The following is a 57,671-nucleotide window of genomic DNA, read 5'->3' on the forward strand; positions in this document are numbered from 1 at the left end:
TACGGGGTTTCGAAAAAAAAATCCCGTGCGGGGGAGGGTCTCCCCAGTTCACTGCATCCTCTTTCATACCGTGCCGATCCCCTTACGCCGGAGGATTCTTCGCTGCCGCTCCAAGTTCTTAACAGCTTCCGTGGTCTTCACCCAAATAGACGGGGTTCGACTCCCTCTTCCCCCTCTTGCGAGGCCTTTTTGACGACGCGGCAGGATTCACTTCATGTTACGGCCTGGTATCTTGCTCGCCCTGTCTCTGACAGGTACTTTCGTCGACGCGCTTCTACGCACAGATTTCGCCGTACGCAGGCATCCTAGCTACGCGGGGGCTTGGCCCCTCCCGCGACCGGATTTTCACCGGCTAGAAGATGCGTGCCTCTGGGCACGCTCTATCAAAAAAAAGCCTACCGTCTGTTGAAAGACGATAGGCTCATTTTATATTTAACTATGACGGCCGTTCAGCTGGATCAATCCGGGACGACGAAGTAATTTTTCCCGTACAGGCTGACAACCTCTTCAGCTTCTGCTTTATGACCGCTGCGGTGGGCCAGAAACTGGATAAATTCATAGGCAGTCCTCTGATCCCGTTCATTCAGGCCGTCCAACAAATGCAACAACTTTTCCTTGCTTACCATAAGAAATCCTCCTCTCAAAATACAACGGGTGTCGAGATGGAAAGACTTTTTTGCTTGGAGGGAACACAAAAAGCACAAGGCTAGACCTTGTGCTTATAATAAGCAAATCTATCCTTCCCACTTCGCTTACGAGGTTAGCTGTCGGATTCGGGCAGTGAGAATTCGCCCTACGACGTGCAGCAGGCTGCCTGTCGATTCACCCCATGGTACTTGGTTCCCCCGTTTTTCTCAAAAGAAAACTCAGCGTCGATAATGAAATATTTAGCTGTACTATATTCTACCGCGTTGCCAAGCTGCTTGTAAAGCCCAATTGCTCCCAGAATAGCAAAAGAGAGCATGGCTTCCCATGCTCCCCCTTCACGCTGCATCCCGTTATTGTATATACTCCGTTATATGAACCGCGACTTCCTGCGGGCGATACACCGCAGTAATAGAGCCTTGCCGATCCGTCGCGAACATCACGGTGCGCTCGCTTTCCACGGTAAAGCCGTATACCTTCCCCGTCACCGGATTGCGGACAGAGACTTCGGCAGGCAGCCCGTATTCGGAGACGAATAGGAACAGCTGCCCTTGAGCGAACGTCAGCTTGCGTCCGTACAAGCCCGGCAGCTCGCCTCCTGCGAGCCATTCCAGCTCTTGCTCCGCGCCTGCCTTCGCAAGCGCGTAGGCGTACACCTGCTTCAGCGTCTCGGTGCGGAGGTTCTGCTCCAGCGGCAGCGGCGACCAAAGCAGGCGCCCTGCCCCGAGCGGCGCCTCGACAAGGCGTGGCGCCTTGCCCGCCCCGTGCTGCTGCACCAGCTGCTTGGCGCTGTCCGCGATGCGGGCGCCGCCGAAGGAGACCGGCAGCACGCGGCCGTTCAGCTCCAGCGCTTCCTCGCGCAGCACGTTCACGACCGCACCTGCGCCCAGCTCGGCGGTCAACCGTTCGGCCGGACGCCAATAGGCGTCCAGACCGATCGGTCCCGTGAACAGCAGCGTACCGCCGTGCCGCTTCACATGCGCGGTCAAGCGCTCCAATGCCTCGTCACTAAAGTTGTGCGGACTCGGCACAATGATCAGCTTCGGGGGATACGCCTCCAGAGATTCGAGATGGTATTCGCCCAATCCGCGCGCATGGACGTTCATCTCATACGAAAGCGTGCGGATGGCTCGGGTCGTTCCCTCATACGCCAGCTTGCGTGTGGAGAAATCGTTGGAGTAAGGGAACACGACAGCAACCTCCTCCAGCTCGCGTCCTTCGAACAGGTGGCCGATCTCGGCCATGAAAGCTCCAAAATCATACGATACCGAAGCTTCCGGCTTCTCGGTTCCGTCCGCCCGCAGCGCGCCGATATTGGACTCATTGACATTGTTCATATAAAAGTTGATATTCCAAATCCATTGCACCGCTCCGGCACCGCCCGTGGAGAAGGCGTAAGCGTATTTACGCTCCAAAATATTGCGCAGCTCGGCTTCGCTTCTTTTCGCCCGGCCATCCGGTGTCTCAATGTACATGATCCCGGTTTCCTGAATCAGATTCGGCTTGAGCGTATCCTTCGTGAAGACGCCGTCCCAGACGAGATCATCCATTTTCCACCATGAATGCACAGTGGTATAGTCGACTTCCTCGGCATAGAAAAACGGTGACGGCCGCTGCCCCCCCAGTCCCTCGTCCTGGCCTACGGTAACCAGCTGCTTCGGCTGAATCGAACGAATCGTCTCGATCAGCTGGGCTCCCCACCGATTGTGCATCTCCATCGTGAACAGCGTGTAGTCCAGCAGCGGACCGCTCTTCTTTGGCACGTTGATGGTCGTGTTGAAGTTCAAGTCTTCCGGCTCCGGCAGCTTTGCCGCCTCGAAGGAAGGCAGCTCCTCCGGCGTCATGTTCCAGCGCTCCTGGAGCTTGACGATTGAGCCATGACGTTCAGCGAGCCAAGCGACGAACGCTTCCTTCTCGAAACGGTCCTGCGCCGAACGCGGGCCGGAGAAAATGCGCTTCGGATCAAACATCGAAGGCTCGTTGATCAAATCCCAATGCACATGGGCCGTCTCGGCGTGGCGCGACACAACCGAGGCAATGAACCGCTTCTGTGCCTCAACGCTGCGCGGATCCAGGTACGGATTCACGCCCTCCCACAGCTCCGGCGTAAAGGCGAAGAAATTGAACGTAACCTCCAGATCATACCGCTTGGCAGTTAACAGGAACGCGTCGATCGCGCGCATCGTTTCCTCCACCGCATGGCCGTCGATGAACATCAGCTGCCGCCATGCCGTCCAAATCCCGGTACGGATCATATTGATGCCCGCCCGTTTCATCTGCGCCATATCCCGATCCCATACCGAGACGTTCGGCAGGTTCAAAAATTTGCGCGCCACATCGCTCGTCATGTACGTCATGCCGACAATAGGAAGCGGCTTGCCGTTTTTGCGGAAGTAGTCGCGGTCGCAGGACAGCATCTCGCCTTTCTGCAACAGCTCGGCATCGTGACCCCAGAAGCCCTGCTGGAGAATACGCCGCTCGCCTGAAGCCGCTCTTGCAGCACACTCCACGAAGTAAAAGCCCGCTTCCAGCTCGACCGGAAGACGCATCCTCGTGAACTGAAGCTCCCGTCCAACACTAGCCTGAAATTCGCCTTCCCACAGACGCTCATAGCGGCCCGGCTGATGAAAATCTCCCGGTATCGCCTCCTGAACCTCCGTTTGCACCGCTTTGTACAAGGCGACCTGATAAGTCCATTCCAGCGCCTGGTCTCGTTCCGCCCCAAGACGCTGGCCCTGCAGCGTTAAGGTCGCACGATCCCCCGGCTCATAGGAGGCATAGTTCGGCTTCAGCCAAAACTCCGTCACGCCTGCGGCCGTAAAATCAGCCCATTCCGCCAAAGCCGCAGCACCCCCGTTTTGCCAGAAGCGGCTGCCCAGCACTTGATTGATGAAAATCCAACGGCCGCCGGTAAATGGGCCCTTCGTATGCTCAAGGAGAATGGCCGGTGCAGCGACCTCCCGCTCCAGCCCGCAGCCGCTAATGCCTTTGAGCAGCGGGTAGATATGGGCGTCCATCGGTCCGCTGGAGCCCAATTGCCCCGGCTGGTCATCCGTTTTGGTCACATGGAGCACCACGCCGAAGGTTGGCTCGATGGTGAACAGCCCCTCTTTGCCCGCAAAAAGCGGAATCTCGCGGTGAGCCGCAAGCCTCGCTATAGGAGCAGGGTCAACCGGCAGCGCTTCATGGATATGAAGCTGCTGGAGATAGCCGGTTTGATCCGGCTCGGCTGCCCACTGGCCGTCGCGCCTGACCACGGGCGTTCGGAAGGGGGCTCCGCCCGCGGATAGCAGCCCTTTGCCGCTGCGGATATGGTTCAGAACGGCCTGCCAGGCCGCCTTCGGGAAATAAGGCCCGTGCAGGTGCACATAGGCGGGAGCATCGGCCAATGCCTCGGCCAAGCCTGCGGCATCCGTAACGGTATATTGCTGGCGAAGCTGCTGAAGCGCTCCTTCGTTGGGGCGTTCTCCGACATAAGGAAACGAGGGATCATAAAAAAGGACGGTACGCTGCATAAAATTAAGAAGCCTCCTTGTCAAATCGCTGCAATTTTGTTAGGTTTGTTAGGTTAACAGCACTTCAATTCTGGCAAGACTGTACTCTTGCGGCAGATGAAAGTCAACGATTATTTACAACCGAACCCACCTTGGGAGGAGAGCCTATCATGCCCAAAAAAATAACGATGCAGCTGATCGCCGACCGTCTGGGCGTTTCCAAATATACTGTATCGCAGGCGTTATCCGGCAAGTCCGGCGTGAGCCACGGAGTCCGCATGCAAATCATCGAGATGGCCCGGACGCTGGGCTACCGGCTGCCCTCCGGCAGCTCGGCACCTGGAGCATACGGCGCCAGCCCGTCGGGCTCTTACGGCTCCGATGCTCGGAGCGCTGTGCCCGGGGCCGGCCCGTCAGGTGCTCCCGGCCGCGACGCCCGCAGCGCGATGCCCGGGGCTGGCCCGTCGGATGCTCCCGGCCGCGACGCCCGCAGCGCTGTATCCGGCGTCGGCCCGTCGGACGCTGTCGGCTGCGACACTCGTGGCGCGATGCCCCGGCTGCTCCTCTACATGGAGCCCCGCTACATGGAGGAGCCGGACTTCTGGCGCCGCGTGCTCGACGGGCTGCTGTCCGCATGCCGGGACTACGGCTGGACGCCCGGCTTCCTGGAGCATGCTCCCTACGGGCACGAGGCGTTCACCCGCTCTCCGGCGGGGACCCCTGACGCAGCCGGGCTGATCGTCGTCGGCAAGACGTCCAGCCCCAAGCTGCTCTCCCTGCGGCAGCTCGGGCTGCCTATGGTGCTGATTGATCACGAGGAGCCGCTGGTCGAAGCGGACGTCATCCTGAACGCCAATCTGGAGGCGGCCCGGATGGCCTGCAATCATTTGCTTGCCCATGGCTGCAAATCCGTTATTTTCACCGGGCGGGACAGCTTCGCCGTCAGCTTCAAGGAGCGCTGGTGGGGCTGCCGGCTTGCCGTGGATGAATGGAAGTCGGCCCATCGGGAGCCGCCCGTGCAGCTGAAAAAATGGACCCTGCCCTACGGTTCACCGGGCTGGGTTATGCAGCTCGACAAGCGGCTGGACATGCTTCAAGCTTGCGGCGATGCGCTGCCGGAAGCATTCCTCTGCGCCAACGATCAGATGGCTTTGCAGCTCGTCGGGACGCTCCAGGCAAGAGGGATATCCGTTCCCGATCAGTGCCGTGTCGTCGGGATCGACAATATTACGAAGAGCGCTGAGGCATCGCCTTCCTTAACAACGGTTGAGCTGGCCAAGGAGGACTTGGGCCGACGGGCTGTTCAAGCAATGCAGCGCAAGCTGGGAAGCCGAGGCGGACTGAGCGAAAAGATCATCTTGTCCGCACGCCTGATCGTAAGGCAGAGCGGATAACGGCAGCATGCAAACTACGCAGGAGCGAAGCGGCTGAGCCACTGCTGCACACAAACAAGCGCCATACCCGAGTGACGGGCATGGCGCTTGATTATTTTTCAAACCGGATAATCAATTGAACAATCTCCGAACGGCTGGCGATCCGGATCGGCGGCCCCCAGGTGCCGAAGCCCGATGAAACAACGACATGCATCCGTTCTTTTTTCATATAGCCCCAATCCAGCTCGAACAGCCTGCGCGTAAGGAGATGATTCGGGGCGAACTGGCCCCGATGGGTGTGGCCGCATAGCAGCACGTCCGCTCCGGCCGCGGCCGTTTGCTCGAATTGATATGGCTGGTGATCCATCACCAGCACAGGGAGCGACGGCCGGGTATCGCCGAGCAGCTCGGCCGCCGGCAATCTGCCGTGTACCCGTTCGACGGATTTATCTTTTCTGCCCGCCACATAGAAAGCGTCTTGCAGAAGCACCTTTTCGTCCCGCAGCACCTGGATTCCAATCGCTTTCATCCGCTCCACGTATTCCTCGATGTGGCCGCCGTAATATTCATGATTGCCCAGCACTGCATACGTCCCGAGGGGCGCCTTAAGCTGCTTCATGACCTCGTCCATCCTGTTGCGGACAAAAGGCTCAATCGAGTCATCGAGCACATCCCCCGGCAGTAAGATCAAATCGGGCCGCAGCTCCTCCACTTGACGCACCAGCTTTCTCAAATGGCGCTTGCCGACGAGGTTGCCCAAATGGATGTCCGATGCCACGATAACGCGCAGCTCGGTTAATCCCCCGGCTTTTTTAGGGATATCCAGCTCATAAGTGCGTACAGCGGGCGTCCACGCGTTCCATGAGCCGCGGAGCATAAGCACCAGCAGCACCGCCGCAACGATCCCGCCGATCCAAGGCAAATACAATTGTTTGGACACCCCTGCCGCGGAGCACAGCCATCCGGCCAAATCGGCGAGCGGCAGCAGCAGCACGGCAAATTCCATGACGGCAAAATAATACGAGCCGATTACCTTCAGCAATCTTCCGACGAGGCCTTTCAGCAGGCGGGAACGCCCGATCAGGTAAGAGAACACGAGAAGTGCAAATAAAAGCCAATATACAACCGGGGCTATGGGCGCGGCGTAGTAAGACAGCAGGTAAGCGCCATGGCCTCCGATATACAGGTTAACGACAACAAATAAGATCAAAATCGGTATGAAGCCCATTCACTTTCTCCCCCATAACTGTTACGTTCTATGCCTCTTCCCATGTTGACATGCCGCCTGTTATTTGTCAAAATGCGGGACTGGGGACAAAATAAAAACACACTCGCGGAAGCTTCCCGCAAAGTGTGTTTCCATCCTTACTTTTTCAGCTTGGCATACGATGCCTCATATTCCTTTATAATCTGGTCGCCTCCGGCTTTACGCCACTTGCCCACCTCGGCCTCCCAGCCGGCCGCATCGATTTTGCCCATAATATATTTCGTAATGGCGTCGAAAATCATTTGTTCAAGCTCCTTCCCCCGGTCGGCATACGTAGCGGAAGAGAGCGTCAGGGCCACATTCGGAATCGCATATTTCAAATTCTCTCTGGCCAGGCGCGTCCCTTTCTCGCCAAGCGGCGTATCCTTGAGCGGCAGCACGTTGTAGCCCTCGATGTTCAGCAGGTTGTCGCGGTACGGCTTCACCTCCCGCTGGAATGCGGTAAAGTCCTTGAACTCGGTTTTGCCTCCGTCCGCCTTCACATAATGAGTCCCTTCGATTCCGCGCATTTGCAGCGTGGACATCGGTTCATCCATCAGCTTATCCAGGAATCCCAGCAGCTTCTTCAGCTCCGCCTCGGTTTTGACGGACGATTTGGGGATCGCCAGCAGCCCGTTGTTGCCCGGCTCCGCGGCTAATCGTATGCCCTGCGGCCCCTCGAACGGGGCATTGTCTACGATGCCGTTCGGGGTCGTCGCCGTCAGCCGGTCCTGCTGGCTTTTGGCTGCCCCCGCCACGGAGTTGCCGAGCCCTACCCGACCGGAATCGAACAGCTTGCCGTTCTCCTCCCCGCCAATGGCCGCAAAATCCGGATTGATCAATTTCTCCTCATACAGCCTGCGGAACAAGTTCATGACATCCAAATAGGGCTTCGTCATGAACTCCGGCGTCATTTTGCCGTCCACGATCCCCCAGCGGTTCACACCGCCCATGCTTACCGCAAGGCGGGTCAGCAAGGAGGAGTTGCCTTCGAGATACTTTTTATCCAGCAAAAAGCCGTACGTATCGTTTTTTCCGTTTTTATCGGGATCGTTCATGACCACCGTCTTCTGGACGCTGTACCAGTCCTCGATCGTTTTAGGAAGCTTCAGGCCGAGCTGGTCGAACCAGTCCTTACGATAGTTGTAGGTGGCCCGGCCCATATCCCGGTACAGCGGAATGCCGTACAATTTCCCTTCGACTTTAACGTTCTCGTAGTACTGCGGGTCCTGGGCGGCCAAGTTTTTGAACTCCTTCAAATAAGGGCCCACTTCCCAAAATTGTCCTGCCTGCATGGAGGCGACGATCGTAGGCACGTAATTCAGCTTCATGATCTTCGGGAGCTCTCCGGCCGTGATCATGACATTGATTTTCTCCTCATACGCGGAGGATGGCACCCATTGAATATCCAGCTTGCTGTTCGTATAGCTCTCGATGGCCTTCTCAACCGCGTTGCCTTTGGCGGGAATGTCCCCGACCTGGGGAAGCACCATCGTCACCGCGAGTGGTGTGTTATCTCCCTGCCCCTGCGCGTCACCCGACGCTTTACCCGGCTCCTGTGATGTACTGCTGCATCCCGTCAAGCTGCCTGCGAGCAGAACGGATGCTACTACGGCTGCATTCCATTGCTTCGTCTTCATGAACGTGAACACTCCTTTTTATGGTAGGATCATTTTCAATGCAACCAGCTGCAGCCCGCTCATTCTTCCATGAAGGCCAGCTTGCCGCCGTTGGTCTTTAGCTCCAGGAAAACAGGCCGCTCATTCGGTGTCTGATTCGGCGTATGGATTGTCAGCATCAGCCTGCCCTCAAAGGTACGGAAAATCATGCCATGGCCGCCGTCGCTCTGAAATAGCGGCTTCTCTTGCTGAATCCACGGACCCGTAACCTTGCCGCTCGCAGAGACAGCGACCCCCAGCGCATAGCGGCCATCGACGAAGCTGGCCCAAAGCATCTGAAGCGTTCCCTCCGGCGTGCGGTGCAAATAGGGACCATCCGTTACATACACGCCATCCGTCTTGATCTTCTCCGACACGAGAGGTGTCGTCCAAGGAGCCTCGGAAGCGTGGAATAGCGTAATCGGCTCCCTTTGTAGCGCTTTCAAATCCTCCGTGAGCGGAGCCGCACAAACGTGGCCGTCGGTGACGTCCTTCCATTCATGGCAAAATACCATCCAGGGACGTCCCTCCTCGTCGACAAACAACGTTCCGTCCAGCGAGTTCCAGGCTTCGGGTGTAACAGGGCCCTGACTGTGGGGCTCGAAGGGTCCCAGAAGCTGGTCGGATACGAGAACCGCCGTCCCCAGCCTTCCGTTGTCCTTCCGTCTGAACGTTGCGAACATATAATACCGCCCCTGGTATGCGTACACTTCAGGCGCCCAGAAATTCTCCTCCGCATAAAAGGACGCCCCCGGCCGGAACACCGGATACGGCCCCTCCCATTCATTCATATCCGAGCTCACATAGGCATCGAAGCCGGTGCCTTTGCCCCAAATGTTCTCATCCGTACTGCCGAACAAATAATATCGGCCTTCCTCCGGCACGGGAACGACGAAAGGGTCACGAATTTGGATCTCGCTTGTCTTCTTCAGCATGGCTGACTCCTCCTCTTGGTTCTTGCTCAGCGTGAATGATTCGGTCGCTCCGCTTCAAAATGGACCTCGCCTTAGGCATAGCTGGGCGGAATGACGCCGATATCGCTTCGGCTGATCCATTCGCCGTTCCGATACTCCAGCTGTTGATTGCCTTTGACGGAAAAAGGAATGTCCTGATCGTTATAGCGCAATCGGCCGCTCACCGGACGCATCGTCATGCCGATGACCGATTTCAAGATGCCGTCCCGATCCGTCACGACACGGATGCCGTTAGGGAATTCCAGATAGGCCTGATCCCCTCCGTTACGGTAAATTGCAGAGCCTTCGCGCGTATTGACAAGCTCGTACACGATGCCGTCTACTCTGCGGCTGTAAGCTGTTTCCTCGGCAACCTCTTCCCCGTGGTCCATCGCATAAGGCACGAGCCCCGTGAACCACAGCTCGCCTTCCGGCCTAGGCAGGATGCCGCACAGCCGCTCCACAAAGTCCAGCAAGCCCAATATGGCGGGGGAATACGTCTCGGTATATCCCTCCTCCCCGGTCCAGGGGCTCACGCATTGGCCGAACCGGCTCATCCGTGACAAGGCCGACATCATCGGCTGCACCAGCCACGTCAATTCCACGTACCGTCCGTGATGCTCGAACGCATGCGGTGTCCGAATGACCGTCAGGAAGTTGGTTGGGCCCGCCCAGCTGTTATAGTTCGAGAACGGATCGAAGCGCGGATCGTCCATAGCAATCGAGGTTAAAGGATATTTGGCAAAAAATTTACGGGTATTGAGCAGGTAACGCTGCAGTGCCGTATCGAACAGCTCCTTATCCCCTACCTCGCAGGCCAGCACCCTGAGCAGCACATCGGACTGCACCTTGACCCATTGACCATTACGGTCCATATCGTAGAAAAAAGCGTCGTCGGCATCGTAGCAGTACTCGAACAGACTTTGCCGGCTCGCCTCGGCTTTGCTAGTCCACTCGCTGGCGTCCTCCCCCAGCTCCTCGGCAATACGCGATAAGTATGTCCGCTGACAGTACACATTTGCGGTCAAATCCGGCGCGAGGAACGGAAGGATCGGCGAATCCGGATTGCATTCGGCTGCATTGCCGAGATGCGGGGTATCCGCCACATGCCAAAAGCGCGGAGACCCGTCGTGTCCGGTATCGAACGTGCTGAACGCCTCGACGCAGCCCGTGCCGCGCGTGTTGCGGAAGGTGGCAAGCCACGTATCGTACCGTTTCATCGCATCATACATTTTGCGGAGAAAATCCCGATCCCGCCCATGGAGCAGGTAATGGTTCCATACACTCCGCGCCAGCGGGGAGACCAGCTGAATTTGCCGGTAGGCCGGCCCGTGCTCCGTGATTTTATAGGGCATGAGCCCGTCTTCCCGCTGGTAGTCGGCGAACAATGCATAGCTTGCTGCCGAGACGGAGGGAATAAATCTGGACAGCAGCTCGGCGTTGATCGTCCCCGTGCTTTCCAGCCAACAGCCCAGGTAGACGCCTCCTTCATGCAGGATCGGCTTGTCAGCCCCGGACGCTCCCGTCGGCACGATGCAATCCAGCAGCTTGCGCAGCGCAAGGTAGTACACCTGCTCGAACTTCTCCGAGGAGGCGGCGAATTTCACGCCCGAGCGCCCCCACTCCGCCAGGACCGCATGATCGGACGGCTTGCCGAGCGTTCCCGCTCTGGCTTCCGTATCGATGCCGCGAAGCCGGGTCAGCAGCTTTGTATTCATAAGCTTCACTCCTGCTCTATAGATAGATTAAGATGATGGATGGACCCGTATGACATAAAACAGGCTCAGCCCGCCAACCGGCAAGGCTGAGTCTATTCGGCAAGGATAACCGGCTGCGCCATCTTTCCAGACGGCACGTGTTTTGTCAAGGGTGACGAAAGTTGTAAAACTTATGCTTTCTTAATCTGCGAACGAAAGGTCTAGCCTTTAACGATTCTCGTTATTTATTGTTGTTGAATATTTTCACGGTTCCGTTGTAGAAATCCTCGACGGCTTTCGGTACCGTCTTTTTGCCGAACCAAATTTCTTGCGCTGTCGTATCGGCCAATTTGGAATACTCGGTAAAGCCCGGAGGATTGTAGCTCACGTTCACCGGCTCTTTCTTGGTCGCTTCCGATACCCGCCCCGTGTAGTCATAGATGATCTGATCCACCGGATTCGCTTCTTTCTTCAGCAGCTCGCGCATAGCCGATGTGACGGGAACGCCGCGGTCATTGCCCAAAATCTTGGCGGCATCCGGGTCGTTAATCCAGTAGTTCATCAGCATAGCGACTTCCTTCGGATGCTTCGTTTTGGCGTAGCCGGACATGCCTTGGCTCGATTCAAACACAACGCCGGTGCCCTTCGGACCCCGCGGAACCTGAACAAGCGTCAGCTTATCCTTCGTTAAGTTCTGATGGGCAACCAGCTGGTTCGAGGCCGTAAGGTTCATCGCCACCTTGCCCGTCACGATGAGCGACTTGCTCGTATCGGTCGGCGGATTGGACACCTGCAGCTCCGGCGTGACGACGCCGCCGTCCTTGCGCATTTTATCCCAGTAGGAGAACCATTCCTCTGCATCCTTTTGCTCGAAGCCAAGCTTGGCGTTATCCATGTCATACAGCATTTTGCCGCGCTGTTTGAGCGAAATGTCCATGCCGTCCACCGTGAAGTCGTACGTTCCGTAGTAGCCTTTGCCCAGCTTATCCGCAATGTCCTTGCTCGTCTTGGCGTACTCCTCCCAAGTCCAGCCGTCCTTCGGCACCGGAATGCCTGCTTTGTTGAACAGCTCCGTGTTGACGATAATTCCGCGCGCATTGGCCCCGGCCGAAATATGCAGCAGCTTGCCCTTGACCGTACCGTACTGGATCATGCCCTTGTCCATATCGCTCAGGTTCAGCTCTTTGCCCACATAAGGATCCAGCTCGAGCAGTACCCCTTTATTCGCATAGTCCACCATATTACCGCCAAGGAAGAAGACATCCGGAGCCGTCCCGGAAGCGAGCTGGGTGTTCAGCTTGTCGAAGTAGCCGGAGCTTGGCGCGAACTCTCCGACGATTTTGATATTCGGATTTTTCTCCTCGAATTTGCGCAGCGCCGCATTCGTCAGATCCGCGCGCTTCTGGTCGCCCCACCACATAATCCGCAGCTCGACCGGGGCCGTTTTGCTTCCTGCAGCGGCTTGATCCCCTTTGGCCCCTGCCGCACCGCTGCTGCCGGTACCTGTCCCGCCGGAGCAGGCTGTCGTCAATGCCATAAATGCGCTCATGAGCAAGAAAAGACTTTTTTTCGTTTTCATCCGATACATCCCCTTTTTATGGTCATCCATAGAATGAACTTACTTTAAACCCGTCGTTGAGATCCCATCGACAAAATGCTTTTGAAAAGTGAGGAAGATTGCCATGATCGGCACCAGTGACAGGACGGACATGGCCAGCAGCGCCCCCCAATCGGATTGGCCCGAAGGGTCGAACAGCGAACGAATGCCCAGCTGCACCGTAAACAGCTTGATGTTGTTCAAGTAAATCATCTGGCTGAAGAAATCATCCCACGTCCAAATGAACGTAAAGATGGAGGTTGTTATCAAGGCCGGAATGAGCAGCGGCAGGACGATCCGGAAATAAATCTGGCTTTGCCCGCAGCCGTCGATTGTAGCGCTTTCATCAAGCTCCTTCGGAATGCCCCGAATGAATTGAACCATCAGCAGAATGAAGAACGAATCATGAGCAAGCCATTTCGGCACAACCAGCGGGTAGAACGTGTTGATCCATTCGAACTTGTTATACAAAATGTACTGCGGCACCAGCGTGACGTGGTAAGGCAGCATAATGGTGACCAGCATCAGGCTGAACCACAGCTTTTTCCCGCGAAATTCGAGCCGGGCGAAAGCGAATGCCGTGAGCGAGCACGTGATGACATTGCCTAGTACCGACAAGACCGAGATTTGAAGCGAATTGGCGAAAAAGGTGCCGAACGTCGTGCCCTGCAGTCCCTTCCAGCCGTTAACGTAGTTATCCAGCGTGAACGAGGACGGCCAAACGCTCGTATCGGTAAAAATTTGCTGATTCGGCTTAAAGGAGCTGCCAAGCAGCCAGAGCACCGGGTACAGCATCACGAGCCCCAGCAGTATAATGACTGCATGCTTGCCGAGCTTTGCAGCTATCGCTCTCTGTGCCATCGGCTATCCCCTCCCTTCCTTGCCGTCACCGTAGAACACCCAATATTTCGATGTGACGAAAATGACGGCGGTGAACAAAGCGATAATGATCAGCATGATCCAGGCCAAAGCCGAAGCATAGCCCATATCAAAGAATGAAAAGCCTTTCAAATACAGGTACAGCGTGTAAAACAACGTGGCGTCGAGCGGTCCTCCGCGGCCGTCCCCGATCACGAAGCCGGGCGTGAACACCTGAAAGGAATTGATGATGCTCATGACAAGGTTGAAGAAGAGCACCGGTGACAGCAGCGGGAGCGTAATCCGGAAAAATTGCCTCGCCTTGCCAGCGCCGTCCACCTGAGCCGCTTCATACAAGTCCGCCGGAACCTGCTTCAAGCCTGCGAGGAAGATGACCATCGCCGAGCCGAACTGCCATACGGACAGCGTAACGATGGTGTGAAGCACATAGTTCGGATTGGCGATCCAGGCCGGTCCCTGAATGCCGAACCAGCTCAGGAAGTGGTTCAGCAGTCCGTCCCCGTCGAACAGCTTCCGCCATACGATCGCGATCGCGACACTGCCTCCGAGCAGCGACGGAATGTAATATACCGTCCGGTACAAGCCCAGCGCCCGGATGCCCTTGTTCAAGGCCAGCGCGACCAGGAGCGCGAAGAGCAGACGAAGCGGAACGGAGAAGAACACGTACTTGAACGTCAGCGCCAAGGAATGATAAAAGGAATCGTCTCCCTTGAATATTTCCGCATAATTGTCCATCCCCAGCCAACGGGGTGAGGTCAGCAAATTAAATTTGGTCATCGACAAGTACAAGGAGCCCAGCATTGGACCGAGCGTAAGACAGAAGAAGCCGATAAGCCACGGCAGTAAAAATAAGTAGGCGGTGCGGTCCTGCCGCCACAGAGATGTTTTGCGTGAGTGCTGCATGTGTTGCCCCCTCCTGTGAACTTGGGTACATCAAGCCTCCGACAGTTTAGCTCTCTGTCCAAGGCACTTGCTGTACATTCAGCATACCGGATGGAGGCGGCACATTGAATTTTATTTCTTCGGCTCCTCGCTTATAAATTTTTCGGGTGGCTTCTGCCGGAAGTCCGACGGAGAGATGCCGTACATTCGTTTGAACCGGGAGCTGAAATAGCTCGCATTGGAGAACCCCGTCAATTCAGCGATATCCCACAGGCCGAGGCTCGTGCTGTTTAATAGTGATACCGCCCGGTTCATCCGGACGTCGGTCAAGTATTGAATAAACGTCTTGCCCACCTTCGCTTTGAACAGCTCGGAGAAATAAGAGGTGTTGTAGTTGTATTTATCCGCAAGCATCGTCAGATTCAGGTCGTACATATAATTTTCGTTAATGAACTGCTGCGCGGCTTGAATAACGGAGGTCTCCGCCTGGTCCGGGTGGTCTCCGGTCATCTGAATAAGGGTGCGGCCCAGTCCGGTAACAAAAAGCTGCGCCTTCTCCACGCTATCCAGCCCCAATACGAAGTCCGGCCGCAGCCAAAGCTGCTGCCCGTGATCGAACGGAACTCCGGCCGCCTGGGCAGCGGAATCGAGGAGAAGGCAGAGCTGGAAAATCATTTTGACAAAATGCGTCTGCGACACGTAAAAGGCTTCCGTCAGCTCCTGCATGACGGTCTGTCCGAACAAATCCAGCTCCCTGCGGGCCAAATACCGCTGCAGCTGCAAGGTGCGTTCCTCGGTCAGCACCGCCTTGCCGTCCGAAGGCTCCTTGGCCGCATAGCGAACCTCATGCTCGGATAAATTCCATGCCAGCAGGCTGGACAAATACCCTTCCTTCCACTGTGCAAAGCCGGTGACCGGCTGCCCGACACCGATGGCCGGCTCGAACGATAAATGCCGCTCTACACAATGGCGCAGCTCGGCAATAAACGCTTCCGCCGCTGAATCTCCGTTCCCCAACGGTAAAATAAAGTGAATCAAGCCCTTATAATTCAAATCCCGAAACACCTGCGGCAGCATCGGATGCGTAGCGGCGAATTCTCTGCAGAGCATCTCGAACGGCAGCCGCAGCTTGTCCGGCGTCCGCGGCTCTTGCCCGGTGAAGGAACGCTCCCGTAAGCCGGTCGTAATGAAACTCACGCTCCGGCTATCCCACAGTCCCAGCTCGAACAGCTCTGCGCGGTCGCGGATGCCTTTCTCCAGCTCTCCCTTGACTGTATGAATCAAGAAGTGCTCCTTCATTTCCTTGTAGTACTGGGTGAGCCGCCATTGTACCCTTTCCTGCTGATCCTGCAGCCGGCGCTCCTCATCCATTTCTTGACTGATCCTGCTGAGCGCTTCGGACAGCTCCTCCTGGGAGACGGGCTTGAGCAAATAATCTCTCACCTGGTTGCGGATCGCCGCCTTGGCGTACTGAAAATCCTCATAGCCCGTAATAACAAGCAAACGCAGGCTTGGGTAGTCGGCATGACAGGAATCGAGCAGGGAAACCCCGTTCATCACAGGCATGTTCATATCCGTGATGACAATATCCACCGGCTCCTGGGCAAGCCGCTCCAACGCCTCCGCTCCATTGGACGCTTCGCCGATCACGACCAGCCCGAGCTGCTCCCAATCCACCTTCAGACGGAGCCCTCTGCGGATTTCCGGCTCATCGTCTACAATCAGTACTCGTTTCATTCCGCTTTCCCCCCTATAGCTGCTGGTAAAATAAGCTCGATCACCGTGCCCTGCCCTTCATTCGATCGAATCGTAAAGGTAAAGAGCGAGCCGTAGTACAGCTGGCATCTGGCCAGTACGTTGCGAAGCCCGATTTGCTGCGACCTGCTTTTCAAGATTTGGTCGATGGGAATCGATGCAGCCTCCGCCTGCAGCCGCTCCACCTGCTCCGGCGGCATCCCCGGACCGTTATCCGCTACGCTCAGCCTCACACGGCCTTGATCCGCGCTGACGCGGATATGCACCCTGGCCCCAGAGTTGCTCTGGAGGCCATATTTCACGGCATTTTCCACCAGCGGCTGCAAAATAAATTTGACAATCTCCCGCTGCTCCATGCCGCCTTCCTCCTCGATGACGAGGGACAGCCTGTCACCGAAACGAATGCGCAGGATGGCCTCGTAATGCCGCAAATATTTGAGCTCCTCTCCGAGCGGCACCAGGTCGTCGCTGATGCGGAGGGAGAAGCGAAGCATTTTGCCTAACGATGTAATGACGTTGACGGTATCCTCGGTACGGCGCTGCATGGCCAGACTACTGAGCAGCTCCAGTGTATTAAACAGAAAATGAGGATTAATCTGCATAAGCAGCGCTTTGTATTCCGCCTGCTGCCGCAGCAGCTTTAATTCAAACTCTACCTTGATGTGCTGCCTCAGCTGCTCCACCATGTTGCGGAACGTCGAGGTGACGAACCCGACCTCGTTGCGGACGTTCCGTTCCGCGGGAATGCGGCTCTCCGCCGCCGCAAAGTCACCCTTCTGCACGTGACGCATCGCCGAGGCCAATCGGGACAGCGGCTTCGTGATGCCGTAGGAAATCCAGCTCGCCCCGAGAATGGCGAAGACCAGCAGCAGCGTAGCGACGAACAAGCTGCTGTCGCGCAGCTTGGTCAGCTTCAGGAACAAATCCTTCTCAGGCACCAGACTGACCAGCATCCAGTTTTGGATCTGGAGCTTTTTGTAGACGAGGATATCCGTCGTGCCCCGTTCGTTCGTGAAATACAGAACCCCCTGCGGCTCCAAGCTCGTGCGCGCCTGCTCCACCTTGACGGCCAGCTCCGCCTGGGCATCGAACTCCTTCGATTGCGATAAAATCGGGCGCCCTGCCTGATCCAGCAGGAAAATGGTCCCTGTTTCCCCAAGATGAATCCGGTTCAGCGGCTCCAGGAAAAAGTCCGAGCTGACATTCACCTTCATCACGCTCTTCGCCAAAGTCGGCTCAAACGTCCCGATCGGCAGCAGCAGACTGACCACCTGATACGGCTTGAACCGCTTGACCTCAACCGGGTCGGCATGGGCCGAGTCCCACTGGATCCCGCGTTCGGCGAAATCCTTGTACCACGGCTCGTCCTGAAACGGAACGTTCAACGACACCTCGTTCCCGTCACTGACACGGGTGCCGTCCTTGCGGTAAATCGAGAGCGAGGACGCGATCGAGTAATTGTTCGTGGTTTGGGTCAAAAATTGGCTCATGCTAATATTGGCCAGCATTTTCTCGCCTTCCGGCAAGGCGGGATCGGATAAGGCATTATCCCACGTTTTGGTCATATCGCTGTTAAATACAACGGATGATAAATCATGCATCTGGGATAGAGCCATGTGCACGAACGAGCCGTACTCGTCCATTTTCTCTAACGCGGAGGATTCGATATAAGACCGGATGATGGAACGCGATTCCTGAAACAGCAAATAAAACATCGTCCCGAAGGAAATAACGAGCAGCACAACGAAAAATGCGATTAACCGGTTTTTCAAGGAATAAAACATGGGCTTTCGTCCCCTCTTTCAAGTGCGCCGGATGTCGAATGGAAGCAGCCGCAGCTTGTTCAGCTCTGGCTGGGTGTGAGCGCTTTCGTTTGTTTCGTCTATTATAAGCGATAATAAAAAAGATGGAATCCTTGCAGCAAGACAATTATTTAACCTTGGCTGCCAAAACCCTTTTGCTTTCGCAAGTCATGTCATGCTAAAAACAGTGGATTTCCTTATGGGAAACGCACAAAAAAACGCATTGTCTGCAACCCGCGACAATGCGTTTTTCCAAGTATCGCAATCCTTTTTGTTGATGTGGCAGCTCTTTAACCCGTAAGCCTGTCAATCGTTCAAAACAGCTATGTCGAGCTGGCTAAGGCGTGCCGGATCGGCAACCATGTCGATCCCGGTAATCTTGTCATCCGCAATCTTCAGCTCGAGCACGAAGAGAAGACGGCCGCGAGGAGCTACAACGACGCCCACCGATCCGTTCACGAGCACCGGCCGCGCCCCCTGGGCGCGACCAGAGAATTGCTTGGCCACGGCATGTGAACCGTGAACAACCGGCGAGTTGGCGGTTGGCGCAAATGCAGTGTCGTTTCGGAGCACAACATTCGGATCTAATACTGTGAGAAGCTTCTCAAAGTCTCCGGTGCGCGATGCCGCGAGGAACGCATCGACAAGCTCCCGCTTTCGCTTGAGCTCGACCGTTTCGGAAGTCGACTCGACGCCCTGAACCCGGCGGCGCGCGCGGCTCGCAAGCTGTCTGGCTGAGGCCTCGTTACGCCCTATAATTGGAGCGATCTCCGAGAAAGATAACGCGAAAATATCATGAAGCACGAAGGCAATCCGTTCGGCCGGATTTAATTTTCCGAGAACCACAAGCATCGCAAGACCGACGGAATCAGCCAGCAGTGCTTCGTGCTCGGGATCGCTTCCGTCTTGGCGGCCTGTAACCGGTTCAGGCACACTCACCATCGAAAGCTCCTCGCGACGTGATTTACGGGATCGCAGCATATCCAGACATACCCTTGAGACGATTGTTGTCATCCACCCTCCTATATTCTCCACCTCGGAAGTATCGGAGCGGTTAAGACGTATCCATGACTCCTGTACAGCGTCATCCGCTTCACTTAGAGAGCCGAGCATCCGGTAAGCCACCGCCTGCAGGTGATTCCGGTGCGCCTCGAATTGTTCTACAAGCCAGGTGTGATTGTTCATGCGCCACATTCCTTCCTTCATTCCTTCTCTACTTATATGTCGTACGAAACTCGGTAAATGTGACGGAGCTGCTGCGGAAAGTTTTTTTGCCGATCCGGTCACGTTTCCCCATTCACGTACGACATAGTTAGTGACAGGAGGAACCGGCCAATAAACCAACCGGGTTCTCGGCGAAAAACATATAAACCAAGGAGATGATTGTTATGAGTACGAGTTTAATCCCTTTTCTTGAAATGAACGGCAGCGCCAACGAGGCCATCGATTTTTACGTGAAAGCGCTGGATGCCAAGGTTGCGTATACGCTGCGATTTGGCGATATGCCGGGTAATGCGGAATCCCCGATTCCTCCGGAAAAGAAACATTTGGTGAGCTACGCCATCTTGAAAATCGGCGAATCGGAGCTTCAGCTCACCGACCATTTCAGCGGCAGCAGCTACCAGAAGGGGACGCAGGTGACCATCGTTGTTCAAACGAATGACAAAGACAAAGCTACCCAATATTTTGAGGCACTGAAGGAGGGCGGTCAAGTGAACGATCCGCTGCAAGCAAGCTTCTTCAGCCCTGCTTATGGAAATGTAACCGATAAATTCGGCGTTACATTCCGAATCCTTACAAAAGGAAACCAGTGATAATCAATTGGTGAAGTAAAAAACTCACGTAATTGTTATTGACCCCAGCCCCGCATGGTATAATATACCAGCGCGGCTTTTTATTTTTACAAGGATAAACGGCTTCGCCATTTTTCCAGATGGCATGCTTTTGTCAAGGTAGCCGAAGTACGGGAAACTTATACTTTCTTATCTACTAAAAAAAGGAGAAAACATCCTGATTAGCCTCTTCATGCTTAATGCTGGATACGAAACGTATCCAACCGTTTCCCTGTAGCATCATAGGCTTCATAGGTCAGCGTGCCGCCTTCTACCGTAATGCCCGCAAACATTTGCACCCCGTTCTGGAAATGCACCTTGTGGTACCACTGGTCGTCCTTCTTCTCATTGAACTTCGGTCCGGACGTATTGGTCACGACATAGACGGTCCCCTGTCGTCCGGTTACAGGGGCCACGCCGTCCCCGGTCACTTTTCCGCCGCGCAGCGGATAAGACCGCGAATATTCGTGATTGTGCCCCTGCAGCACCAAATCCACCTTAAACTCATCGAACAGCGGCACCCATTTCTCCACCGCCTTCTTGTAGCTGCTGCCGCCGTAGGCGCCCCGGTGCATGGCAACAATTTTCCAAGGCTTGTCTGTTGCGGACAAATCCTTACGCAGCCATTCGGTCTGGATGTCCATATTCGATTCCGTATTGAGTACGACAATATGTGCATTTCCATAATCAAAGGAATAGGTCGTCCCCGGATTGGACCTTTCAGCCCCGTTAGCGGGAAGCATAAAATGGGCGCCAAACCGGTCCGCATTCTTATCGATCTCGTCATGGTTCCCCGTCACCGGCTGCATCGGAATTCGCGTCAGCCATCGTTTTCCGGCCTCAAAAAAGTCCCTCCATGCCGCCTCATCCGTCGGGTCTTCGGTCAAATCCCCATTATGAACGATAAATCGGGCTTGGGGAAAAATGGAGAAGGCCTTGTCCAAGGTACGGCCCCACAGCTCAAAATCCGTCTTCGTCTCGCCCTGCGAATCCGTGACATTAATGAAGCTGAACCCCTGCTCGGCTTCCCCCTCCGTCGTGAACGTTTGCGCTTCGCTCCAGCCTCCCGGCTTGCCGCTTCCGACCCGGTACGTGTATTCCGTTCCCGGTGTCAGACCGGTGAGGCTGATTTTGTGCACGCCCCGGACCGTCTTCTCCCCTGTCTTGATGGCAGCAGCAGAGCCTGCGGCTTCCATTGCCTCCCCACCTTCAAATCCGTTAGCTGCGGCTCCTTTGATCCATTGAATTACCGAACCGGCAGCGGCATCGTCCGTAAACCATGTGAATGATCGGCTTGTACGCGGATCTCCGCTGATCGAAGTCACGATGGAATGAGGCTTTAGGGCTTGCTCACCCGCACCTGCTCCCTTCTGCCGCTCCAGCCACAATGCCCCTGCAATCACCAAACATAAAAGAACAAGGAGTATACCCAAGCCCCACCTGCTTCTTTTGTTCATCCGTCTCCCTCCCTTGGTCTGAATTGTAAACGGTTTGTCAACGGAATGTAAAGCGAGTGTAAAATTTTCAGGAACCGTTCAGTTGGCCCTAAGGGTGACCTCAGCCACGCCCTCTACAATACAACTTGTAAGGAAGCAACAAACAAGTAAAGACAGCTGCTGGAAGCTGACTACAGACGGTGAAAGAGGTGGGGCAACATGAGCAAGAAATTAACATTCCGTCACGAGCTGAAATTTTTCATTAATCAGCATCAGTTTCACATTATCCGGCAAAGGCTGAAAAGCTTGATGGCACCGGATAAGAACGTGGGACCGACGGGCGAGTATCATATCCGAAGCTTATATTTTGACGATATGGACAACAAAGCGCTGCACGAGAAGCTGGGCGGAATCCGGGACCGGGTCAAGTATCGTATCCGGATTTACAACATTCAGGATAACGTGATTCATTTTGAGAAAAAAATCAAACGCGACGATTACATCGCCAAGGTGAAGGAACCCCTAACCCGGGAAATGTACGATGCCATCGTGGCAGGCGACTTCGAATGCTTAAACCGGCCGGACAAACCGTTCCTGATGGAGCTTTACAACGAGATGAGGCACCGGATGCTGCGGCCCAAGGTCATCGTAGATTATGTGCGCGAGCCTTACGTTTGTTATCACGGCAACGTCCGCATCACGTTCGACAAAGACCTGAGAACCGGTCTGCATTCGACGGATATGTTCAATAAGGACCTGGGTCCGGTTCGTGCCATCGATGATAATCTCATCATTCTCGAGGTCAAATTCGATGAATACATTCCGGATATCATCAAAACTGCCGTTCAGCTTGAGGGCTTGAACCGCCAATCGGCTTCGAAATACGTGATTTGCCGCAAATTTTTAAAAACGAACACATGGGAGGATTATTGATCTATGGAAACTACAACTACTGCAGCCACAACGACAAATTTCACCGACCTGTTGAAAAAATCGGTCATCAGCAACTTTACCTCAGACATCAGCTTGTCCAAAATGCTCATCTCTTTGGGCATCGCCTTCTTGATCGGCTTTTTTATCTTCTTGCTGTATAAGCGGGTGTTCAGCGGAGTGCTCTATTCCAAAAGCTTCAACATTTCGCTCATCGGCATGACGATGGTTACGGCCATGGTTATTATCGCTGTCAATTCCAATCTGGTGTTATCCCTCGGGATGGTCGGCGCGCTGTCGATCGTTCGTTTCAGAACGCCAATCAAGGACCCGACCGATCTGATTTTCTTGTTCTGGGCTGCCGCGGCAGGAATCGTATCCGGCGCAGGCTTTTACACGCTGGCCATTCTGGGCTCCGTCATCGTCGGACTGATCATGTTCATCTTCATCAAACGCTCTTCCTTTGAGACGCCTTACCTGCTTGTCGTCAATTGCGACGGAGACCAAAGTGAAAAAGAAGTACATGCCCTTGTAAGCAAGCTGGTTAAACGCTTTAACGTGAAGCAAAAAACCGTCACCCACGGCAATATCGAAAGCACGCTGGAGGTTCGTCTTCGTGACAAGGAAGGTCAATTCATCAACCAAATCTCCGAGCTAACCGGGGTCAAGAACGCGGTTCTTATCAGCTACAGCGGGGATTACGTATCTTAATTTAAATGGAGGGTGTGCGCAATGAAAAACAAATTCGTTATCCTCCTTCTATGCTTTTGCCTCCTGCTCGGGACGGTCGGCTGTTCTGCAGCCGGCCTGAACGTAACGGACAGCGCAAGCTCCATCGCTTCCAAAATAGTGACGGCATCCGCGTCTGCGTCGGCTTCCTCCAAGGGCACGGTCTCGGAAAATGAACAAAGCATAGATTCGGAGGTTTTTCCGAAGGATAAGGTCGTTGATGTCAAAATCACGATGAAGGCAGAGGATTTTCAAGATATTTTGGATAATGCCAGCAAGGAGCAGTTTAAAACGGCATCGGTAGACTATAACGGAAAACATTTCGACAATGTGGCGATACGAGCCAAGGGCAATCTCAGCCTGCGCAGTGTCGTGAGCTCCGACTCGGACCGGTACAGCTTCAAAATTTCATTCGATGAATATATTTCGAGCCAAACACTATATGGTATCAGCAAAATTAACCTGAACAACAACTACAGCGACGCTTCCTATATGCGTGAATTTTTGGCGTACGAGCTTGCCGAGCAAATGGGCCTGCCCACCCCGAAGTATTCGTTCGTGAATGTATACGTCAACGGGGAGCTCAAGGGCTTCTACCTTGCCGTGGAGCAAATCGGAACGTCCTATCTGGAGCGTAACTTTGACGACGCCTACGGCGCTTTATATAAAGCGAACGGCGGAAATGGCAGCGAGCTGAATTGGCTGGAAACGATCAAGGCCTATACAGGACTCGATTTAAAATCCGAATCGTCCGACGGCAATGTCCTCCTCGATATGGTGAATGAATTGAACAACGGAACCGATTACGAGAAAGTATTGGACGTGGATGAAGCGTTGAAATTCATTGCGCTTAACGTCCTCACAGCCAACATGGACAGCTATTTGGGCGGCAATAAGCACAATTATTATTTGTATGAGCAGGACGGCGCATTCTCGATTCTGCCTTGGGACTACAACATGGCGTTCGGAGGACTCGGAGGCTCGGGCCTCTTGATCGATGAGCCGACCCAAAGCACCTTGTCGGACCGGCCTTTAATCGATAAGCTGCTCAAGGTGGAGGCTTACAAGGAGAAGTATCACCAATATATCAAGAATGCGTTAGAGGGCTATTTGGCAGACGCAGCGTTCAAAGCCCGCGTACAGGAGCTTTCCGAGCTGATCTCCCCTTACGTGGAGAAGGATCCAACGGCATTTTACACCTATGAGCAATATCAGCAGGGCCTGACGCAGCTGACGGCGTTCAACACGCAAATTGTCGCCAGTTATACCAAGCAATTGGACGGCACTTCCCCTTCGTCAGGGGATGGCTCCGGCAGCGGCGGCGGCATGGGCGGCGGACCTGGCGGTATGGGAGGCATGGGCGGAAACCAGAAAGGCAATGCCGTTCAGGCTCTAAGCGCGAGCGGGCAAAATGCAGGTGCCGTGCAGGCCAATGCGGCAGGCGCTCAAGACGCGGCGGCTCAGCAGGCCAACGCGGCGGGCGCTCAAGGCGGGCAAGGCCTCCCTGGCGGCATGGGCGGGCCCGGAGGTATGGGCGGTGGACCCGGCGGCGGCATGGGTGGGCCTGGCGGCCAAGGGGCCCAGCAGACCGGAAGCTCCAGCGAAGCCATCACTGTAGGCGTGTTGATTGTCGTCCTGTTGGCTGCATGCATGTTCATAACCTTATACAAACGCAAACGCCTGTAAACGAATCCCCCAAGGACATCCATGCGGCAGCATGGGCGGGTCCTTGGGGGATTTTTTATCGTCTATTTTTGACTATCGCTCATCAAACATCGAATTCCACCGGCCACACGATGGGCCCCGGAAGAATCGTGCCTGCGGCCACACCGGTGCAATAATCGTTCAGCGCCGGATCCTCCGGCTTCAACACATGCAGCATCATTTCCGGACCTGTCTTAAACTCGGCTGCATAAGGGAGCTTAAACTCGTTAAATCCAGACGATTCCAGCGGAAGGGGCAGGAATAGATCACGTTTCCCATCAGGCGCCAGCCTGCTTTTCAAATAGCTGCATAATACGCTCAGCGCTTCTCCATTCTCGGCCAGCAGACTGATCGGCTTATTTGCAGTGAACCGATCATACCTCATGTAACCGGCCAACCGGCCCTCTATCATCACCGCCGTGGTTTGAATCCCTCTGCCCCGGCTTATCCAATCCAGCAGCGACTCCCCCGGCTGCACAGCAAAACCGGCCTCTTTGAACCAATAGCTCCACATGCTGCGAAGTGCAGGAATATCGGAAGGCTCCACTCTCCGTTCGTTCACTGTGCGACGAAGCTCGGGCACATCCTCCCACGCAATACGGATATGATGCAGCCCCCATAAGCCCGGCTCATATCCGAACCTGGGGTAATACGACGGGTGACCGATCAGAAGAGACAGCCCATACCCTTTTGCCTTCACTCGTGCATGTCCTTCTTCTATAAGCCGTGAACCTACTCCCAGCTTCTGATATTCCGGCAATACGGCAATCGGAGCCAGAATCACCCCTTGGACCCGGGCCCCACCTGCATAAAACGTGTAAGGTGTAAAACTCACATGTCCAATCATCTTGCCGTCTGCTTCGGCAACCAAGGACAGCTCCCGATCGAATGCTTCCCGATGGCGCAAAATACCCATTAAAGCCGATTCACCCGCTCCCATCCCATAGGTGAAAGCCTCCGCGTGTACCAGAGCAATAGCGTGCATATCCTTACTTTCCTCGGATCGAATGTTCAAAGCTTGTAACCTCCATTTCAATTGCCAATAAATACGGCTGCATAGCTCTTTTTCCGTTCTCTGTAAAGCACAGCAATGAATCCTTCATGGAATGCAGGGTCCTTACATATACTGCTATCATATCAAACCCGATCCGTGCCGATTCGAGGAAAAATTGCTTTAACCAAACTTTCCGGGCAGCGACGTAAATTTTTCTTAACCGCGATGATTCAACAACATGCCAACGGGTAAATGATAATGAGAAAACCTCTATCGAAACCTTGCGAAGATGAGCGACCGCGTTCAGCGGTTGGTTTTATCGCCAATAAGAATTTTGTTTTCCGACTCATCGGAAACTTATAAATTCAACCATTTCCATTCAAGGAGCGATGCTGAATGAATCTGTTCAAAACGAGGCTTTGCACACTTACACTGCTTTCCGCCTTCCTGCTGCCGGCTGCCGCAAGCGCCGCTGCGTCAACCGACTCGACAACGAGCACAACGACTACGACAACCTCAACTTCAACAGTCGCAGCTCCCCAAGCCGCGTCCCCTATCGTCCAGACCGATGTGAACGGAGTTCTGGTCCCTGGCCTCTATCTGATCAATAGTGATTCCCGGGTCGCCTTTATTCCCGGAGGGGTAGGGTTGGTGGTCGTCAATAAAGGTACGGCACTGCCTCTCGGCGCTTACTATGTCAACAAGTAAGACGGTTTCACCGGCCTAACTAAGAGCCAATATTAAAAAAACGGCCCTGACCGTCTCGATCGAGACAGCAGGGCTATTTTTATCCAAAGGATTATAAATCTTGGGCAAGCCGCACCATATCCAGGCACGGAATCCCATTCTCCACAATGGGCTCGTCATAGTGTCTAACGAAAAAATCTTTATCGATCCCGACCATCCGAAAACCGCATTTCTGATACAGCGCCAGCTGGGCCACGCTTGAATTCCCCGTTCCGATCTCCATGGTCTTATAGCCCTGCCGTCGGCCCTCGGCTATCGCATGCTGGACCAGCTGTTTGCCGAGCCCTTTTCCCTGATGCCCCTCACTCACTGCAATATTGACCAGCTCCACCGTATCCGGTCTCGTAGGCAATAAGACGTAAACGGCCACCAGGGTACTGTCGTATTCGCCTATATAGCACTGCCCCCGCTTCAAATATTGCTCAACCAAAGCTTGTGAGGGATCCGCTGACAACAGCAAATCCATGGGGGCCGTTTCATTCCAGTTCAACTGGCGTACTTTCATTATGTCCTCCTCCTGTTTATTGCGCTGCGTGCTCCCCCTGATACCAGAACAAGGCATACTCCGTCATGACAGAGGCGTGACCCATTTGCCGCAGCATGGCTGTAATGTTGCCGCGGTGGTACGTCCCGTGATTTACAATCTGAAGCAGCAGCTCCGACAAACGGGTATCCCGGACGCCGGCATAAGGATTATCGATCACCATCGTCTTGTCAAGGTCGTCCTGCTCGCTTAAAAACGCTTTGAATCTCTCGGCCAGCTGACGATACAAGCATTCCAGCTGCTCCAGGCTTTGGCTCTCCACCTCTTCGGTTAATGCCCTGGAATCACTCATCGCCTCCGTCATGCTTTTGCCGGTTGCAATATCGAACCAGCTAAGATCGGTAAGATAAATGTGGGCCATCCCCTTCGCAATCGTGGGAAATACGCTCCGCACCTGCTGCTCATACACCTCCCGTGGAAGCTCCTTTAACCGGTTCATCAGCGTTTGATTCGCCCATACGTGGTAATAGTACATTTCTACGGCCTGGTTCATGGCTTATTCTCCTTCGGTTCCCCATTGGGTTTTAACATCATTATATGGGGAGAACCATGACAGCAGACTGTCATACTTCAGTAGCGCTTTAGCATTTTTTCAAGCTTAGCCTTGAAGGCCTCGCGCAGCTCCAGCGGCTCTACAATTTCCAGACCTTCGCCGAAGCTCAGCAAAATCGCTACCAGCCATTCGGACTCGACCGGTTTATAGACTTTTAGCGTCAAGGTGAGCGAGCCGTCTTCATTGAAGCATTTGTCCGCATCGTAAAAATGGTCCATGGCCCTCGCCAAGGATGCCGCCGAACAATGCAGCACGACGTCGGTCCGCTGCCTCTCTTCTCTGCCCTCGTAGGACCTCTCCTTGCATTCCTGCTCCTTCTCGGCATGCGGCTGAAACGTCTCCGCTGTCGTTACCAAATCGACCATGCGCGAAATACGGAACTCGCGGTAGTCTTGCCGTGTCCTGCAAAACCCGTACACATACCAGACGCTGTTTTTATACATGAGACGAATGGGCTCGAGCTTGCGGCTCGTCTTTTCATTCTTTAGGTTAACGTAATCGAAACGGATGACGCACCGCTCCGAAATGGCCGACCGCACCAAACGAAGAGGCTCATTGAAAATCTGCCGGTTGCCGATATCCATCGTCAGGCTTTGCCGGTTCGGCCCCGATTGGATCGTCTGCAGCCGGTGGATCGTGTCCAAGGCGCGTTCGTCGTCGAAGACGGTGGACATGCTGTGAAGTATGGTAATCAGCGAGCCGACATCATAAGAGCCTAGCAGACTTTTGTCCATCTTATACTGCTCCATAATCCCGTACCCGCCGTTTACTCCTTGATACGAGACGACAGGAATGCCTGCAGCGCATATCGCATCGATATCCCGGTATATCGTCCGCTGCGATACATTATATTTTTCCGCCAAGGCGGAGGCCGATAAAATTTCGTTATTTAACAGCATATAAATCATCGAAATGAGACGTTCCAGCTTCATGGAAATCCCCCAATCCAAAATGGACGCCCCCGCTGTTTCCAGCCGGAACATCCACATTATACCATTTATTGTCAGGCTGTGCCCGAAATTGCATCAGCCGCAAGCCGTCACTCCATACCCGTCCGTCCGGGTGAATAAGTCCCCGTTCCGCACATTTAATCTCTCGGTCGCGGCCCGGGTCCCACGCCCATCTCGTGGACGGTCAGCAGAGGCTGGACGGCGATATCCTCTTTTACCCGCAGCTGACAGGATAAGCGAATGTGCCCGTCGGTGGCCACGCCCTTGGTTTGCAGCGTTCTCAGCTCCAGAGGACTCATCGGCTCGACGCTGCCGCCCAGCACCTCGACGCGGCATGTCCCGCATTGGGCATGGCCCCCGCACATATGCATGATATCAATTCCGTGGTCCTCCAGGACCAGCACCAGCTTCTTGCCTTCCTCACCGTTTAGTTCTTTGTCTCCAACAACAATAGTAGGCATACTACCCCTCCATCCAAATATTTTATGGATAATGATTCAAGTTTTGATGTAATGATGATACCATGAAAAACAGAGTCAGGATCTATCCCTTAGAAGGAGTATTGAGAATATGATAGAAAAAAAAGTCACATGGCTGGAGCTTTTTTATGATTTGCTCTTTGTCGCAGCGGTGTCCAAAGCAAGCCATGTCCTGCTGCACGTCGAGCACGGCACGCTTTCTTTGGAATATGTAACGAAATTCGTATTGATTTTTGTTCCGATCTGGTGGGCCTGGGTGGGCCAAACCCTTTTTGTAAACCGTTATGGTCAAGATATTTTATCCCACCGTATATTTCTGATTCTTCAGTTGTTTTTCGTACTCATTATGACGGCCAGCCTGTCGGTTGATTTTGATTCGTACTACGTGCCGTTCCTCGTCGGATATTTAGGTCTGAGAGGGATGACCGCCTTGCAGTATTTAGCCGTTCATAAGAATGAAGCCGATCACAAGCAGATGACCGCCCGTTATTTGGGGACACGCTTCTGGATCGGTTTAACGGTTTCCGCCCTCTCCTTATGCTTCGACTCGTGGATTCGGTATGCCGTATTGTATGCCGGCATTGCTATTGACATTGTGCTCCCGCTCATCAGTCGAAGGGTGTTGGTGAAAACCCCGATCCATACGCACCATCTATTGGAACGCTTTTCCTTGTTTGCGCTCATTCTTCTGGGGGAATCGGTTATCAGCATCCTGACCGTACTGCAGTCCAGCTCCTGGACCTGGCAGTCTCTTTTGTTCGCTGCAATCACGTTCGTTCTGATCATCGCCGTCTGGTGGCAATATTTCGATAATCTCGAGAAGAAAGTCGACAAGTCGGTGCAGACCGCCGGGCAAACGATCATCTACGGCCATTTGTTCATCTTTTTGTCGATGTGTATGCTTGCCGCTTCCATCCAGTTATTATTTTTGGAGCAATTGGAATATGGAGTTATGGTAAGCTTTGTTTTTGCAACGATTCTGCTTTACTTTTTGTCCACCTCCTTTGTATTCAATCGGTACAAGCGGAAGCATCACAAGCTGAAGCCATCTCATTTTACGCTGCTTCTAGGCATCATCGGGTGCTTCTTCGTGCTCGATCTGCTGGTCCCTGTGCCTAATTATTTCATCATCGGGGAAGTGATGGCGTTCTTCATCGCCTATGCGCGGGTAACGGCCTAGCCCAAGGCGGTTTCTGGCTCCTTTCTCGATGCCATAATGAACAGCTGCCTCATGAACAAAATTTGACTGCCTGCAGCAGCAGGAAAGCAAATAAGGCCTGCCGCGCGGCAGGCCTTATTTGCTATATCCATTCACGCTTCCAGCTTGACCGCCCGTTTTCTGCGGCTCCACCGCTTTTCCAAGTAATACGTGACAATGACGAAGACGGACATGATCCCGAAATAGGTTGCCAATACCTGGAACGCATTGGCACTGCGGCCTCTCGCCCCGCCCTCGGGACCTCTTTGCATGCCCTCAGCACCTCTTACAGCCCGGCCGCCTTCCTCTCCGCCGGCACGAGAAGGTTGCCCTTGGGTTCCTTGGGAAGATGGGGACGCTTGCGTTCCTTGAGTTCCCTGTGCAGCTTGCGTTCCCTGCCGCTGCCCTTCTGCAGCAAATGGAGGCCGTCCTCCTTCCCCACCCATTTGGATCGTGCCCGAGCCCAGCAGGTTCGCGGTCGAGGCTACCCTTTGCCCAAAGCTGGTTGCATTCATCTCATACGCTCCGAACAGCAGCAGAAGGACCGCCGCCAGCTTGGCCGCATAGCCGCCCCATGCTTTGGTTTTGGCAAAAGGCACGATCCGGCTGCACACGCTGATCACCCATTTCCAGTGAAGACCGATGTGTATCCCCACCGTAATCAGCGTCATGAAGGACAACGAAATATGGGCTATCTTAAACCACATTTGGTCCCCGATATGCATCGAAGGAAACAAAATTTTGGAAATAAATACGCCGCTCACCATAATCGTCGTCATCGAAATCAGCAGCAGCACGTTCAATGCGTAGCCGAATCTCGTTATGGCCGGCAGCTTGCGGTCAAACAGCTGCAAGGTGACATTTTTCACCCAACGCCAGTTCAGCAAAATATGCGTGAGGAAGGCGCCTCCGATAATGGTTCCCGCAATTTCGTGAAAGGTAAGCCCGCCGAGCACCTGCTTGTTAAACAGCAGCGCAAACGTGATACCCATCAGAAGGTCCAGTGTCAACTTGACATAATTCAGCTTTTTCATATGCTACCTCCACCTGTCTGTATCTCTATGCCCGTAAGTATAGCGCAGCAATGTCACAGTTTTTTTACAGCTTTCTCAACGTTTTTTGTCCAAAAAAATGCCCTGCATCGGCTTGCTTTTGAAGCATCGCTTACGTTATGTTAAGGCTACAGATGAACTCCATTGGAACAGGTGATGACATGGTACAGCTATTGATTGCCGACGACGATACACGAATGAGGAAGCTGCTGAAGGACTTTTTGAGCCGGCAGGAATACACGGTGCACGAGGCGTCCGACGGGAATGAGGCCCTCCAGCTATTCCAAAAAATAAAGCCGCTGGACCTTATTATTCTGGACATCATGATGCCCGGAATGGATGGCTGGGAGGTATGCCGCAAAATTAGACAGCAGTCCGATGTCCCCATTCTGATGCTGACCGCCAAGGAGGAGGAATATGACCAGCTGTTCGGCTTTCAGCTGGGTGCCGACGATTACGTGACCAAGCCGTTCAGCCCGTCGATCCTCGTCGCACGAGTGGCCTCGCTGCTAAAGCGAAGACAGCCCAAGGCCCCCTCGGAGACTCCAGCCCAGGAATGGGCGAAGCATGGGCTTCAGGTGAAGTTTTCCGCCGGAAAGGTGTGGGTCGATCAGCAAGTTGCCGATTTAAGTCCCAAGGAGTACGATCTCCTGGTCTATTTCATCCATAATGAAGGTTTACTGCTATCGAGGGAACAACTGCTTGAAAATGTGTGGGGCTACGACTATTTCGGGGACGTCCGTACGGTCGATACGCATATAAACAGGCTGCGCCTGAAAATTTCACCCTATGATTGCTTTATTCACACGATCCGGGGCAAAGGCTACCGATTCGAGGGCTCTTATGAGGAATAAGCCGATCCGCGTTCAATTTTTGCTGGTGTTTCTTTCGTTTCTCGTGCTGCTGATCGGTTTTATATTTATCGTCAATGCATTTTTCCTGAAGCCTTTCTACGTATGGACCAAAACCGAGCAGCTCAAGTCGGTAAGCCGGAAGTTCGACAATGTGCCGATCGACTCCCAGAATCAGGATTTCCGCAGCCTGATGGAGGTGACGCTGTATGAGGATCAGGCGAGTATGGATATATTCAGTGCGGAGGGGCGCATCAAATACTCCACGCGCAATCCGCGTGAGCTCCACCCGATTGATTTCAAATCGCTGTTCAGCAGGACGGAATGGGAGCGAATGCAGCAGGGCGAGATGATCGTACAGGAGAAAAACGACTTCCGGCGCAACCAGGAATTTTTGACGGTGTACCGGGCTCTGCCGAATGGCGAATATTTAGCCCTTAGCTCCGCTGTAGCGGCTATCCAGCAAAGTGTAACGATTCTTAATGAATTTCTGCTGCTGGTGCTTGTCCTCTTCCTCGTATTGGCGTGGATCTGGGCGACCCGCTTCGCCAATTATTTTTCCCGGCCCATTGTGACCTTGCAGCAGATGACGAACCGGATGACCCAATTCGATTTCAGCCAGCATTGGATGGAGCCGAGACGCGACGAGCTGGGCAACCTTGGTAACAACATGAATAAGCTGATGTCCATCATCGGTCAATTCATCGAGGAGCTGAAGGGAAAAAATGAGCTGCTCGAGTCCGAGCTGGAGCGCAAGAACAGCATGGAGCGCATGCGGAAGCAGTTCGTATCCAACGTCTCGCATGAGTTAAAAACGCCGATTGCCCTGATTCAAGGGTATGCTGAGGGCCTGCGCCAAAATGTGAATGAGGACCCGGCAAGCCGCAACGAGTATTGCGATGTCATTATCGATGAAGCAAGGAAAATGAACGAGCTGGTCCGCGAGCTGCTCCTGCTGTCCCAGCTGGAATTGGGCCGCTCCGTACTGAAGCCCGAAGCCTTCCACATCGAGAGCGCGATCCAGACCGCCGTCAGCCGCTTGCAAGGCTTGTACGCCGAGCGCGGCATTCAGTTCGAGCTGGCCTTCCAGGAGCACGAGGGAGACGTCATCGGAGATGCCGGCAAAATAAACCAGGTGCTGAACAACTATCTCAGCAACGCAGTCTTTTTCCTCAACGAGCATAAACGGATTCGAATCGAAACCCGAATCACCGGGAACCGGCTGCGCGTCTCGGTGTTTAATACCGGGCCTCATATTCCCGAGGAAGAGATGGAGCTGATCTGGACCAGCTTCTACAAGGTGGACAAAGCCCGCACGCGCGGTGAAGGCGGAACCGGCCTCGGCTTATCCATCGTCCAGCGTATCATGGACCTGCATGAGATGGGCTATGGAGCAGCTAATGCGGATGGCGGCGTGACGTTCTGGTTCGAGCTGCCTTTGGCTGGAGAAGAGAGTTAACGGGGAATAAAAAAAGCCCGCTGAACCCGATCTAACGATCGAGCGCAGCGGGCTGTTGCCGTTGTGATGAAATTACCCAATCGAACGAAAGCCCATGAGCTTGCTGGCTCATGGGCTTTGAAGTTCAAGCTTGATTACTTAGGTCCAGGCACGACAGCCGCGCTTCCGTCACTCAACAGCTTCACGGTACCGGAAGCTGATTCGATGTCCGGGAGCGCCCAATGGTCTTGGGGCACATCCGGCCAGCTGGAAGACTGCACGGCCGGTGTCGGCCGTTCGAACAACCGGTTCAGCACCTTCACCGCTTCGGCGCGGTTCAGCTTGTTCTCCGGCTGGAACGTACCATCCGGATAGCCTTGCAGAACGCCTGCCAGCGATGCTTGCTTGATCGCATCGAAAGCCCAATGCCCCCGGGTATCGCCGTACTCGCCCGTAGAGGCCTTTCCTGCCGCTGCTGCTGCCGGGAGCAGTCTGGCCGCGATGCTGGCCATCTCCGCACGGGTGACCGCCTCGTCAGGGCGGAACAGCCCGTTGTTGTCGCCCAGCATCAATCCCGTGCGCTGCATGTCGGCGATGGCTTCCGCCGCCCAATGCTCTGCCGCTACATCAGGGTAGCCGGCCGTTTGAGCCGGCCGCGCTGCGGCTGTTGGGCTTGCGGCGCCGACCGCTCCAATGCGGTGCAAAATCGTCGCCAATTCCGCACGCGTAATCGATTGCGAAGGACGGAAGGTGCCGTCCGGGTAGCCGGACAAATAAGGCTCCAGCACCTTCAATGCCTCGGCTCCATTCTTCTGAATGACAGTGAATGTACTAAACTTACTGATTACAATCGCAATGCCCGTCGGCCTGCCCTCCGCATCATAGCGGATTTCGCCTGACGAAAGCGCCTTGTCGCCGTCGCTGTGCTCAATATACACAGCCAAATCCGACAATGCTTGCTTTGCCGCCTCCGCATGGTCCGGCAGTGTCAAGCTATTCAGCGGAAGCAACAGCTCTGTCGTGTAGCCGGTGTAATTCGTTTCGATCCTGACCGGTTGTCCGATCACGGCAACCGGCTTGCCTCCGGCAGCGTTTTTCACCAGCTCGGCAGCCTGAACGCGGGACGTCACTTCACTGCGCTCAGCGTTATCGCGAATCGGAACAACGCGGAAGTAAGCCTCTTTTCCGTCTTGGCTGAGCTGCTGCAGCGAAGCCGCCGACAAAGTGAGCTGCGCATCAGGCAGCACGATGTGCAGCGACAAGCCGCCGTTGGCCAGCAGCGCCACGGAATCGGCGCTCAGGCTCACAATGCGCTCATCCGCCGGTGCTTCCGGCAGATCGTCTACGTCAATGCGGGCAACACTGTCGTTGGTTTGAGCGGCTTTCTCCAGAATGGCCCGCGCTTTGTCCGCGTCCAGCTTCACCGAATCAATCGCTCTTCCCTCTGCCGTCACATTCCGAATGATAGAAGTCTGATCCGTCCAGCCTCCACTACCGCCGGAAATCGTCGTTTGGCGCGTATTTTCGACCGGTTTTTTGGAATCACTCACGCGCTTCACATCAATGGAATACGTTTGTGAAGCTGTCAGGTCCGCGGATTGGACACGGACGATAATCGTATTGTCCCCCATCATAAGCTGAGGCGTAAAGCTGCCTCCGCCCTTCAAGACTTTTCCATCTATCGTCACGGTCGCATCCGGATCGTCGGCATTCGCCGTTATGGACACCGCGCCGTTGCTGGTCGCTACCTTACTGCCATACTTCAGCTTATAAGGATTAAACGCACTATCCAAGATCGTGCTCGCCTGCAAGCTCGCCAATAAAGGCGGCTGCGCCGGCTGCGGCTGCTGACGCAGCACAGACACAAAGTACGTGAGTCGGGTACCATCCTGCGCACTTACCTCAATCGCGAAGGTTTGTGCATCCTTCGTCAATGAAACCGATACGGCAGAGCCGCTTACGGTCTGGCCGTCAACCCGAATCGAAGCGTCGGACTGCTCTGCGGCAGGCAGCAGAGTCAGAGCCCCTGCTGCATAAGGCGCAAGCACCTGATAGCTCAATACAGCCGGATCAAAGGCAGACATCAGCCTCGCGCCCGGTGTAGTCAAGCCCAGATCCTTCAGCTGCGCATTGCTGCTTGGCTCCCGCCATACGGTCACCTGGTAGCTGCGCGTTTCCGAGCCGTCCGGTGAGGTAACCGTCACGGGAATCGAATTCTCGCCAACTTGCAGTTGAAGCGTTGGAGAAGCTTGCCCGCTCTGAACCGCTTGGCCCTTCACCTTAATGCCGGAGCCCCCCTGCAAGGCTTCCGGCGTCAAGGTAACGCTGTCCACCGTGCTGTTGACATAAACGTTATAGGCGGGTTCCACGCCGGTGAAAGGCTGCGCAGCAATCGCTTCGCCCTCCTGCTGAGCCGTAGCGTTATTCAGCTTCAACGTGCGCAATACCGCCGTGCTGGAGCCCGTTCCGCTCAATTTCAGCGTGTACAGCTTATCCGCCCCCTGTTCAGGGTGTACCCGAATTTGCACGGTACGTCCGACAGCAGGGACTTCAACATCCGCGTAACCGCCGGCGGAAAGAGCCTGTCCGTCAACAGTTACCACGGAGGAGGCAGCCATCGGAACGGCATAGACACGAGCTTTATCAGCGTTAGCCACAGCTTGATATGAGGTCGTACCGAAGACATAAGGCGTACTCATCTTCGCGTTTCCTGTCGTTAGCGCAGCCAGATCCCCAGGATAAGCCGGCAGTGTTCCATCCATGCCCCGCAGTACCTCGAAGCCGTACTCCGTCTTATTGCCAATCTCATCGGATGCCGTCATCGTAATCTTGTTCCGATCCGCCTGCGTATCCCAATCGAGCGGAGCATAATAGGTGAAATGTCCTTCGTCATCCAGAGGGACGGACGTTCCATTCACGACAAGCTTCGCTCCAGCGTCCGTTTGACCGGTCATGTAAACCTTACTGTCATTCGTCACGGTTCCGTTCAATGAGATTGGTTTGCCTTCCGCATCGTTCCCGCCCGAAGCAATGAGCATCGGACCGGTGCGATCGACAAACAGCTTGCGGTACGCTGTGCTGCGGTCTCCGCGTTCATTGACCGCTTCAATGAGCAGGTTGTATTCCCGCTCCTTCAGCACGGCAACCTTCAGCACCTCCTGCAAAGCAAAGACATACGATCCGCCTGCAGATACTTGCCCGCTGCCAAGCGGCTGCCCGTTGACCGTCAGGGTAAGCGATGCATTTTGATCCGCAGCTACCTGTAAGGAAGCCTGTTCCGCCGACGTGAGCAGCAGCTTTTCCTCACTCCCGTCATAGGCCGTATACGAGCGTTCGCTCACTGCATGCGAGCCTGCGTCAAGGGATACCGCCAAAACCGCCGGCTGAGGAGCAGGAAGCTCCGACACCACGCTTGCGGACAGAGGACTCAAGACGAGACGTCCTTGTTCTTGCCCTATAGCTGAAACCGCCAGCGTGTAGGTAGCTCCGGCAGTAAGACCGGAAACAACCGCTATCTGCGAATCCCCAGGCTGCGGAGCCACATCCATAACAGGAGCCCCTGCTTGATCACCGGCCGCCCCGTTAACCCAAATCCGGTACGCGGTTACGCCTCCCGTAACCGAAGGGAAGCGCAGCGTGACTTCACCGTTGCCTGTCGAGATGACTTCAGGCTTCTGCGGCGCAGCGAGGGTATACGGAGCCGTAATCTCGACCGTTCCCTCGGCGATGGCATAAACCGGTGTGCTGTCGGTTCCGGCACCCGCCACGGATACATGATAAGTTCCAGGCAGCATTGCAGCCGGAATGTCTATGGTCGTGCTGCCGGAAGCAGACAGGCCGTCCGCAATGACTTCTCCGATGGTTTGATTTGCGTTGTCCGTAAGCATAACCGTTACTTTCGCATCGGAAGCAGCATGTGCCATCGACCACGTCACTTGAATACGGTTTTCCGTACCTGTTACAGGCGATACGGATGCCTTGATAGCAGGCTGCGGGATCAGCTTCTGAATTTGCAGATTAACCCTTTTCGTGCTTTGAATCTTCCATCGGCCTTCAGCCGCACCCAGCAGTGAGACGTAAAGCGTATCCCGTCCGTCCTGTGCAGGCGTCGGTGTCTCGATCTGCGTCTGTTCGAGCGGATCCCCGCTTGCGCTTGCAGGAGCTACGCGGTCCGCTGCCGGCTGCAGGTAGGCGTTGCCGTTCGGCGCATCAAAGCCGAGCGTATACGCGGAGCCATCCGGTGCGAAAATCAGCGTGTTCGCATCCCCGCCGCTCACGGTGAGCATGTAATCGCCATTCTCCGGCAATTCGAAAAACTTGGTAAAGCGGCCTTCCATCAGCAGCGGCTTGATCGATTTGAGCTTTCTTGTGGATTCGTAGGCAACGACACTGGTAAAGCTTCCGCCTACAACCTTCCACTGTCCGCTCAAGTCATCCCCGTTCAGCAGGATGGTCAGCTTTTGCTGTGATTCGTCATATGCAGCATCCATGCCCGCTTGATTCGGATCTGGCTGCAGAGCATACAGCTCGCCGTTCGGCTTGTAAAGCTTCGTTTGCCTATCCGCCCCATAAATCTCGACGATGGCTTGGCCATTGTTCGTGCGGCCCATAACAAAGGCCGTCGGGTAGGCCTGGGCTTGTACCCACTGCGCCATATCGCCGATCGCTGTCTGCGGAGGCACGCTGTACAAAGCGGCCGTCGGGCTGGTGCCGGCACTGATCACCCAGGATCCCGCTTCCACAGCATCCAGCAGCACGTACAGGTTGCCTTTCGCATCGCGCAAAGCGTTCCAATCCGGCTGATTTTGCGCCGTTTGCAGGCTGTAAGGCCGCCCGTCCGGCTTGTAGACGATAACGTCGCCCGGTACTGCGCCAACCTTCAATACATACGATCCGCGTTCCTTCATCGGAAGCGATGTTACCGAGCGTTCAGGCGTTTGCGTCCATAACCCGGCCAGCGCATCCAGCTTCAGCGATTCATTCGCAAACAGCAGCTCATGGATACCGATTCGGCTGCTGCCGTCCGCTACAAGCTTCCAGCTGCCCGAATACAGCGATGCGCGCATAAAGGTCGTATCGCTGGCCGCATCATAGTACAGCTCCGGCTTCGTGAATGGCCCCGAGGCTTGGTCAGCAGAAGCAGGCCCGCTCAGGACAGCGGCACGCTGATCCCCTGTCAAAGTCACTAGTGCATTGTAGGAGCGATCCACCGTGAAACCGGCAGTCACTTTACCGCTCGAAGCATTCGTCTCTGTTGTCATCAGCGGAGTACGGTCAACTGCCGTCAGCTGCCCATTGGCTATCCGCGCCGCTGCATCCGTGCTTGCCGTATCATCCGGTTGGAACGACAAGCTGATCGGCGTCAAGTCCAATACTCTCTTCATCGTATCGGACGATGCGATATTGACCCGCTTGCCCGAATCCGGCTTCATAAGGAACAATTCTTCCGCGATATCGAGCCATGGCTCGGCCGCATCCATAAAGTCGGACACGCTGTTCATGAAGTCCAGACCTTTTTCCCACCAAGCCTTCTTCGGCGGCTCTGCTTCCACTTCAAACAAAATCGTATTGTTTCTGAACGTATACTTCAAGTTCGCGCCAACGCCGTTATGCCTGAAGGTGCCGTAGATACCGGTATCATTCACGCTGAGCGATACATTTTTGACCGTCGCCCCGCCGATGCGCGGGATTCCTTTTGGAACATAGACGGTTCCCTGGATCACCCCGTTGAAGCCTTTTTTATTAAAAGAATACGTGCCGATAGCTCCCTTGACGACTTCAAACACATTAATATCGCCCTTCGCGGCAAAGCCGGGGGAGGAAAAGCCTTTGATTCCGGCCGCCGTCGGATTCACCACCGTCTGCATGCTCATGTTGTTCACAGGCAGCCAATAATAATATTCGATTCCGCTGGCGTTAAAGCCATAGGAGGATACATCCATAGGAACCGAATCGGTACCGAGCAGATTGAATTTGTAATTCACCTGCGGATGCTGAAGCTCCGGTACGATAACATCATTCACCGAGCCGGTGACGCTGAACCTCTGGGGAATTTGCGTTTTTTCCACGAGCTTGTCCACATTGCCGAACAAATAATTAACCTGAAGGCCGGTCGAGGCCAGCTTTGCCTTGCGGTACATGCCGAAGTTTACACTATCCAGACGTCCCTGCTTGGTCTTCATATACAGGTCGAAGCTAAGGTCCGTATCAGGCAAGGTGCCTGTTCCCTTCAAACCGACGTAAGGAATGCGGCTGTCCACGACAAATTGAGTGTCCTTTACGTTAAACGGCCCCACGTTAAAGCTGTTGTTCATCGTAAACGTACCCGACAAATCAAACCGGTTATTGCGGAATTTCAGCTCATTCACCGGTACGGAGCCTGTAACCTTCTGGCTTCCCGTTTGCAGCCCGATAGTGAGATCGCCGGTTAACCGCAGCCCATCCTTGGCAAAAACAAGCGAGCTCGCCTTAACCGGCATATCGATATTCAAATAATCGGCTGCTTCCGTACTGCTCAAACCGATCGAAAAGTCGTCCGACGAAAGGGTGAATGCCCCCTCTTGAATCGTGTAGGACACGGCCGCGCCCAACGCTCCGCCGCCGCTTACATACAAGCGTCCTTCTCCGCTGATCGTGGACCTTGCGGTATTGCTCTTATCCACGACAAGACGGCTGCCCTTGAACAAGAGAGAGTCATTGATCGCCACGGTCTCGGACGTATCGTTCAAAACGTATACATTCGGTGCCGACGGGTCCTCTGTAAAAGGACCTTGCAGCGTCAAGCTGTTCACTTCATTGCTTGCCGACGTGCTCGGTACCTCAACTCGGGCAAAGTTGCGCGGCTTGTAGAAGTCAAGCGCCGTCACCATCAGCCCTTCCGGGAATACGTAATCATTGTAAAAATCATGCTCCAGATGCACGTCATATTTACCCGGAGGCAGCTCATCCTGCCAGGTCAGCTCGAGCTGGCGTTCATTGATAATATTGTAAGAAAGCGCATATTGGGCAGCATTCGCTCCCTGCAAATAGTAATGAATGCCGCTCAAAGGCTTGCGAAGCAAATTGGTTACGCCCGTGCCGACGGCAACCAGCCGCTTCTTGTCCTTTACATGCAGAACCGACGCGCCAACGCGGTCGTACTTGACATCCGGCGGGGTCATGTTCGGATCGTCCTTCATGACGAAGCTTTTCAGCTCGGTGTAGCTTGTCCCCAGCTCGTTCACTGCGTAGCCCCGGATCTCATAGTTCTGCTGCCAGATCAGCCCCTTCAGCGTCACTGTAAAAGATCCCGTTCCCGTCGGGTTGGCCTCCGTATATGGCACCTGCGTCCAAGCGGTGTCTCCCGCTTTACGGTATTCCACCCCTCGGGAGGTGATGCTTCTCGTACCATCATCGTACACATTGGTGATGACGCTGACGGTATCGTTCGTGTGCTGCGGGTCAAATTGGATGACCGGATCCACGTCAAACCTCACCTTTGGCGGTGTAGGCGGCGTATAGCCGAACAACCATGTTTCGTTCATATTGCCTGCCGGCCATGTGCTGACGACAGAGCCGAAAACTTTGTCCATCACATTGATGTCACTGCGGCTGCCGCCGAACACGACGAAGTTTTTACCGTCAAACGCCATACTGGCATAGCTGAGCGGAAAAGGAACGGTGTTCGGTACGGTCTGAACGGAATATTCTTTCCCACTGGCATCCTTATTGCTTTGATATACTGTTTCCATGGAAAGGCTCAACCGGTTCGTCTCCCATTTGCTTCCTGTCCAGCCGTATGCCAGACTTCCGCTCATGACGGGATACATGGTCGAAGGCAGCTTCAGCCCTTCCACCAGCTTCGGATAGTACATATGAATATAATCCCGTTCCCCGCTGAAGACCACCACGCGGCGTCCGTCATAAGCCATTGCTTGGCCCCAGCGCCCATACGATTCGGGGCCGTTTACCGAGGTCCATGTATTCGCAGCGCCGTCCCATTTCCATAAAAGCGGTGAGCTGTCGTCGTTCGTAATCGACTTCGTCTCATTCGTACCTGTGCCTTCATACGATGCGGTAACCGGCCCGCTGTCGCCGCCGTACAGCACTGCCGTATGGCCGTCATAGGCCATTTGGCCGCCATAAGCCGCAGGCGGGGATTGTGCAGGCTGCGCCTGTGTCCACGCCGTTCCGTCCCACAGCCACGTATCGCCGAGCGGGGTCTTCGCATTCCCGCTTCCCGCATATCCGCCGAACAGGATCAGCTGCGTTCCGTCTGTGGCGAGCATCGCTCCGCCCCGGGCTGCAGGGGAGGCACTTAATCCTGTGACCTGCTCCCACTTGGCGTTCACGCCGTCCCACAGCCATGTATCGTTAAGAACACCGGATTGGCCTTCGCCGCCAAACAGGAGCACTTTTTGACTGACAGGATCATAGGCCATGGCTGCGCCCTTCCGTTTGGAAGGCTTCGGAGACAAGCTCTGAAGCTCCTGCCATGTTTTCTCGCTGCCGTCCCACAGCCACGTCTCATCGAACAGGCCGCTGTTGCCCTGGCCGCCGAACATCACGACATAGCCTGCCTTCTCATCATGGGCCATCGCGGCCCCCTGCCGGGCATCAGGAGATAAGTTCGTCGTAATTTTTTGCCATGTATAATCCGTTAATTTGCTTGTATCCGTCACATATGTATTGGACTGCACCGTGCCGTAAGTTTGCCCCGTTACCGTTCCCTGAGCCCGAACTGTCCCCGTTCCTCCGTGCAGAATAGGTATATACTGCAGCAGCAGCACAGCGATCAATAGTTTGGTCAGGCTTACCTTCCAACGTTTTCGCACTATAATGTCCCCTCCCCTGTTTTACATTTGCCCCAAAAGCCTTCCTAAGCAATTCGTCTTATCCACTGCATTGCGAGCACAGTGGCCCATCCTACCAGACATAGTTCAATCGACCCTCTCTTTTGTCTAAATTTGTAGAACACTTATTATAAAACCATTATATTTGTCGATTCTGACCATATTCTAACCAACAGGGAAGGCATCCGGGAAAACGGATAACAACTGGATGATCCAAAACTCCTACTTTCCGATTAACGTAAAAAACCTCCATTTCTGGAGGGGACTACTGAAAAAATTATGGCTGTATGGACGGATCATTCTTCCGGTCGCTGTTGTCCCCGGATTTTATCCATTTCAACCCGCTTCTAGTGGTCAAAATCCGGGGACAAAGGCGAACGCTTACGCTCTACAGAACGATTCCGTCCACTCCGCCCGTTTTTCAGTGGCTTTCTGCATGGACGGATCGTTCTTCCGGTCGTGTAAAAAAGAAGCCTCCAGTACCACTTGAATTCAAGTGGCCTGGAGGTCCCTTTGCCCTAACACCGACTGTTCAAAGACATCAACCCTCGGCGCTGAAAGACGGCTTTTTTAACATTTACTTAATGCTGCCCTTGTGCTCCTATGTGCACCTTTCGATGAATCTCAAATTGCTTGTTAAATCAACTTGGATAGCTGCAGCAAGCGCTGCAGCAGCACTGCTGTTTCAGCGCGGGTCATGCTGTCCTTCGGCGCAATGAAGCCGCCGTCTCTTCCCGTGATTAACCCTGTGCTCAATGCCTCTTGAATAGCCGGCTCCGCATAATCCGCTATGAGCTCCGCATCCTTAAAGTCATTCAGGCCAGGATGGGTCTCATCCTGCATAAGCTTAGGATCTGCCCCGGCCAGCTTCATTGCCCTCACGATGATCGTCATAGCTTGCTCGCGGGTAAGCATATCATGAGGTCCGAAGCTGCCATTACCGTACCCTGAAATCACGCCATACTGCTGCGCAGCCTCAACGTAAGGGGCATACCAATCCCCTAACTGCACATCCTGGAACGCCGATTGCGTGCTTGCGGCTTGAAGTCCCAAAGCTTTTACGACCATGGCTGCGAATTCGCCTCGAGTAATACTGCGGTCCGGCTCGAATCTCTCCGGCGCGGTACCGCTGACAATGAGGCGGGAGCCCATTTCATGAATGGCAGGGTTTGCCCAATGGGCTTGAGCATCCTTGAACTCCACAGGCTTGTTGATCAGAGCATATACGCCTTGGCTGTACAGGCTGTGAATTACCGCAACCCTTTTGCCGTTCAGGCTTCTCATTTCAGTTGGCACATGACTAATCGTCCCGTCTCCTGCTAGTGATACCGCTGTCGTCATTGTAGCAGTACTCACCCCTTCAGGAAGGGTGATGCTTCGCTCCACATAAGCTGTGAAAGGCGCGATGTCCTGCGTCTGTTCCCCGTACATCGAAGTGACTTTAAACAGCTCCGGTGAACCTACGACAGTAAAGTCCACCTCCGCCGCAGCCTTGGCAAGCTGATTTCTTTGCTCGGTATCGGCAGAACGTATTTCCAGTCGGATCATCATATTTTGTAATGCGATCTTGTCTCCAAACTGAGCAGCGATCGCATTCAGCTGAAGCTGCTCCGATGGGATCCGGTAGCTGGCTGTGCCGGTATCAACAACCAGCGAGGCCTTCACAGCTTGCATCTGCCTTACCAGCTCCCCACTCAGCTCTCCCCTATAAATATCGGAAGCACGGCTGAACACAATGGCAACCTCCGGCCGTTCACCTTGTTTCTCCAGCAGTTTTCCAATGGCCTGCTCATTTAACCCGATGGTCGTCACCGTGGAAGTGCCTTGCGCTGTTGTCGTTTCGGTACCGGCCAGTTCACTCTTGCCGTTCACCACGACCTCCACCTGGGATCCGGTCTGCGGGATGTATATACCTCCGCCTCCTCCTCCGCCTCCTCCACCCGGTGGCGTCGCTTTTTGGAACGTACCGCTATATGGCTCACTTGGGTTTTTCCCGTCCGTGACGGTTATGGCTTTCAATGTCGTCGTTGCGCTCACCGCTATAGGTTTCGTGTATAACAACGAACTTTCCGTTGGTGTCGTGCCATCCAAGGTGTAATATATCAACCCTTCAGCTTCCGTTGTGCTCAGTACAATATCGAGCTTTTCATTAAAGGTTTGCGGACTTTGACTAGTTGGTTTTGAAGCTGTTTCGGCGTATTTTAACGCTTGCCTATTCAAGATCATAGTCCGGCTCTCCCCGGCAATGGATGCAGTCAATATCGTCTGACCGCCTGTTGAACTTGATGTCCAGCCAAGCGACGCATCCTGGGTCAGCTGATAAGGACCGGTCACACGATAGAGCGTGTTGCCCTCACTCAGTTGAATGGAAGCTGTTGAGAGCCGGCTATCCGTCGTGCCCAGAGCCTCGGTCAGCTGAGGGTAATAGCCGGATACTGCTGTCCAAACGCTCTTATCGAAGCCGTCAGGAAGACTTCCCTTGACAAGAGCCGCTGTCTTACTTGCCTTCACAAGTCCATCCGCCGAGGTGACCCGGCTGCCTGCTTCATTATAATAAGCAATGCTTAGCTGGAGCTGCTGTTCATCGTACACATTGTTCTTGAGAACAGCGCCTTGGGCCAGCTTTCCTGCAATACCGCCAAAAAACGATTTCCCCTTCACCATCAAGCCCTGCATGCTGGATTCTACAGGCCCTGCGTTCCATGTATTGCTGATTGTGCCCTCTAGGGCATAGCCTGCAATACCTCCCGCACTCGCCTCTATTGTGCCAGATGCACGCACGGTGCCGGAATTGTAGCTGGCAGTGATCGCTCCATGGTTCTCGCCCGCAAGTCCGCCGGCATACGGTGTAGCGGCGTCAGCCGAGACGACCGAGTACGAGAAGCTGCGTGCGATGGAAGCCGAAGGACCATTGATTCCTGCAATGCCTCCAGCCGCAGCAGCACCGGCCGGATTCGAGGCTTGCAGCTGCGTCTTGCTGAAGGACAATACAATCTGTCCTGCGTTCACGCCCGCTATGCCGCCTGCCACCGTTCCCTTAGCCTGAATGGCGCCATTGACCGAAGATCGGTCAATGAGACCTTCATTGGATCCGCTTAGGCCGCCGACAAATTCCGTTCCGGTCAAATCGAGCGAACGAAGGGTCACGGCTTCTATGGTACCGGTGCTATGTCCTGCCGCTCCTCCGACATAGCTGTGTCCGGTTACCGTCACCTTGGTCAGGACAGCTCCTTTCAGCTGCGAGCTTTCGCCCGTGATTCCGCCGACGTAGCTCTTTCCTTGCGCCGTAATCGGACCTGCTTCAATGATGGAGACCGCTGCCTCCCGTGCGCTGCCGGCAATACCGCCGACATAGCTGCCTTCGGGTGCGAGCACCTGAATTTCCCCGGTTTGATATACCGTAAGAACCCCCGATAGGACCCCGGCGAGACCGCCTGCGTAGCTGCCGGTTGCCGACACGGTCGTCAGGTCGCCGGTAGAAACGGCTTTCAGCTCACCTGTGCTGCTCCCGGCTACGCCGCCAACCCGATCCGTTCCGGCCACGCTCATCTTTTGAATGCGAATCTGCTCCAATCTGCCGGCATTACTCCCCGTCACACCTCCCGTATGGTCTCCGTTACCTTGTACACGGCTGTCGCTGACAATAATGCTGCTGAGCAAGGCTTCTGCATCGTTCAATCCCACGACAACACCTGTAAACGAGCCTCCCGTCACATTCGCCCCCTGCAGCTTTACATGGCTAACAACCCCACGATTTACCGAAATCAGCCCGTATTTATCGTATTGGTCTGCATAAGAGGTCAACCCTGAAATCGCATAGTGGCCTCCATCGAATTCATCCTGGAAGTCGGCAATCGGGGTCCATAACCGATGACTTAGATCGATATCCGCCCCCAGTATGATTTTGCGGATGGCCGGAAGCTGTGAGGCAGTGCGGTCAAACAGCCCGAAAAGCTCTGCGTTGCCATTGTACAGCTGAACAATACCCGCCAGTTGAGCTGCACTCATGGCAGTATAGGTTGTTTCTCCCTTCGTCTGCTGGGTCAGAACGGAAAGATCCGGAGCAAAGTTCCAATTTGTTACCTGCGCGAGCACCGGTGCGTCATGGTTCACACCGTCCATATAGCCCCAGATGGAACCGTTGGCCGCGAAGCTCCAATTCGCCAGCTTCGCATGACCGGAGAAATCCGCCTTGTTTACATGGACGGACTGTCCGGCGCTGCTCGTATCGTACTGAATCGGCTGCAAGCTTCCCGTATAGAAAGCATCCGCAACCTTGCCGTCCCGGAAATTGTAGCCGATCAAGGCTCCTCTGTAGGAATTGGAGCCCGCTCCTTGCGAAGAGATGTTCGTTACACGAGCGTAGACCCGGTTCAAGCTGCCGTCGTTATACCCTGCAAAGCCGCCGGCATAAGCGCGCGTAGCGTTGTTGACCCCTTGAACCGTGACCGATTCCTGGGAAGCATACGCGTCTTCAATCAAGCTGCCATTGTTGATAATGGCAGCGAAGCCGCCTCCTCTGGCATCGAATGACGTATTCATGACATCGCCGCTGGCGTAAGCCTCCTGAACTGTATATCGGTTCATCAGTCCAGCGAAACCGCCTGCATACGCGCCTGCTTTGCCGCTGACCTTCACCGAGCCTTCCGCAAAGGCTCGGCGGATGACACCCGGTGCGCTGTCACCAAGCAATCCGGCAAAGCCCCCGGCATTGATCGTATTGTAAGGATTCGTACTGTTGACCTCAATCGGCATACTCGAAGAAGCATGGAGCATGGAGACGCCGTCCGCCATGCCGACGGCACCGCCGACTCGGGTAGCTGTGGGAATACGCTCTTGAGCCATGCTGCTGCCCACAACGATACGTTCCTGATGTGTTGAGAACACCTGCACATAGGCGAGCTTACCGCCCGTCGCTTGTCCGACGATACCGCCGATCGTGTAATTGCTGCTGGTATCCGCTTGAATTGCCGTTTCCGCCTTCGTGTGAACGATCACACCGGTGCTGAAGCCGGTGATCCCTCCCGCAACTGCGTGCTTCACACCTGTAATGGTCAAAGCTCCCGTAGAGTCCGAATTGTAAACCGATGCGGTCTGGAGCTGTCCGGTAATGGCGCCGGCGTAAACCTGAGCCAGCTGCCCTGTGCCCGTAACTTCAATGGCATTATCGTGAACCTTAGCTTCATATACCCCTGAATACAGTGGAATCATCAAGCCGAAATCAAGTGCAGCATCGATATCGGCCGCTTTCACAATACCGGCAATTCCGCCTACGGAGCTTTCGCCCGTTGCTGTTGCCAATGCAATCTTGGCTGCCGTTTCCGGCTTGTACAGAATCGAATCCAGGCTGAAGCCTGTGATGCCCCCTGCCTTCACATCGTTAGCCGCAACCGTAATCGTTCCTTCGAACACCGCTTGTCGAATAGCCGTCCGGTTCAGCTTTCCGGCGATGCCTCCGACGAAGCCGCCGTCAGAGGTCGACAGCAGCACATGATGGACTTCCGCTCCATCGACCTCGAAGCTGTTGTTCCCGCTTCCGGTCTTGTCCCCAACGATGCCTCCTGCGACAGAAGCCGCAATATGTCCCTCTGCCAATGGACCCTCAGCAGGCGCTGCACCCGTGCCGTTGAGCTTCGCATGCAGAATCCGCTGTCCCGCTGCGGACTGTCCGACGATGCCGCCGGCAATCGAGTGAGCTGCCGGCGCTTGAATCGTTCCTCCGTTCAGCTGAAGCTGCAAGCCGTCCGCTGCTCCGGATACATAGGAGCCGATCATACCTCCTGCCACGGCGGCTTCGCCTGTCGCTTGAACCGTTCCGCCTGTTTGAATCGCTGCGGTTATGGCGCCTATGTCGCCTGTCTGCCGACCTGCAATGCCCCCTGCGACTGCATTGCTGCCGCTTGCCTCAATGCTTCCCTTCAACAGGCTCAGCATGCCTCCATTCAGGGACGAAGCATTCTCTCCCACCAGTCCGCCTATCGCTGCCTGGTGGACCGGTGTGGTTAACTTACCGTCTTGAACGGTCAGCGATAGCTGGACAAGCCGGCCCGTGCTCTTGCCGAGGATTCCGCCGGTGAAAGCACCGTTCGTTACTTTGGCTTGTGAATTTAAGGTTACTTCAATGTCTGACACGCTGCCTTTGCTCAGTCCTGCCAACGTACCGACATATTGCTGGCCGTTAATGGAGATCGGCTCGAGCTTAAGCTGCTGCACTGTGCCGCTGCTGCCGATAACCCCGAACAGCCCCGCGTAATCGGCCGCCGACACCTGAAGGCCGCTGATTAACAAATGGTTGCCGATAAAAGTACCCTCGAAGGCATTGGCTTCTTTATTTCCAATCGGCGTCCATTGATTGGATTGCATATGAATCGGTGCCTTAAGCTCGATTTCTCTGCCCAGAAAATTAAATCGGTCAACCCCTGGAACCGTACCGTTGACTATCCCGGCAAGCCCTGCTAAATCAGCTTCGGTCTGAATCACGAAGCGAAGGGCCGTAGGCTTCTTGGTATACCAATTGATGTTCAGATTGACGTTGCTGCCGCCGTCTTCTTCGCCGCCCCCGGAGCCTCCTCCCGATGGGTCGCCGGCATTAGCCGTCAAATTAAGCTCGGGATACTTATAATCGGCATTCAAAGAGCCGTACCGCCAGGCGGTGTCGCTGAACGTCCACCCCGATAAGCCGGGGAACGAATTTCGGTCCGCCAGCGAGGACGATAGAATCGGGCTCAGCCGGGAGTACATATTCAGCTCATAGTACGTTCCGCCGCCGAAATCAAGCAGACCGCTGTTAATGCCTAATTGCTCATCCTTGACATAATACGTATTATCTATGAGCTCTTTGCTTGCATTGTTGTAATACCCTGCAAAGCCGCCTGCATAAGCGTCATTGCCGCCGGTTACCTGACCGGCCGAGTAGCTGCCCGTCACGTTGCCCGTCGTAAGCAGACCGATCAAGCCCCCGCTATACGACTGCTGCCCGCTTGCCATGACCTCCTTGGCCGCATAGGAATTGGTTATCGTTCCCGTATGTCCGCCCACCAAGCCGCCGACATACGTATACGGCCCTGCCGCAGTCACTTTGGCTGAGGTGAAGCTTTTGTCCAGGCTTCCGCTGTTCCTGCCTGCCAATCCGCCCAGCAGCGCATAACGCTGCTCTGTACCGGCCGCATGGCCAACCAAATCGGTCTCAATGTAAGAAGACAGCAGCTTCCCCGTATTATCACCCACAAGCCCCCCGGCAATAGTGGCTTGTCCACCGATCGTAAGCACTGCATTGGAATACGTGTAATAGAGCGTACCAGCGTTGCTGCCAATCAAGCCCCCCACAATGCTGTCGTTGCCGTCGGCTGTAACAGGCAGCCGGTCCGCAATGCTGTTGTTCGCGACAAAGCTTCTATTGTCGCCGATCAAGCCGCCGGTAACAGCCGATGGAGCGTGCACAACCAGCTTGCCTGCCATGCGGCTGTTCTGAATTGTACTTACCGCACTCAGGACAGAAGCTGCATCTGCCTGACCGCTGCGGGCATCATTTAAGCCGATCAGACCTCCGACCACCGAAGCCGAAGCCGTCTGGGGAACAGAGATGGTCAAGCCCTCCATATAGCTCTTACGGATGACCGCTGTCTCCGAGCCTTTGTTATAGCCCGCTATTCCGCCTACAACAGACGAAGTGCCCTTTGCTGTTACATTCACTTGCTGTGCGAACACGCTGTTAATGTCCGTCTCTATACTTGCCCCTATCAAAGCTGCCGCACGGACACCGTTTGCCGCACTGTCTGTGGCAAGTGTCAGGTTGTTTATGTTGAAGTCAGCTCCATTCCCGCTGACAACGGCGCGCTCAGCCCGGCCTGCCATACCGCCTGCCTCCGCATCGTTACCCGCAACAGTCAGCGCTGCATAGTCCGGCAGTACGCCCAATACGTACGATTCGGTGATCGAGGCGTCCTGAATGCGGCCGACGAGACCGCCTGCCATCGTTCCCGCCCCGCGAACGGTTATGACCGGACTTTCCGCGACAACATGCTTCAGCGAAGTCTTCAAGCTGTCTCCCACGATGCCGCCGGCTTTAGCGCCGCTTGCCGATGCCGGTGCCGTAATAACTAGCCCCGAGACATTGCCGCTGCTGCCGTTTCCTTGGATCGTGCTGTTGCTTGTCGTACCGGCGATGCCGCCAACAGCGGAGTTTATCCCTTGAACGGTCAGTTCCAGCAATGAACCGTCTTCCGTATACACACGGGGATTGATTATATTGCCTTGTGCATCTCCGGCCATACCGCCGATCCTGCTATTCGCACCGTTCGCCGTAAGGCTCAGTGACTTGACAGACAAGCCGGTCAACACGCCCTTATGATCCCCTGCAATTCCTCCCAATCTGGAATTGTCTCCATCGGAGGTTGCAGTGATTCCGGATACGGCTTGTAACAGTCCATCGGATAACATAGCACGGTTATCCCCCACAACGCCGCCCGCTGCACTATCTGCCCCGCGGGTTGTTATTGTCAGGTCTTGTACGGACACGCCGGCTCCTTGGGCACCTGCCGTCACATTGGCTGATGCAGTCCCTGCCAGCCCGCCAAGCTTCAAGCCGTTAGCGACAGCTTCCGAAGTCAGGGTGATTCCGCGTACTGTACTGGATTGAATGAGCAGCGCTCCATCATCGGCGCCGATCAGACCGCCTGCCGAAACCTTCGCTGCCTTCACCGTCAGCGTGAAGCTGCTGCCTTCGGTTGTATCCATATTGCCGATGACGGAAGAGGCAATTTCGCCTTTCGCTTTCCCCGCAATTCCACCGGCGAAGCCGTTCACTCCTGCTGCCTGGAGGGAAGCATCTTTTACGGAGGCTGCCATAATTTTGCCGTTCACATAACCGGCTGCCCCTCCTAAGGCTCCATCCGATAGGAGCTCCGCTTGACTTTCCTTCGTATTCCCTATTTTCGCTTGAGCGATCGTTCCGCCATTCACATAACCGGCGACACCGCCAGTGAAAGCACCTGCTCCCCCTTGCACGGACAAGTGTCCGGTAAATACCGGACTATCGATCGTTCCGTTGGCCGCGTAATAGCCCACGATACCGCCGGTATACACTTCGCTGTCTTCACCGGACGAAGCGGCACGTACCGTAATCGTTTGGCCGAAAGCTTCTTTGCTTAACTGAATATCCTCACCGCTACCTCCGGCAGCAATGCTACCGACAAAACCTCCGGTATACAGCTTCTGCTTTCCGCTAACGTTAATATTTCCTGTACTTACTACGTTATTTGCCGTCTTGGCATAGGCTTTGTTCGAAATGATGCCGCCCGTATACACTTCCGTTCCGCCCGTTATCACAAGCTCTCCGCTGTTTCCATACGCGTCTTTGGCCGAGCTGTCCAGGACAAGGCGGCTTCCCGCGAAGCCGATCAGACCGCCGCTATAGATCCGGTCTCCCGTTGCCGAAACTTGCATTGGCGCTGTATTTTTGGCACCGTTCTTGAACGTAACAGTACCTCCTGCTTTCCCCGCAAGTCCGCCGGTATAAATATCGCCAGAACCTGCTACTGTGATAGGCACGTTGTTGCTAAAGCTTTGTGCCCACGTGAGGTCACCGTAAACATATCCGCTAATACCGCCTGTGTATACCGAGGCGCCGGTCATGTTCAGAATGGAGCCTGTTTGTTGGAAATTCATATCCGCCTGAAGATTTTGTTCGGCTAAACCGACTAATCCGCCTACGAATGAGCCTGTTGAAGCCGCTCCGGTAATGTTCAAATTCCCTGCATTCGACGTCAGCTTGGAGAACGTCAGCTGCACGCTGCCGGCTGCTTTGCCGAGAATGCCGCCGGCAGCGGTCCTTTTATTATTCACCGCGGTCACGCTGCCGCTGTTGCGGATAGCCGTATCCTCATCTCCCATGCTCAACGGCTTGCTCGCGAGCCCTATAACACCGCCTGCATTCGCTTCATAGACGCTGTTCGAGACGGAGACAGCTCCGGTATTTTCAATTTTCTTCATGGTTAAGCCCGATGTCCCGCCAGAGGCTGCCGCTATCCCGCCTATGACTCCACGATTCGAACCATTAAGCGTTACATTGGCATGGTTCACCGCATCGGAGATCATCCCCGAGCCGTCGCCTACAATGCCGCCGACAAAAGCATCTTTGGATGTAACGACATCAATCGAAGCATCGTTCGTCAACTGATATACGATACTGCTCTGATCCATATAGCCGACCGCCGAACCGACCCGGACATCTGTGTTCGCGTTGATCCGGATCGCACCCGACAGGTGAAGGTTTCCGACCGTACCGCCATTCATATAACCGATGAAGCCGGCATACTTGTCGCTGCTGTCGAGACGAAGTCCGGACAGATCGTAGATCTGTCCTTGTTTCCCCATAATCGTCCCTTTAAAGGGACGGCTTTCATTGCCGATAGGTACCCAATTGTACGCTGACAGGTCTACATTGGCATTGACCTCCAGCACCTTGCCCTGAAAGTCAGTCATCCCTGTGTTCACCAGCTTGGCAATGCCTGCGACTTTGTCTGCCGAATCTATCGTATAGGTTTTGTAATCGGCATTGTACCAGTCTATATTGGCGTGATCCGCCCATGAGTCTGCAGCAGCGCGCCCAATCCATACCGTCATGCTGAAAAATACGAACACGACAAGCCCTGCAAGGCTGATTGTTTTTTGGTTAAAGCGCATATGACACCCCCGCTCTCTTCTTCTTTGAACCGATTATGGATTGCCAGCGGGCACGTGATGGCTGAAGCGGACAGCAATTGCTGCCGCTTGAGCTCTTGTTAACACGCTGGATGGCTGAATGCTCTGATCCTGCCCTTCAATGATGCCCTGCTGAATGCACAGCGCTACCGCTTCTCTAGCCCAATCCGGTATGGAAGCTTCATCCTCGAAGGCTGCCAGTATGCTATTCACTTCGCTCTCTGTCATTGGGCTGCCCGCGCCAATGAGCTTCAAGCTTCTTCCAACCATGACCATCGCTTCCATTCTCGATAATGACCCCTCAGGCCTGTAGGTTCCGTCACTGAAGCCGTTGACGATCCCTTTACCGGCAGCAACAGCTACGCTTCGGCTAAACCAATCATCCTGCTGAATATCACCGAACTCGGCAGCCGGGTTCTCATTCATAAGTCCCAATACTCTCAGTAGAACCGTAGGGTATTCTGCCCTGGTGATGGTGCTGTCCGGGCTGAACTCTTCTTCGTCTCTTCCCAGCATGAACAGGCGGCCCGCCGCTTCATCAATTGCGGACTTGGCCCAATTGTCCTCAGCCACATCGGCAAAATGAGGTTGATGGGTTATTAAGGCTACGCTTCCGCTGCCGGTTAATAGCACTTTGACAAAAGCCTGGTTATCCGCTGCATCCAGCTGCCATGGAACCGTCGTCCAGCTGCCCGTACTGTCCTTCACAATAACCGCCGTAATATCTTGAGGCGAAATACCGTCCGGCACAGCGATAGCTGCGCTCACAGATCGATCCTGATATACATTCGGCGCCTGAATATCAAAGGTGACTCCTTGTCCGCCTCCCAATAAAGCTGCTCCAAGCTCTTGAGCAATGTGCTCTAATTCATCGATGTCCTTACGGCTGTTGCGATCTATCGCAATCTTGAGATTGCCCGTAAGCCCCGATGCCGCACTTGCCGGGAAGGCCAGCTTCGCAAATGGCAGTGTAAACTGAATACGCTGCTGATTCTGTACCGCTTGGGCAACAGCCTTGCCGTTCATATCGAACGTATAGCCGTTAACCGACGGATCCTGGGCGACGATGGAAAGCACCGGTGAAGGTGCAGCGTTGACCTGATCGATCTGGACATAGATACGATCGTCTTTTTTCTCCGAGGCTACCTTGTCGCCACCTACAAGCACATCGGTATTGGCAGCAGGCAGTCCGCCAAAGCCGCCTCCTCCTGGAGAAGCACCGCCAGTTGAAGGACTCCAAATCGTGACAGGCAGCCATCCGCTTACAGCCAAAGCATTCTTGCCACCCTTCGTCCGCTTCGCCAAAGCAATCCGATCCCCAGCAGCGACGGGAATGATTCCGTTCGCCGGAAGCACGCTCCAGCCGCTGACATCATCCTGATACTTTGGAGCAGCCGGCGTTCCGCCTGCTTGCGAAGCTGTACGGTACACAAGCTCGGCATCCGTTATATCCCCGGCCGAGACGATATTGACCTTGGTTGTCTTCCTGTCGTTAGACACCGCGCTTGTATAAGCGGAAATCCCCGCTTCTACCGCTACAACGGTCATTGCTTGCAGCGTAACGTCATCGGATAAGCTATATTCCGCTTTGGCAATGCCGGCGCCTTCTCTCAAGCCGTCCACTTTGCCATCGCCGGCAACGGCCAACGCCTCTCCTGCATAATTGGAAAATTGCAGCTTGGATCTATCCGCATCGCTTACAGGAATGTCCACATACTTCGTCTTGCCGGCCTGATCCTTGCCGTCGGTATAGCGCAGCATCGCAGACACGCGCTGTGTTTCGCCTACCTTGAGATTAGGCACCTTTTGCAGCACCAGTGCTGTCGGCACCCGGTAGGAGCCGTTGGTCACCTGTACCGCTGCCCGGTTGCTGTTGCCCGCATGGTCTAGTGCTTGAAATTCCAGCTTCAATGTAGGCTCGCTGCTTGTTACATTCACTTCCCCGGCAAAAGTTCCATCCTGCTTCACGGCTACCTGCTGTCCGTTCACTTCCAGCGCAGCGTCGTTGCTCGTCGTACCGGCTACGCGAATTTTGCCGTCCTTCGTCCGGTCGCCCGTTATCGGCGTATCGATATAAAGCACAGGTGCAATCGTATCGACCGTCAAATAAAGCATCGTGATGGAATAGTCTCCTGTAATCTTGTTTCGTGATTTCAGTTCAATCGCATAGCGGCCGTCGGTTGTAAAGTTGGTGAAGTGCAATGTTCCTGCACTGCCGCCGCCTTGATTCGCTAAATCAAACGTACCGATGGATTGGTTATCGTACAGCGCCTCGACCTCCACATCCGGCTGATCCGCTGTAACTCCGATGCTTTGCTCCGTTGTATTGCTCAGCACCTCCATAAACGCCGAGGAGGCCTCTTTCAGCTTCGCAGCACCGTTGGCCGGCTGCGCAGACAGCTTCGGCTTGGCCGGTACAGGCAGCAGTGTACTGGCTGTATCGATCCGGTTCGCATAGTGTATGTTTTGATGCTTATCCGCCTCTTGAGAAGGCTTCGTCGCTGCAGATACACCGACAATGTACTCTTGTCCCGTCTCAAGTCCGGCGTACTTCACATTCTTGTCCTCACCAGGCTTATTGGAGCCGGACATTTGGGTCCAGCCCCCAAGCCGGATATGCTCATAGGTACCGTTCTGCTCGTTCCAGAATGGCTTCAGCTCCTCCTCGCTCATCAGCATGGAACTGAAATTCGGATAAGCACCGAGCTTGCCGTTTTGCTGCTGCAGCACGTCAATCGCATAGCTGTGCTCAAATCCGGTTTGCTCCGGTTTCTTCATCGCCGGCTTAAACGACAATTCAAAGTAGCCGTTGCCTGCAGGTTGAATGCTCACTGCATTCACAGCAGAAGGCGCCAATGGATCAATGATTTCAAAGCGGTTCACCGTCGTTCGCGTCTGATAATTGCTCGAAGAGCTCAGCTCTGCCCGCAAGTAATAATCCCCTTGTGACAGCAAGCCCCGAATGTCCTCCGTATCTCCCAAGAGCGGTATGCGGGTCACATCGATATCCGTGTGTCCTGTCGTCACATAGCCGGTGACGCTGCCCAGATGATCGACGCTCAGTCCTTTTGCAATCAGCAGCCCGGTTTCCCCTGGTGCAGTTATATCACCGTCTGCCGCAGGATTGGCGTTATGAAACGCATCCTTGGTCAAATATAGATTGACCGTATCGCCCGGCTTCGCATGGCTAACCTTCCAGGAGGCGGTAAATTGATTCGCATCCGTACGGCTCGGGTCCAGCGTTACCTCATCCAGCTTGGCCGCCTGCGGAATGTTGAGCAGCTTTGATTCCACCGGCTGATCCGCATACAGCTTCCACGTGCCCCCGCCTACTCGGTCATGTGGAATCGCGACATACACATGCTTGGAATCCGCTTCTTTACCTTGAATGATCTGGGTAAATGCATTCGCTTGCGGATTCATTTTCGTTTCATCATAGATCAGCTTGTAATCTTGTCCATTGTTATCCTTCAACACAAGATTCGGAGCTGTGTCGCCCGTGTATCCCAGCTCGAGCAACGCATCGCCGGTTACACTGTTCATCGGAATTTCATGAAGCTTGCCTTCATCCGACACCTTGATACCGCCGATACCAACTTTCATCGAGCCATTATCCAGCATGCTCACGCCGTCGGCCACGCTGTGATACTCGATTTCATGAATGGCATCCTCTCTGGACACCCAGGACGTAGCTAACGTTTGTACACCATGACCGAACACAACCAGCTTCGGTCCCGATTCCGGATCCTGTACCTGCAAATACAATAGCCCATCCTCCGGCAGTCCTTGCCCGGATGTACCGAACTCGATATCCCCATCGAAGTAGTAGGTAATGCCAAGACTAATAAATAAGACCGAAACGCTTCCCCACATTTTATCGTTATTGGCACCGAGGGACACACCGCCGAGCGCCATACCGCCAACGATAGGCACCTTGGAAGGGACCTGCACCCTGGCGCTGACAAAGCCTTCAAAATCAATGCGGTTTTTGATCAAATTCTGGCCAATGAAAATCGAAGCTTTCCCAATAATAACGTCCCATCCAAGAACATCGATTTCCGCCGAAGCGCTGACGAACCAAGGGGTCATCCACTGTGCGGATACTGTAGCTTCCTTCAGCATCGCTACCCGCGACGATGAAGGGCTCGAACTGTAGTCGAGCTTGCCGACCAGCTTGATGCCTGATTTTTTCAAAGTTAAGTCAATGCTGCCGTAGAAGGTTGCCGGCTTGACCCCGAAGGAAATATCTGCCCCCGCCTCTACCGTCAGGGGAACGTCGCTTGAGCCTCCTGCAATCGTATCGGCCAAATCCCTGATAGCACCGCGAACGGCGGTCAGATAAGTGCCTCCCGCTACCAAGACGCCCGGATCTCCAAGCTCGGCCGAGAACGCAATGATATTGGGCAGTATCCGTTTATCCTCTACCTGCTTAAATTCAATCTGAACGGCGACCTCGGTCAATCCTCGCAGTTTCGCATCGAAATCCAAGCCGTACGTATTGTCAATTCCTTCTTCCTTCTGCTCGTAATGTACGATTTTAATGACGCCTGCCGGCTTCTTCTTGCCGTCTTCCCCTTCCTCCGAGCCGCTCTCAATCAATCCGATACTCTTATTCAGATCGAAGTTCAGATCGGCATCGATTCCAACAAAGCCCTTATTGTTAAACATGACGTTCTTAATTTCGGAATCGGCAATTTTCAAATTGATGCTGCCTCCGAAGG

At 54.6% G+C, this 57,671-nt stretch carries 32 protein-coding genes and 1 riboswitch (1 of these 33 running past the window's edge); of the genes, 9 read left to right on the forward strand and 23 right to left on the reverse strand.

Translation table 11 applies throughout. The features are described from left to right. Positions 1-458 precede the first annotated feature (458 nt). Positions 459-626: a hypothetical protein gene (locus tag CF651_RS32405; RefSeq protein WP_179232901.1), complete on the reverse strand. Its 168-nt coding sequence runs from the start codon at positions 624-626 to the stop codon at positions 459-461. A 108-nt stretch (positions 627-734) separates the two neighbouring features. Next, positions 735-882, reverse strand: a riboswitch (cyclic di-AMP (ydaO/yuaA leader). 116 nt (positions 883-998) lie between these two features. Next, positions 999-4,160 carry an alpha-amylase family protein gene (locus CF651_RS20185; protein ID WP_094016680.1) on the reverse strand — a complete coding sequence of 1,054 codons (3,162 nt, stop codon included), beginning with the start codon at positions 4,158-4,160 and terminating at the stop codon, positions 999-1,001. 149 nt (positions 4,161-4,309) lie between these two features. Between CF651_RS20185 and CF651_RS32415 the strand changes: the two genes are divergently transcribed. Next, positions 4,310-5,533, forward strand: a complete 1,224-nt coding sequence (locus CF651_RS32415) for a LacI family DNA-binding transcriptional regulator (RefSeq protein WP_094016681.1) — start codon at positions 4,310-4,312, stop codon at positions 5,531-5,533. Positions 5,534-5,624: 91 nt separating this feature from the next. Here CF651_RS32415 and CF651_RS20195 read toward each other — a convergent pair whose 3' ends face one another. The 10 genes from CF651_RS20195 to CF651_RS20240 form a co-directional block, all read right to left on the reverse strand. After that, the gene (locus CF651_RS20195; protein ID WP_094016682.1) at positions 5,625-6,740 is read right to left on the reverse strand and encodes a metallophosphoesterase; all 1,116 of its coding nucleotides are present in this window, start codon (positions 6,738-6,740) and stop codon (positions 5,625-5,627) included. 137 nt (positions 6,741-6,877) lie between these two features. Beyond that, complete coding sequence (locus CF651_RS20200) at positions 6,878-8,398, reverse strand: extracellular solute-binding protein (RefSeq protein ID WP_094016683.1); 1,521 nt, start codon at positions 8,396-8,398, stop codon at positions 6,878-6,880. Positions 8,399-8,457: 59 nt separating this feature from the next. Continuing rightward, entirely contained in the window at positions 8,458-9,351 is an 894-nt protein-coding gene (locus CF651_RS20205; protein WP_094016684.1) for a glycoside hydrolase family 43 protein, read from the reverse strand. A 71-nt stretch (positions 9,352-9,422) separates the two neighbouring features. Beyond that, positions 9,423-11,087, reverse strand: a complete 1,665-nt coding sequence (locus CF651_RS20210) for an MGH1-like glycoside hydrolase domain-containing protein (protein ID WP_094016685.1) — start codon at positions 11,085-11,087, stop codon at positions 9,423-9,425. A gap of 220 nt (positions 11,088-11,307) precedes the next feature. Further along, positions 11,308-12,645 (reverse strand): ABC transporter substrate-binding protein, encoded by a 1,338-nt coding sequence (locus tag CF651_RS20215; RefSeq protein ID WP_094016686.1) that lies wholly within the window; start codon positions 12,643-12,645, stop codon positions 11,308-11,310. Between the two features lie 39 nt (positions 12,646-12,684). Then, positions 12,685-13,524 carry a carbohydrate ABC transporter permease gene (locus CF651_RS20220; RefSeq protein ID WP_094016687.1) on the reverse strand — a complete coding sequence of 280 codons (840 nt, stop codon included), beginning with the start codon at positions 13,522-13,524 and terminating at the stop codon, positions 12,685-12,687. A 3-nt stretch (positions 13,525-13,527) separates the two neighbouring features. Next, complete coding sequence (locus CF651_RS20225; protein ID WP_094016688.1) at positions 13,528-14,445, reverse strand: carbohydrate ABC transporter permease; 918 nt, start codon at positions 14,443-14,445, stop codon at positions 13,528-13,530. 111 nt (positions 14,446-14,556) lie between these two features. Next, on the reverse strand, positions 14,557-16,161 hold the full coding sequence (locus CF651_RS20230; RefSeq protein ID WP_094016689.1) for a response regulator: 1,605 nt from the start codon (positions 16,159-16,161) through the stop codon (positions 14,557-14,559). After that, positions 16,158-17,963 (reverse strand): sensor histidine kinase, encoded by a 1,806-nt coding sequence (locus CF651_RS20235; protein WP_094016690.1) that lies wholly within the window; start codon positions 17,961-17,963, stop codon positions 16,158-16,160. The genes CF651_RS20230 and CF651_RS20235 overlap by 4 nt, the downstream gene beginning before the upstream one ends. A 324-nt stretch (positions 17,964-18,287) precedes the next feature. After that, positions 18,288-19,166: a sigma-70 family RNA polymerase sigma factor gene (locus CF651_RS20240; protein ID WP_094016691.1), complete on the reverse strand. Its 879-nt coding sequence runs from the start codon at positions 19,164-19,166 to the stop codon at positions 18,288-18,290. Between the two features lie 203 nt (positions 19,167-19,369). On the opposite strand from CF651_RS20240, the gene CF651_RS20245 reads away from it, so the two are divergent. Beyond that, complete coding sequence (locus CF651_RS20245; RefSeq protein WP_094016692.1) at positions 19,370-19,795, forward strand: VOC family protein; 426 nt, start codon at positions 19,370-19,372, stop codon at positions 19,793-19,795. 215 nt (positions 19,796-20,010) lie between these two features. Here CF651_RS20245 and CF651_RS20250 read toward each other — a convergent pair whose 3' ends face one another. After that, positions 20,011-21,270, reverse strand: a complete 1,260-nt coding sequence (locus CF651_RS20250) for a purple acid phosphatase family protein (RefSeq protein WP_094016693.1) — start codon at positions 21,268-21,270, stop codon at positions 20,011-20,013. A 198-nt stretch (positions 21,271-21,468) separates the two neighbouring features. On the opposite strand from CF651_RS20250, the gene CF651_RS20255 reads away from it, so the two are divergent. Genes CF651_RS20255 through CF651_RS20265 form a run of 3 tightly spaced genes read left to right on the forward strand, consistent with a single transcriptional unit; the run spans position 21,469 to position 24,594 of the window. Then, complete coding sequence (locus tag CF651_RS20255) at positions 21,469-22,182, forward strand: polyphosphate polymerase domain-containing protein (RefSeq protein WP_094016694.1); 714 nt, start codon at positions 21,469-21,471, stop codon at positions 22,180-22,182. Between the two features lie 3 nt (positions 22,183-22,185). Continuing rightward, positions 22,186-22,890: a DUF4956 domain-containing protein gene (locus CF651_RS20260; RefSeq protein ID WP_094016695.1), complete on the forward strand. Its 705-nt coding sequence runs from the start codon at positions 22,186-22,188 to the stop codon at positions 22,888-22,890. A 21-nt stretch (positions 22,891-22,911) separates the two neighbouring features. Then, entirely contained in the window at positions 22,912-24,594 is a 1,683-nt protein-coding gene (locus CF651_RS20265; RefSeq protein ID WP_094016696.1) for a CotH kinase family protein, read from the forward strand. An 82-nt stretch (positions 24,595-24,676) separates the two neighbouring features. Here the strand turns inward: CF651_RS20265 and CF651_RS20270 are convergent, their stop codons facing one another. Then, positions 24,677-25,627 carry a GNAT family N-acetyltransferase gene (locus CF651_RS20270; RefSeq protein WP_094016697.1) on the reverse strand — a complete coding sequence of 317 codons (951 nt, stop codon included), beginning with the start codon at positions 25,625-25,627 and terminating at the stop codon, positions 24,677-24,679. Between the two features lie 375 nt (positions 25,628-26,002). On the opposite strand from CF651_RS20270, the gene CF651_RS20275 reads away from it, so the two are divergent. After that, positions 26,003-26,314: a hypothetical protein gene (locus CF651_RS20275; protein ID WP_094016698.1), complete on the forward strand. Its 312-nt coding sequence runs from the start codon at positions 26,003-26,005 to the stop codon at positions 26,312-26,314. Positions 26,315-26,405: 91 nt separating this feature from the next. Here the strand turns inward: CF651_RS20275 and CF651_RS20280 are convergent, their stop codons facing one another. The 4 genes from CF651_RS20280 to CF651_RS20295 form a co-directional block, all read right to left on the reverse strand. Continuing rightward, positions 26,406-26,858 carry a GNAT family N-acetyltransferase gene (locus tag CF651_RS20280; protein WP_094016699.1) on the reverse strand — a complete coding sequence of 151 codons (453 nt, stop codon included), beginning with the start codon at positions 26,856-26,858 and terminating at the stop codon, positions 26,406-26,408. Positions 26,859-26,874: 16 nt separating this feature from the next. After that, positions 26,875-27,390 carry a DinB family protein gene (locus tag CF651_RS20285; RefSeq protein ID WP_094016700.1) on the reverse strand — a complete coding sequence of 172 codons (516 nt, stop codon included), beginning with the start codon at positions 27,388-27,390 and terminating at the stop codon, positions 26,875-26,877. Between the two features lie 77 nt (positions 27,391-27,467). Next, positions 27,468-28,382 carry a helix-turn-helix transcriptional regulator gene (locus CF651_RS20290; protein ID WP_094016714.1) on the reverse strand — a complete coding sequence of 305 codons (915 nt, stop codon included), beginning with the start codon at positions 28,380-28,382 and terminating at the stop codon, positions 27,468-27,470. A 155-nt stretch (positions 28,383-28,537) separates the two neighbouring features. Beyond that, on the reverse strand, positions 28,538-28,861 hold the full coding sequence (locus CF651_RS20295; RefSeq protein ID WP_094016701.1) for a 2Fe-2S iron-sulfur cluster-binding protein: 324 nt from the start codon (positions 28,859-28,861) through the stop codon (positions 28,538-28,540). A 109-nt stretch (positions 28,862-28,970) separates the two neighbouring features. Here CF651_RS20295 and CF651_RS20300 point away from each other — a divergent pair, with 109 nt between their 5' ends. After that, on the forward strand, positions 28,971-30,059 hold the full coding sequence (locus tag CF651_RS20300; RefSeq protein ID WP_094016702.1) for a low temperature requirement protein A: 1,089 nt from the start codon (positions 28,971-28,973) through the stop codon (positions 30,057-30,059). Here CF651_RS20300 and CF651_RS33200 read toward each other — a convergent pair. Both CF651_RS33200 and CF651_RS20305 read right to left on the reverse strand, forming a co-directional pair. Then, complete coding sequence (locus tag CF651_RS33200; protein ID WP_281254490.1) at positions 30,056-30,190, reverse strand: hypothetical protein; 135 nt, start codon at positions 30,188-30,190, stop codon at positions 30,056-30,058. The genes CF651_RS20300 and CF651_RS33200 overlap by 4 nt on opposite strands. Continuing rightward, on the reverse strand, positions 30,191-31,111 hold the full coding sequence (locus tag CF651_RS20305; RefSeq protein WP_094016703.1) for a DUF4405 domain-containing protein: 921 nt from the start codon (positions 31,109-31,111) through the stop codon (positions 30,191-30,193). A gap of 179 nt (positions 31,112-31,290) precedes the next feature. Here CF651_RS20305 and CF651_RS20310 point away from each other — a divergent pair, with 179 nt between their 5' ends. Then, positions 31,291-31,983 (forward strand): response regulator transcription factor, encoded by a 693-nt coding sequence (locus CF651_RS20310; RefSeq protein ID WP_094016704.1) that lies wholly within the window; start codon positions 31,291-31,293, stop codon positions 31,981-31,983. After that, complete coding sequence (locus tag CF651_RS20315) at positions 31,973-33,439, forward strand: sensor histidine kinase (RefSeq protein WP_179232903.1); 1,467 nt, start codon at positions 31,973-31,975, stop codon at positions 33,437-33,439. Before CF651_RS20310 ends, CF651_RS20315 begins: the two co-directional genes overlap by 11 nt. 134 nt (positions 33,440-33,573) lie before the next feature. On the opposite strand, the gene CF651_RS20320 is transcribed toward CF651_RS20315, so the two are convergent. The 3 genes from CF651_RS20320 to CF651_RS20330 all read right to left on the reverse strand — a co-directional run. Then, the gene (locus CF651_RS20320) at positions 33,574-42,231 is read right to left on the reverse strand and encodes a cadherin-like beta sandwich domain-containing protein (protein WP_094016706.1); all 8,658 of its coding nucleotides are present in this window, start codon (positions 42,229-42,231) and stop codon (positions 33,574-33,576) included. 654 nt (positions 42,232-42,885) lie between these two features. Then, on the reverse strand, positions 42,886-52,932 hold the full coding sequence (locus CF651_RS20325) for an S-layer homology domain-containing protein (RefSeq protein WP_094016707.1): 10,047 nt from the start codon (positions 52,930-52,932) through the stop codon (positions 42,886-42,888). A 33-nt stretch (positions 52,933-52,965) separates the two neighbouring features. Further along, a protein-coding gene (locus CF651_RS20330; protein WP_094016708.1) for an S-layer homology domain-containing protein crosses the window boundary here: on the reverse strand, positions 52,966-57,671 show its 3' portion. Its footprint extends 2,812 nt past the window's final position; 4,706 of the gene's 7,518 nt are visible here — the last part of the coding sequence; its start codon lies off the right edge, out of view; its stop codon occupies positions 52,966-52,968.

The organism is Paenibacillus rigui (assembly GCF_002234615.1).
Taxonomy (GTDB): domain Bacteria; phylum Bacillota; class Bacilli; order Paenibacillales; family NBRC-103111; genus Paenibacillus_S; species Paenibacillus_S rigui.

What these genes read in the sequence shown, in the direction of transcription:
- CF651_RS20230 (WP_094016689.1), bottom strand. Translation starts at nt 16,161, where the DNA reads ATGAAACGAGTACTGATTGTAGACGATGAGCCGGAAATCCGCAGAGGG.
- CF651_RS20195 (WP_094016682.1), bottom strand. Translation starts at nt 6,740, where the DNA reads ATGGGCTTCATACCGATTTTGATCTTATTTGTTGTCGTTAACCTGTAT.
- CF651_RS20280 (WP_094016699.1), bottom strand. Translation starts at nt 26,858, where the DNA reads ATGAAAGTACGCCAGTTGAACTGGAATGAAACGGCCCCCATGGATTTG.
- CF651_RS20200 (WP_094016683.1), bottom strand. Translation starts at nt 8,398, where the DNA reads ATGAAGACGAAGCAATGGAATGCAGCCGTAGTAGCATCCGTTCTGCTC.
- CF651_RS20260 (WP_094016695.1), top strand. Translation starts at nt 22,186, where the DNA reads ATGGAAACTACAACTACTGCAGCCACAACGACAAATTTCACCGACCTG.
- CF651_RS20240 (WP_094016691.1), bottom strand. Translation starts at nt 19,166, where the DNA reads ATGAACAATCACACCTGGCTTGTAGAACAATTCGAGGCGCACCGGAAT.
- CF651_RS20205 (WP_094016684.1), bottom strand. Translation starts at nt 9,351, where the DNA reads ATGCTGAAGAAGACAAGCGAGATCCAAATTCGTGACCCTTTCGTCGTT.
- CF651_RS20300 (WP_094016702.1), top strand. Translation starts at nt 28,971, where the DNA reads ATGATAGAAAAAAAAGTCACATGGCTGGAGCTTTTTTATGATTTGCTC.
- CF651_RS20185 (WP_094016680.1), bottom strand. Translation starts at nt 4,160, where the DNA reads ATGCAGCGTACCGTCCTTTTTTATGATCCCTCGTTTCCTTATGTCGGA.
- CF651_RS20310 (WP_094016704.1), top strand. Translation starts at nt 31,291, where the DNA reads ATGGTACAGCTATTGATTGCCGACGACGATACACGAATGAGGAAGCTG.
- CF651_RS20315 (WP_179232903.1), top strand. Translation starts at nt 31,973, where the DNA reads ATGAGGAATAAGCCGATCCGCGTTCAATTTTTGCTGGTGTTTCTTTCG.
- CF651_RS20245 (WP_094016692.1), top strand. Translation starts at nt 19,370, where the DNA reads ATGAGTACGAGTTTAATCCCTTTTCTTGAAATGAACGGCAGCGCCAAC.
- CF651_RS20295 (WP_094016701.1), bottom strand. Translation starts at nt 28,861, where the DNA reads ATGCCTACTATTGTTGTTGGAGACAAAGAACTAAACGGTGAGGAAGGC.
- CF651_RS20215 (WP_094016686.1), bottom strand. Translation starts at nt 12,645, where the DNA reads ATGAAAACGAAAAAAAGTCTTTTCTTGCTCATGAGCGCATTTATGGCA.
- CF651_RS20235 (WP_094016690.1), bottom strand. Translation starts at nt 17,963, where the DNA reads ATGTTTTATTCCTTGAAAAACCGGTTAATCGCATTTTTCGTTGTGCTG.
- CF651_RS32405 (WP_179232901.1), bottom strand. Translation starts at nt 626, where the DNA reads ATGGTAAGCAAGGAAAAGTTGTTGCATTTGTTGGACGGCCTGAATGAA.
- CF651_RS20220 (WP_094016687.1), bottom strand. Translation starts at nt 13,524, where the DNA reads ATGGCACAGAGAGCGATAGCTGCAAAGCTCGGCAAGCATGCAGTCATT.
- CF651_RS20290 (WP_094016714.1), bottom strand. Translation starts at nt 28,382, where the DNA reads ATGAAGCTGGAACGTCTCATTTCGATGATTTATATGCTGTTAAATAAC.
- CF651_RS20255 (WP_094016694.1), top strand. Translation starts at nt 21,469, where the DNA reads ATGAGCAAGAAATTAACATTCCGTCACGAGCTGAAATTTTTCATTAAT.
- CF651_RS20305 (WP_094016703.1), bottom strand. Translation starts at nt 31,111, where the DNA reads ATGAAAAAGCTGAATTATGTCAAGTTGACACTGGACCTTCTGATGGGT.
- CF651_RS20210 (WP_094016685.1), bottom strand. Translation starts at nt 11,087, where the DNA reads ATGAATACAAAGCTGCTGACCCGGCTTCGCGGCATCGATACGGAAGCC.
- CF651_RS32415 (WP_094016681.1), top strand. Translation starts at nt 4,310, where the DNA reads ATGCCCAAAAAAATAACGATGCAGCTGATCGCCGACCGTCTGGGCGTT.
- CF651_RS20225 (WP_094016688.1), bottom strand. Translation starts at nt 14,445, where the DNA reads ATGCAGCACTCACGCAAAACATCTCTGTGGCGGCAGGACCGCACCGCC.
- CF651_RS20250 (WP_094016693.1), bottom strand. Translation starts at nt 21,270, where the DNA reads ATGAACAAAAGAAGCAGGTGGGGCTTGGGTATACTCCTTGTTCTTTTA.
- CF651_RS20325 (WP_094016707.1), bottom strand. Translation starts at nt 52,932, where the DNA reads ATGCGCTTTAACCAAAAAACAATCAGCCTTGCAGGGCTTGTCGTGTTC.
- CF651_RS20265 (WP_094016696.1), top strand. Translation starts at nt 22,912, where the DNA reads ATGAAAAACAAATTCGTTATCCTCCTTCTATGCTTTTGCCTCCTGCTC.
- CF651_RS20275 (WP_094016698.1), top strand. Translation starts at nt 26,003, where the DNA reads ATGAATCTGTTCAAAACGAGGCTTTGCACACTTACACTGCTTTCCGCC.
- CF651_RS33200 (WP_281254490.1), bottom strand. Translation starts at nt 30,190, where the DNA reads ATGGATATAGCAAATAAGGCCTGCCGCGCGGCAGGCCTTATTTGCTTT.
- CF651_RS20285 (WP_094016700.1), bottom strand. Translation starts at nt 27,390, where the DNA reads ATGAACCAGGCCGTAGAAATGTACTATTACCACGTATGGGCGAATCAA.